Source organism: Kitasatospora sp. NPDC059648 (assembly GCF_042734825.1).
GTDB lineage: Bacteria > Actinomycetota > Actinomycetes > Streptomycetales > Streptomycetaceae > Kitasatospora.
Map to the genome: position 1 here is coordinate 1 of NZ_JBHWDU010000045.1, position 57,671 is coordinate 57,671.

Genomic DNA, 57,671 nt, shown 5'->3' on the forward strand with positions numbered 1-57,671 from the left:
CAGCGCTCGGCAGATCCGCTTGACGCCGAAGGCGCCGTGGTGGTCCTCAACGAAACAGAAGCGGATCACCGATTCGTCTCGGCCGCGAAATAGGCAGCCGCCTTGCGCAGGATCTCGATCGTCTTCTGCTGCTCGAGGTTCTGCCGACGAAGTCGGGCGAGTTCCTCGCGCTCGGGGCTGGTCAGGTCACCGGGCCGGCCCTCCCCCCGATCGGTGCGGTCCTGCTTGACCCAGCCCCGCAGCCCCTCCGGGCGACCCCCAGCTCCCGGGCGATCTCGGTGACGTTCCGGTGCGGAGAAGACCGGACGAGCGCGACCGCGTCCCTCTTGAACTCTGCCGTGTACCGCTTACTCAGGTTGCCGTTGCTTCCCACCTGAAACTGCTTCCTCTGGGCTCACATGTCCCAGTCTCCAGGTGTCCAGCCCCAGGGTGGAACTTCCCCCGGACGGGGAAACCTCCAGCACCCGGCACAGCCGCTTCACCCCGAAGGCGTCTCGATGGTCCTCAACGAACTGGAAGCGACTCATCACCAGTTCGTCTCTCCGGCGAAATACTTCGCCGCCCGGCGCAGGATGTCCCGCTCCAGCTCAAGCTCCCGTATCCGGGCTCTGAGCTGCTTGTTCTCTTGCTCCAACACGGTGCCGGAGCCTATCTTGGCGCCCGAACCGGCAGCCGGAACGCTCTCGGCGCCCTCCCGCTGCCGGGCCCGGTGGGCGCTGATCCAGTTCCTCAGGGTCTCGTGGTTGACCCCGAGATCATCGGCCACCGAACGAATCGTGCGTCCCGGCTCCGACAGGTACAGCGTCACGGCGTCCGCCTTGAACTCCGGCGAGTACACCTTCATCACCACGGGGGACTCCTCTTCCTCTGGATCTGCGCGATCCAGTGTCCGGGGTGTCCACACTTCAGGGGGAAGGCCCCTCCTCGGCGACGTCACCCTCGTCACCACCTACCGGCAGCTCACCCGCTGGGCTGAGAAAGGGCTGATCAAGAAGGTCCGCAGGGGCCGCTACACGGCAGCCGCCACACCAGCGGCCCCCACCTTGCACCCCGGCCGAAATCCTTAACTACCCGGCCTTGGTGGAACTTCAACTTGCACGTCCCCCGCAGCGGTGACATCGGATCCCCGCTCTCATCCGGCTCCACCAGCGCCAGCAGAGCATCCCGCAGCCCGGGATCCAGGTCGACGACCCGCTTGCGGCCGCCGCCCGGCCGCCGCACCCGACCCAACGACGGTTCCCCAGAGTCGAGTTCGTCCACACCGGCCGACACCGTCGCCTCGCGCACACCGGCGGCCCGTGCGACCAGCCGGATCCCGCCGTGACCGATCGACCTCGCTTCCGCCCCAAGCAGCAGACGCCGCTGCCGCTCATCCAGATGCGGCCAGATCGACTCGAACTTCGCTGCCAGCACAACGTGTTGCTCTGGTGAGCTGCCCATACCACGCCAACGAGCCGAAAAAAGCGGAAGCTACGGGTTGTTGCTCTGCAAGTCCTAACTGAACGGCGTTGGTACTAGGACGGCCGGGGCCATGGCGCGAACCAGCTCGAAGGTCCGGATCCGGAGGTCGAAGTCGGGGCAGAGGGTGGTAATCGCGAGTTCGTCCGGGGCGTAGGCGGCGGTCAGGGCGACGAGCTGCTCGGCCACCTCGGCGGGGACTCCGGCGAGCAGGGACATGTCGCCCGGAGCTGGGTCCGGCAGGGGGGCGGCGGGCGCCAGGGCGTGGAGCTCGTCCCAGGAAGGGAGGGTCCGGCGGTTCGCCGAGGTGGCACCCAAGGCGAAGCCTGCACGCAGGAGCCGGACGTCCCCCGGGTCATCCGCGCAGGCGACCCGGACCGCGATGCTGACGCGTGGGATCGCCCCGAACGGGCCCGGACGGAAGTTCTCCCGGTACAGCTCGACGATCTCCGGCCGCAGGACCCCGTGGGCGAACTGCGCAAGGCAGAACGGCAGTCCGTGACGGGCGGCAAGGTGCGCCCCGCCCGCGCCGGCGCCGGTCAGCCACAGCTGCGGCGGGGTGGAGTCGGGCAGCAGGTCCGTCCCCGCGGTGAGATGGGCCAGCAGCTGTTCGATCTTCTCGTGGTACGGCGCCTCGCCCTCCCGCGCGAGCAGCCGGGTGACCGTCTCGGCCGCGCCGGGGCCGCGGCCGATGCCGAGGTCGATCCGCCCGGGGTGGAGCCGTTCCAGCAGGTTGAAGGTGGTCGCCACCTTCAACGGCGCGTAGTGGGGCAGCAGCACCGAGGCGGTGCCTACCCGGATGGTGCTGGTCGCCGCCGCGGCGGCGGTGACCAGTATCTCGGGCGAGCCGCAGCCGCTGGTCGCGCCGTGGTGCTCGGCGACCCAGAACCGGTGGTAGCCCAGGCGTTCGGCTGCCCCGGCGAGTCGGACCGACTCCCGGGCGGCGCCGGCCGGGCCGGTGTCACCGTAGACCAGCACCTGGTCGAATGCGGTGAGTTCCATCATCGGGCTCCCATCCCGGCTCGTACTGCGGGTTCGTAGCCGGCCGTCTGCGCTTCGTACATCTGCGCGTAGAGACCGCCAAGGTTCATCAGCTCCTGGTGGTCGCCGTCCTCGACGAGCCGGCCGCGGTCGAAGACCAGCACCCGGTCCGCGCGCAGCACGGAGGAGAAGCGGTGGGCGATCAACAGCGATATCCGGCCGGCCGAGGCGGCGGTCAGGGTGTCGAGCAGTTCGGCCTCGGTGATGGTGTCGAGTGCGGCGGTCGGCTCGTCCATGACCCGTACGCTGGCCGAGCGCACCGTGCTCCGGGCGATGGCCAGTCGCTGCCATTGGCCTCCGGAGAACTCCACGCCCCCGGTGAACAGCTTCCCGGCCTGGGTCCGGTAGCCCTGCGGGAGGGAGGTGATGTGTTCGTGCATCGCCACCTCGCGGGCCGCGGCCTCGACCCGTTCGACTCTCTGGTCGGCCTCGTGCACGATACCGAACGAGATGTTCTCGCCCACCGAGAGCTGGTACTCGACGTAGTTCTGGAAGACGTAGGAGACCCGGTCGCGCAGGCTGTCCAGCCGGAAGTCGGTGAGGGGGACGCCGTCGACGAGGATCGAGCCCTCGGTCGGCTCGTAGAGGCGGCCGAGGAGTTTGCCGAGGGTGGATTTCCCCGCGCCGTTGAGGCCGACGATCGCCGTGACCTGGCCCGGTTTCAGCGTGAACGAGACGTTGTCCAGAGCGCGCCGCCCGCTGCCAGGGTAGCTGAACGAGACCTCGCGGAACTCGATACCACCACCAATGTCCTGAGGGAACGTCAGCTCTCCCTGCGCCACCGGCGCCTGCTCGATCGCGAGGAACTCGTTCACGTTGCGCAGGTAGAGCTGGTTGACGTACATCCCGGACACAGCGCCGAAGAGCTGCTGCATGCTGCTCTGCAGCATGCCGATCGCCTGGATCACCGCGAGCAGAGCCGCCACGTGGTGGGTGTCGCTGCCGATCAGGATCGCCGTGGCCTGCGCGGAGATCGTCAGCACTGCGGTCAGGATCACCATCGGGACGGCGAGGCCGAAGTTCCGGTTCGCCAGCCGCAGGTCCGCGCCGACGATCTTGGCCATCAGCCGCTGGTGGTTGGCGAGGACCACCGGGGCGAGCCGGAAGGCCAGCACCTCCTTCATCGAGTTCGGCTGCGAGGCCAGGTGCTGCCAGTAGTTGAGCCGGCGCCGTTCCTCGGAGCGGCCGTGCTCCAACGCGTGGCCGCGGCGGCCCTGCAGGATCTGCGCGACCACTGTGGGGAACGGGGCGACCATGGCCAGCAGTGCGACCCGGAAGTCCAGGGTCCACAGGATCGCGCCGACCGAGCCGAAGGTGACCACCGGGGTGACCGCCTGCACCAGCTGGGCGAACATCATCCCCGGCCGGAACGCCACCTCCCGGACGGCTCGTTGCAGCGAGTCCTGCACGGTCGGGTCCTCCACCTGAGGGAGTGTAAAGAGACTCGCACGGCTGATGATCTCACCGGACAGGTGGGCCGAGAGGCGGCTCTGGCAGCGCTGCATGGCCCGGCTCTGCAGCAGCGTCAGCAGCTGCGAACCGAGAGTCAACATGGCCAGCACGACCAGGTAGAACAGGATGCTGCGGACCTGCGCGTGCGAGCCGTCAGCCGCACTCAGCAGAGCCGTCGCGAAGGCCGCCGTGATCTTGACCTGCCCGGCCGGCAGGATGCCGACGACCAGCGCGATCAGGACCACCTGCGCGGTCCCCGAGCGGTCGCAGCGCCAGGACTGGCCCAGCACGGCCAGGCCTGGTCGCGGCGCGGCCGCCAGCCGCCGGAGCCGAGAGCGCCAGCTCACCGGGACCTCCCCGCCGATGCGCCCTCGGCTGCGGCGACCCGGTCGAGCAGCCGTCGCCACATGCCGTAGGCGGCCTTCTCCTGCTCGCGCCGCAGGCCCATCCGGTTGCAGTGCATGTGGAACAGGCTGCGCAGGATGGACGCCCGGTCCGACCAGAGTTCGCCGGTCTCGGCGAACTCGGCGACCCGGGTGGCGTACCCGGCTCCCTCCAGGCGCCAGGCGGCGCTCACCTGCTCGAGTACCGCTGCCTCACTGCCGGGCGCGGTGTGACCCTGCCAGAGCCGCCGCACGCTGGCCCGGTACTCCGCGCCGCCGGTCTGCGAATCGGCCATCGACCGTACCAGAGCGTGCCGTTCGGCGAAGTCGGAGACCAGTACCCGGCCGATGGCTTCGAGGCTGAGTACGGTGAGGGCGTTCCGCTCCAGCGGGACCTCTCCCGCCGGCGACGGCGCGGCGAGGTGCCGCAGCAGAGCCATGGTCGCGGCGCTGTCCCGGCAGAACAGTTCCTCGGCCATGTCGATCAGGTCAGGTCCGCCGTAACGCTCGACCTCGCGGCGGTACGTCGCGAACTCGATGTCTGTGATCCGGCCCTCAAGGGTCAGGCCGTGGGCCCACTGTGCGACCTCGCCCAGCAGTTCGGCGGCCCTGGCCGGATCCGCAGCCCGGAAGCGCAACCGCAGATGCGGGGCGGGGTCGGCGTACCGGAGGTAGAACATGTGCCGCGTCAACCCGCGCTCGGCCAGCGAGCGCATCAGCGCCGTCACCTCCTCGACCAGGAGGGCGTCGTGCGCGTCGTTCTCCACGTACAGCTTGGCGTAGACCCACGGTCCGCCGACCGGCCGCAGCCGCTCGGCCTCGGTGATCCGCCGGCGCGCGGCGGCCGCCGCCCGGGGCGTCGGCGCCTGCCGCCCGCACACCACGGGGACCACGACCTCCGCGACGAAGGGGGCACCGTCCGTGTCCCGTAGGAAGCCTTCCTCGGGGCCCGGCAGCGCCTCCTCGATCCGCAGCACGAAGGATGCCGCGTCCCGGGCGGCGGCCAGCCGCAGTTCCTCCAGCGAGGGGGCGCTCTCCAGGTCGAGCAGGATCGTGTTGTCGCCGTGCGTGAGGTAGGCGAGGCGCGGCACGTTCCGCTGCTCCCGCCAAGCGGCGACAGCCGCGGTGAAGGACGCCAACGAGCCGGTGCAGCCGGCCGGCAACTCGGCGGCGCGAAGCAGCCAGCGCGCACGCTTCAGCACCAGGTCGCGCCGGACGACCCGGGGCAGGAACGGCAGGCTGCTGTCCAAGGCGCCCCAGTCGAACGACGAGATACCGTGGAAGGCCGCCGCGGAGACGTCCAGCAGGAAGCGGACGACGTTCGGTGCCATCAGCGGGTTGAGCATGGTGTGCTGGGTGACGTGCAGGTCGCACCCGAGGATGGGGCTGTGCAGGTACAGCCGGCCCTCGCGCACGCCGACGACCACGTTCTCGAGTGCGATGACTTCGTGCGCGGGCCGTCCCGGTGCCACGTTGACCGGCAGCTCCAGCGCCCGTACCGCTGGACGGACCGAGACGTTCGCGGCGCGGGCCTTCTCCGGCAGGTAGGTCAGTTCCACCATTGCTACGCCGGGCAGCAGCGCCGCCTCCGCCTCGGCCAGCTCCCGCAGGCCCCGGCGCCCCTCAGCACCCAGCAGGTCGTGGAACCGGGCGAAGGTACGCCCGCCGGCCGCCACTGTGGTGACCACCCCGCGCCAGCCGGATCCCAGTGCCGTCGGTGGCACCACCTGCAGGTGTACGTCGACCGCGGGCCTCAGCGGCCGGTCGTCGTCGTCCTGCTTCAGCTCGGCGATCCACCGCTCGTCGAGGACCACCTCCAGACTGCGGCGGCCCAGAGCGTCGGCGGCGAGCCGTTGCAGGACCGTCTCCCGGTCCTCCTTGCGCCGATCGAATCCGGTCATCGGCTGCAACTCGAACGAACGCGGCGGATTCCCGTAACTGTTCGGTGCGCCCAGCCCGGTCTCCTCGGAGAGCACCTCCAGGACCGGGACCTCGGCATGCGCACCGTAGCGCTCGGTGAACGCTATCGCGTAGTCGCGCAGTACCGACGGGTACTGGTAACTGTGGCCCACGGTGGCCAGGATCTCGGCGGCATCCTCCGCCAGCGTTTGGACATCGGCCGGCAGGACGGGCGGGGCGGAGACGTTCAGCCGGGCGTCGATCCGCAGCAGAGGTCCGCCGTGGTCCCCGCTCACCCGCCGCGCCAGCGGGGCGATCCGCTCCTGGAGCGTCTGCAGGGCGGCCACGTCGCCGACCGAGTTGAACTCGGCCACCTCAGCCTCGACGGCCGTCAGCGCGGCGGTCGCGTCGCTGTCGTAGCCGGTCGCCAACTGGACTGACAGGGGCGGCTGTGCCGAGCTCTCCAGCAGGGCCGGCCGGTGCGAGGTGATCAGGAATGCCAACTCGACCAATTGGTCGAGAAGCGCGGCGACCTTCTCCACCGGGACCGCCGGATACTGCTGCACCAGCTTCTCCCGCAGCTCACCGTAGGTCTGCGGAGTGCGGGCCGACTCCAGGACGAGCTGGACGGCCGGGGACCAGCGGACGGAGGCCGAACGTCGCGATCCCTCCCCGTAGGCGTCGGCCGTGGACAGCCAGGCCCTACCCCGACCGCGGTGGATCAGGTCGTTGGCGCGCAGCTCCAGCTCGGGCCGGATCCGCGGCGAGTCGGTGACCGCCTTGAACAGCTGCAGCACCCAGCCCATGTCCGGCCTGGCCATGGCAGTGTTGATCGCGGGAACGCCGAGCCGGGCGGGCGCAGCGGCGAAGTCCGGTCCGCAGAACGTGCCCACCGCGACGCCTGCCACCGTGCCCAGCGGGGTCGCCCGCATGCTCATCCGGTTCAGGTACCGGCCCAGGCTCATCATCGCCCGCCGCCGGTCCCTGGCCGAGAGCGTGTCCATCCCCGCCACCGCCCGGGCCAGGTCCGGCGCCGCCAGCGAGATCGCCGTGCGGACCTCGGCCCTCGCCCACAGGTCCAGCAATCCCTTCAGAAAGTGCTCCTCCCACCCCTCGGGGTTCGTGCCCGCCGATCCCGCCCCGGCGGCCAGCAGGTCCGTCAGCCCCCGGGTCGGCAGGCCCGGTGCGCGGAGCAGGAAGAAGTCCTGTGCGACGTAGGTGCGGCTTCTCCCGGACTTCCGGTCAGTGATCTCGGCGTTCCGACGGGTCACGCTTATTCCTTAGCTGTGCATGGTCAACACTGTTGCGAGGTAACGCAGTTCGGCAGACGTGTCCGCGCCGTAACGGATCTCGGGCCCGGTCAGGCCGGGGTGAGGAAGAAGATCTCGTCCCACCCCGCCGCCTGCGGTGCGAGCGCCCCGCAGAGCGCGAGCAGTACGCCGGCCGCACCGTTGAGGAATCCCGGGTCGTCGACCAGCTCGCCCGGGCTGGTCTCGTCCGCCACCACGTACGGGCGGGCCTCGTCCGCCATCGACAGCACGGCCTGGAGCGAGTCCTCGGCCATCGCCCGGAAGGAGGCCGAACCCGTGACGGCATAGGCCCGCTGATAGCTCGCGAGCAGTCCGGAATGACCATGGCAGAGATTGGGTGAGAAGATGTTCCGCTCGGCCGGCGCCCAGTCCACGACCCGCTGCAGGGCCCCGACCGCAGTCGCTTCAAGGGCGGTGTCGCCGAGCACCTTGGCCGCGTTCAACAAGGCGATGCCGATACCCGGAGCGCCATAGCACCAGGCGGCGCGCGCGGACCACTGGCCGAGCGGGGCGACGGGCAGCCCGGTCCCCTCCTCGGCTCGGAGGTGGCTCGGCCAGGCGGCGCCCGACACCTCGTCCGTGAGCCGGTTCTCGACCAGCCAGGCCGTGATCCGCTCGAGCTGCTCGGCCGGGCCGGAGCCGCCGATCCCGCCTACGGCCGCGACGCACAATGCCGCGACTATGCCCGGCAGGCCATGTGCGAAGCCCAGGTTGTACATCCCGTGCGGAGCCTGCTCCCCATAGCCCGAATTGGCGTAGTAGTAGTCCGGCGGGGTGAGCCACCCGAACCGCTGCCGGCTGTCCGGTTCGGTCACCCGCAGGAGGTACTCCGTCAGCTGCTCAGCCGCGATACGGATCGGGTCGCTGGGCGAGGACTCCAGGACCGAACAGAGCCGGACGGCCACGGCCAGCTGTCCGGCCGCGCCCGAGACGACGTCGAAGGCGGCGACCGGCATGCCCTCCCCGGGCTCCGGACGCGGCCCGGCCACGATCTGCTCGCCGAGCCGGTCGGCGAGCCCGCGCAGGGATGGCAGGTAGCGGCGGTCGTACGCCGAGAAGTCGATCAGGACACTGGCGAAACCTGCGGTGCCGGTGTAAAGGCCGGCCCCAGGCAGTGGCGTCTCGACAGTGGCCTGCGCAGCACGGCGGAGCAGGGCCTGCGCCGCATCGATCAATCCGGGCTCGTCCAGTGCCTCTCCGGCATGCAGCAACGACAGTGCGATCCCCGAGAAGCCCCCGGCCAGGCTCGACCCGTCCGGCACCGACTCGCGCCCCGTCGACTTCTGCGACAGCCCTGCCGCACCGGCGAACATCGCCAGCCGATCAGCCACGACCCGGGCCACCTCGGCGGTCCTCACATCGAATTCCAGCGCCGCCATTGCAGATTTCCCCCAGATTCACATCGGTGCCCGACAGCATTTCCGATCGGTGTGCCCGGCTGCCAGCATCTCCCCGAAAAATCTCTCGGATTCCCTGAAAGCTTCCGAATTCCCCGAAAGCTCCCGGCGCAGGACAGCGCCGGGAGCTTCCTGCCTCAGGACGAGAGCCCGCAGGCGATCAGCTCCCGCACGGAGTACTCACGCAGGTGGCCGTCAAGCAGTTGCAGGTGTCCTGGCAGGACCAGCAAGTGGTACCGACACTCCAGAAGTCCGGCGTGGTCGCCTGCGGGGCGACAGCCACGCGGACATCGAGATCGAAATCTTTCTCCATTTTTACCTCCACTATGGTTTTGATACCCAGCCCCCGGTCGGGCCAGTAAATTCCGTACACGGGAGCAACTGGGAGAATTTCTAGCACACCCCTCGAACGCAGAAGTCGGTTTCGGTGATCGATTCCAGCCAAGATCAATGCGACTTGGGCCGCACCCCCGCAAACAGTGCTGGTCAACTCGCCATTGTACGGGACAACCCAAGCTGCCGATATGGCCGATTTCAGCATCACCCAGACTCGAACAGGCACTACGAGATGTCCATCTTCGACATGTTCGAGATATCTTGAATATTTTGACCTCATTTCGATGAACATTCGCAAGTGGGCGGAATTGATCAGAATTCCGCAGCGCCCTTGCCGATAACCTCATCCGCCCCGGCCTCGTTGTTTGACCGTGACTGCCGGTTGATCTTGTGCCCGTGATGTCGCGTTGTTCCCTGTCCATGGGCGCTGTCGGTCAGGGGCGAGCGTCGCCTGTCGTGCCGGGTAACGCCGGGTTCCACGGGCCCGGGGACTGCGGGTTCCTCCTCTCGTGCTCGGCGGGATCAGGCAGGCTGGTCAGGTAAGGCGCGGCAGGGCGACGATGCGGGTGAAGGCCCGCGTGATCGCTGCTGCCCATCGCCAGGTGGCGGGGAGCTTGAGGCGTCGTCTGCGCTGGCCGCGCACGAGGCGGGCTGGGGCGTGGAGGACGCGGTAGAGCAGCGTTTTGGGGGTGGCTGTGGCGTTCTCGCCGTCCAGGGCGAGTAGCTGGAACCAGGTGCGCAGGTCGGAAGCGATGGCGGTGGCGGTCAGCCAGGCGGTGTTCACGATCAGTTCCCGGGAGGGCAACAGGCCCATGCCGGACGCCTTCTGGTCGCGGATCTTGGGTTCGACGCGGGCGTGCTTGCGGTGCCGGGCGTGCAGATGGGCGATCCGCACTCTGGGCTCCCAGGAGGACTTCAACGAGGCACACGCCCAGACCGTCGCCGAACGACACCCCGACCCCCGCTTCGTCCAGCGCTGCCGCACGGCCGGGTGCCACGAGATCTCATGGCACCCGGACATCACGACTGGCCACGACCTCCAGAACTTATCCGGCGGCGGCTCGATGTGTTCCGAGAGAAGTTCGGGCGTGAACCTGGCCCCGACGATCCGCTGTTCTTCGGCCCCGACGCGGACGAGCCTCGCCCGATGCCCGAAGAGCGCATCACCACGATGCTCGACGAAGTGGCGGACATCGCCGAGCAAGCCGGAATTGATCCGGCCTTCATCCATGCCTGGCGCGACCTCGGGTACGTGGTCACCGAGGACACGCGGCACTTGTTCAGCGCCGCCGAAGTCCAAGCGTTCTCGGACACCGTCAAGTCGCACCAGAACGATCTCGGCTCCCAGTAGAAGGAGTCTCAGCCCGACTCCCCGCTGGAGAGCTTGCGGAACGTCATCGACGCCATCATCACCCGGCGTGATCTCCGGATCGTGATGCGCGTCGTGCTCGGCATCGACCGGGCGACGGGAACCGCAGGCGAGGAGGCCGCCGGCCTCATGGCCTCTCTCCTCTTCGGCGCCCTGGCGGGCTGGCTCTCCGGCGCCCGTGAAGCCGGACTCAGCGCCGACGAGGCCACTACAGCCGAGCTGGGTCCGCGAATCACTCGGCACGGCCCACGGCCGCAAGGTCATGCACATCGCCCGCATCATCGGCCACCCTGACGCGTCCGGCGCCCGTCAACGAGGCCGCCGGCCAGCTCGGCAACGACTTCCTCCCCACGTTCATCTGGCTCACCGCAGGCGTTGTCGCCACCGCAGGCAAGGGCAACGCCCACTGGCTCAATCAGTTCGACATCTCACTCGGGGGCTGACTCTTCATGCTGGCGGGAATGTCCTCAAAGACTCCCGCCAGCGCTCGGGGACGCCGTCCTCCACACCGCCCTCCGAGCCGCACAGAGGATCGGTGAGGTCGTGGCACCTACCGTCGGTCGCCGACCTCTGAGCGGACGAAGCCGACAACATCGTTGAAGGCGCCTGCCTGGTGGGCAGCCGCATACGTCCGGCAGGCCACACTCACCACCGCAGGCTCGTCCATCATGAGACGAGCTGCCACGGTCCTGGCGTAGTCGTGGTGGTCGGAGACGCCAGCAAGGACCTCATCAAGATCGATCTCGAACGGCGCTGCGCCAAAGTAGCCCTTGACCGCAGGATGGGCGAACACCTCCTTCTCCGGCGGCTCCGTCCCAGGCAGGGTGCGCACTCCTCCGGCACCGTTGTGGGGCATGTCTCCGTCGCTCAGTCCAACAGCTCGCACCTTCGCGCCGCGCAGCAACTTCACCGCGTCAGGGATCTCCTGGCCGCCTCCGATCGTGAGGAACGAGCAGCCCGAGAGGAGATCAGGGTCCGCCATCCGGAAGATCTCGCTGGCGAGACAGCGTGCGAACTCGCCCTCGACACATACCGTGATGCCGTCAGGCGTCCGTCCCTCCCTCTGGAGGTGCGAGTCAATCTGATAAGTACTCAGTCCGTGGGTAGCGACCACGTCGCCCACTGGTGTGCGCCGCAGGTAAACGACCGAGTCACGGCCGAGCTGCCCAAGGATCGCGGAGCTGTGCGTGGTGATGATGATCTGGTGCCCTCGTCGAAGAGCGACTTCGACGAAGTACTTGGCGAGACGGACCTGAGCATCACCGTGCAGCGAGGTCTCGGGCTCCTCGAAGATCACGAGGCTCTTGGGTGGGGCCGTCTCCAGCGTGTTCACCATGTACAGGACCCGGCCTTCCCCCGTCCCCATGTGGTTCTCGGAGTAACGCCGGCCTCCACGGCCCGCCATGGCGAGCGTTGCAGCCTTAAAGATCGTTTCAGAATGACTTTCGAAGGCGCCGGAGGCAGATGATGCTGCAGGCGAGGTCGAGTAGTCCCTGGTGGAAGTCGGCGCGTCGCTCGTAGCGGGTGCGGAGGCGCTTGAACTGGTGGAGCCAGGCGAAGGCGCGCTCTACGACCCAGCGCACCTTGCCGAGTCCGGAACCGTGGGCGACGCCGCGTCGGGCGATCATCGGCTTGATGCCGCGCTTCCACAGCAGGCGGCGGTATTTGTCGAAGTCGTAGCCCCGGTCGGCGAACAGCCGCCGGGGCCTGCGCCGCGGGCGTCCTCGTAGTCCTCGAATCGGCGGTATCGCGTCCAGCAGGGGCAGCAGCTGGGTGACGTCGTGGCGATTGCCTCCGGTGAGCGTCACGGCGAGCGGGGTGCCGTAGCGGTCAACGATCACATGGTGTTTGGAGCCGGGGCGGGCGCGGTCGACGGGCGAGGGGCCGACATGATCCCCCCTTTGAGGGCCCGGATGTGCGAGCCGTCCACGGCGCAGTCGTCCAGGTCCAGCAGGTCCGCGCGGCGCAGTTCGGTCAGCAGTGCGGTGTGCAGGCGGGGCCAGACGCCGGCCTCGGTCCAGTCCCGCAGTCGACGCCAGGCCGTGACTCCGGAGCAGCCCACGGTCTGCGCGGGGACATCGCGCCATGCGACACCGGTCCGCAGCACATAGATGATGCCGGCCAGGGCCGCCCGGTCGGGGACGCGCAGCCGCCCGGGATGGCGATGGCGTCGTTCGGGAGCGGGCGGCAGCAGCGGAGCCACCCGCTCCCACAGGTCATCCGGCACAAGATCAACACTCACCCGGACACCCTGCCAACCAAGATCGTTGAGCACAAGAGCGCAGCTCAACTCATTTTGAAACGATCAGTTATTGGTGGTCAGAACCTCAGTGAAGCCCAGGTGGTCATACGGGACTGCCAGGATCTGCCCGACGTGCTGCGCCGCGGTCGGGTCGAGTGGATTCGCCTCTCCCAACTCCAGGTTGGCGGCGCCGTAGATGGACAAGTCCCGCCGCTCCACCTTCGGGATGAACTGAGCGAATCCTCTGTAGTAGGTGGCGCGTTCGGGCTGCCGATGCTGCCCTGACCACGACTTCGCCGACCGACTTACCGTGACCGTCTGCAGGTCCGCGGCATAGAGGTACTGGACCTGTGCGCCAGGGGTGAACGGCTCTGGGTCGGCGACCGAGACCGGGAAAAGTGCTTTACGTAATAGCGATACCAGTCGTGATCGGGAGGCTGACGGAAGCCCGCTGCGGCCAGCTGCGCAACCGTGCTCTTCCCGGTTCCGTTGAGGCCCGAGATCGCTGTGACAGGCGACTTGAACTGTAGGCTCAGGTCCGACACACCCCGAAAGCCCTGGCCGCGTATCCCCATCAACATGGGTCCGAACGTCGGATAGCACGCGTTCGCGAACTTCTTGCCCAGGCGCCGGACCCTGTCATCGTGACTCATCTGCACATCATCCCAGTGCCCGGCGGGCTGCCATACGGCGAATACCGGTGTCCGGTGATCTAAAGCCCACGAGGCCACGGCTGCCTGCGACCGCAGCGTCCCCAAATGCCGCTTCGCCACAGCCAGTTTCGGTTCCGCCCCGTAGGCGAGCCAGGCGAACATCGTTGCTATGGCCCGGCTCACCGGAGTAGACCTCGGTCGTGTCAGCCGACGGGGCGGATTCAGACGTCTCGACAGATCAAACCGGCGCTCTGAAGCAGGCAGGGGTGTCGCTCCCCCGACACGATCGCCATTGATGCGCTGGACACCGCCCTGTGCTTCGCGCGCCGCCCCCTTCTCCTCATGAGCCGGTGAATGGTGGGCACTTGTCTCACCAGGATCACCTGACGCAGGGAGAACTCGATGAGCACCTGTCCCACCCGTGGCCGTGTCTACCGCCGCTGTGGCTGCCGCGACGAGAGCCGACGGCAGTTGGGAGCCGCATGTCCGGCGCTGCAAACCGAAGCGACGCACGGGAGTTGGGCGTACGCGGTGGACCTGCCGTCTCCGGAGGTGGGACGAAAGACCCGCCGCCGCAGCGGCTACCGCTCGGAGAACGACGCGCGGCACGCGCTGGAGCTCGTGCTGGCCACCGAACGGATCGGGGTCTTCGAGGACCCGAAGATCACCGTGGGCGGCTACCTGCTCGAGTGGCTCGCGTTGAAGGAGAAGACCCTCAAAGCGTCCACGTACGTGAACTACCACGCATACGTCCACAAGGACCTGTTGCCCGCGTTCGGGCGGATCCGGCTGATCGACCTTAAAGCCCGGCACATCGAGAAGTGGAGCACCGACCAGCGCGCCGCCGGGCGCGGGCCGGTCGCCGTCTACCGGGCCGGCGCCGTCCTGCGCAGCGCGCTCGGCCAGGCCGTGCGCGGCAAGCGCCTGACCTACAATCCGGCCCGGCGGGCGATCACGGCGCGGCCGGCCTCGCCGGAGCGATTGTGCTGGACCCCGCTGCAGGCCGCTGCGTTCCTTCGCCACAATGCCCGGCATTACGCGGACCAGCTGGGGGACCTGTTCGAGGTGATCCTGGGAACGGGTCTGCGGCGCGGTGAGGCACTGGGTCTGCACTGGACGGACGTGCACTTCATGGAGCGCAAGGTGTACGTCCGCTGGACCCTGTCCGCGGTCAACAACAACGAGCTGCACCTGGGGCCGCCGAAGACCAAGGCGAGCCTGAACTGGGTCAGCCTCAATGCGCGGGCCATGGACGCGCTGCGGCGACAGGCCGACCACCAGCAGTCGTTGCTGCCGCCGGGCGCGCCGCTGGAGGGACTGGTCTTCGCCGGGGTGGACGGCGCGCCGCTGCGGCCCCAGCACGTCCTTAACGAGCTGCGGCGCCGCTCGGCCGAGGTCGAGCTGCCGCGGATCGGGGTGCACGACTTGCGGCACACTGCGGCGACCATCATGATCACCTCCGGTGTGCCCATGGCGGTGGTCTCCAAGACCCTGCGGCACTCCACCCTGGCCACGACCATCAACATCTACGGGCACCTGCTCAAGCACGCCGCGGACGAAGCGGTCCACGCCCTGGCCGACGCCCTCGCACACGCCGAGGCAGACCTCGAATCGGGCCGCCCCGACCGCTTCGGACGCGCCGCCTAACCACGGAGGTCCCGGCTTTCGGGCGCCACCGCTTCTCTCATACCGGGCTTGGAGCCGGACCGGACACAGCCGGCTCCAAGCCCGGCGCGTTGTGCCGCTCGCGGATTCGCGATGCGGTGATCACGGGCCCGGATGTTCGTGGTCCTCCGCCACTGCGGCAAGCGAACTGTTGCGAAGGAGTTGATCGGCGACGGGCCCGGGCACCAGCAGGTCGATGCTCCCGGCCGACCAGTGCACGGCCACCTGATACACGGCGAGGACACCGGCCTCCCATCTGGTGAGCTGGTCCTCCTCCTCTTCGTTGTGGGTGCGGACGAGTGGGGGGAATTCGACCGTGAGCGAGCGACGGGGAACCGCCGCGTGCTGGGCGGCCAGAGCGCGCGCCCGGCCGTTCCATTCGTCGACGAGGAGATCCAGCGCGTCGAGGGCCTCCGTGCGACCTCGCCGGCGGGACCCGAACGCCTCATAGACCACCGCCGAGGCCGCGCTCCTGCCCGCCTCCAGGCCGCCCCAGTCCGTGGCGCACTCCTGCTGCCAGCACGCCCACGCCTCCTGAACCAGCCACGAACCACTGGGGCCCGGACCGACGAGAGCCGACCCACCCTCGCCGAGCGCTGGAGCCGGCAGGGCTGCGGCACAGGCCGTATCAAGCAGAACAGCCTCGTCCAGCAGCAAGGCCATGTCCCGACGTGCGCGGTCGACGGCCCCGGCGAGAGAGACCTGCATCGGCTCGACCCACAACGCAAGCCACGGGTACGCCGCCGCGACCGTGTGGCTCTCCAGCAACTGCGCCTGCAGTCGCCGCCACCTTCGGCGCCGTCCCTCACGCGCATCACGCGAGTCCGCCCGTCCCGCCCCCTCCGCAACCGGGCCCGCCTGGAACTCCGCCCCCGTCCTCAACGGCGTCAGAGATGACACCGCCTCAGCGAAGGCGACGAGCGGATGCCCTGCCGGAACCGGCCACGCGCAATGCGTGCACAACTCCCCGACCGCAAAAGTCAGCGGCACTTCCGAACGGTGGACCGCCGGCGCGGATCGCAGCTGCGCGCAATCCGCTTCACCATGAAGCCTTCCCAGACCGGACGACGACCGGAAACACGACAGCGGCAGTTCCTGGAACAACCCCAACGGAACATCAGCCGCGAAGATCTGACCCAACCGAAGCCGGTGCATTTCCTGGCTCAGCATCGCGACCCCAACCCGACAACACAAAGACGCAGAGCGAGTTGCTCGGCGACTGTGACCCGAGCGCTTGGCAACGCTTTCCGGCGCACGGACGGACGAAGAGCTTTCCTTGTCGCACTTTCAAGGGGTGGCAGCAGCTCAGCGAGCACGTCCAGGTTCTGGTGATCGCGTGGTGGTCGCATCGGAACGATCACTCGGTCGAACCGCGAGCGAGCATCCAGGCGCAGAAATCCGGACAAATCTGCACGGATCAGTCGCCGACGGGGAAGATCACGCATGGCACCCGTCAACTCGACAGTGGCGGATCACCCATTCGGGAGGGCCGAACTCCTCCGACCGCGAGGCACCACGCTTGACCATTCGGCCCCAACTCCAGCCTAGCTAAGGCGAGTTGGTTAGCGCCGCCTCACATCAGGCAGCATTCCCGGGCCGGTCAGGGTGCGACCACCATGCGACCACCACCCTGCGACACGCACAAAGAGGCGCTCCCATCATTCCGATGGAAGCGCCCTCCGACCTGCGAAAACTCGCGGTCGGGACGACAGGATTTGAACCTGCGACCCCTTGACCCCCAGTCAAGTGCGCTACCAAGCTGCGCCACGTCCCGTGGTCTCGGTGCCGTGCGGCGGGGCCTGGGGGGCTCTGCCGGTTGGCTTCTCGACCTTGTCTCCGGTTGTCCCGGCGACGTGGAAAACAATACAGCACGTCGGGGGGTGCTCGCTGCCAGGTATCGGGGTGGGGTTGGTCAGGGGGTGGGGTGGCGGGCGTCGTAGGTGAGGAAGGCGGGGCGGCGGGCGGCGAGGAGGAGGACGCAGGCGACGCAGGCGAGGCCGCCGGTGATGACGGAGGTGGCGGGGTTGCTGAGGGCGGCGACGGCGCCGGACTCGAAGTCGCCGAGGCGGGGGCCGCCGGCCACGACGACGATGAAGATGCCCTGGAGGCGGCCGCGCATCTCGTCGGGGGCCGCGACCTGCATCATCGTGTTGCGGAAGATCATGCTGACGGTGTCGGCGCAGCCGGCCACCGCGAGCAGGAGGAGGCCGAGCCAGAGGTTGTGGAGCGCGCCGAAGGCGGCGATGGCGAGGCCCCAGGCGGAGACGGCGGCGAGGATCGCGACGCCCTGGCGGTGGACCCGGCCGACCCAGCCGGAGAAGAGCGCGCCGATCAGGGCGCCGACGGCCGGGGCGGAGACGAGCAGGCCGACGGTGCGGGCGTCTCCGGCGTAGAAGGTGACGGCGATGGCAGGGAAGAGGGCTCGCGGCATGCCGAAGATCATCGCGGCCAGGTCGGCGAGGAAGCTGGTGCGCAGGTTGGGCTGCTCGCGGAGGAAGCGCAGGCCGTCGAGGACGGAGGCGCGGCCCTTGCGTTCGCCCTGCGGCCGCATGGCGGGCAGGCGCCACATGGCGTAGAGGGTGCCGGCGAAGGCGGCGGTGTCGACGAGGTAGGCGGCCTGGGCGCCGAAGGCGCCGATCAGGACGCCGCCGAGCATCGGGCCGACGGTCAGGCCGAGGTTCATGCTGACGGTGTTCAGAGCGTTGGCCGCCGGGAGCTGGTGGGCGGGGACCAGCCGCGGGATCATCGCCGAGCGGGCGGGCGAGCTGAGTGCGAAGAACCCGGCCTGGAGGGCGACCGCCGTGTAGAGGACGGCCACCAGGCCGAGCCCGGCGAGGGCCTGGGCGGCGAGCAGGGCGGAGACGGCGGCCAGGCCGGCCGAGCCGATCAGGCCGAGCTTGCGGCGGTCGACGGTGTCGGCGATGGCGCCGCCGTACAGGCCGAAGGCGACCAGCGGAACGAGGGAGAACAAGCCCACCAGGCCGGTCGCGAAGGCGGAGCCGGTCTGGTCGTAGACCTGGACGGAGACGGCCACGGCGGTCATCTGCTGGCCTATGGAGGACACCGCCTGGCCGGACCAGACCCGGCGGTAGTCGGGGTTCTCCCGCAGCGGGCTCAGATCGGCGAAGGCCCGCCGGTACCAGGGAACACCCGGCGAAGCAGCGGGAGCGGACGGAGCCGGGGGAGCGGACGGAGCGAGCGGAGCGGCGGCCGGGGCGTCAGGGGGTTGGTTGGTCGTCACAACGGTCCATAGTTGCTCCGGCCTCCGCCGAACCCAAAACCGGGTCCGCTTCCCCCGTCCGCCCGCCGCGCCGACCGGGCCCGCTCCCGGTCGGCCGACCACATGGACGACTCAGATGACACAGACGACGCGGACGGCGCGGACGACGCGGACGACGCCGCTCCCGCGCCGCGCCCTACCTGCTCAGCACCTGCTTCTCCCCCGCCTCCACCGCGAAGTCCAGCCGGTTGCCCGGCGGTGGGAACGGGCAGATGAAGTGGTCCGCGAAGGCGCAGGGCGGCAGGTACGCCCGGTTGAAGTCGAGGACGGTCCGGCCGTCCCCGTCCGGCGCCGGCAAGGTGATGAAGCGGAAGCGGTAGGTGTCGATCCCGCTGGTGGCGTCCGCGATGACGCCGGTGAGGCGCTGCCCGGCGCGGCTGACGGTCAGCGTGCGGTGCTCCCCGGCCACGGTGAACTCGATCGTTCCGGTGACCGCCAGCGGGCGGTCCTTGCCGTCCGCGTTCGCGACCAGCACCGACCGCTCCTCCTCCTCGAAGGGGGTGTAGACGGCGGGTACGGCCCATTCGGGGGCGTACGGGTAGGCGGCGATGCCCGCGAAACCCGTCCGGCCGGGTGAGGACGGGTCGAAGACCCGGAGGGCGAGCTCGCCCTCCCGCTCGATCGGAACGAGCAGCAGCTCGCCCAGGGTGGCGGTGTCGGCGGCCGGGTCGGTGTCGGGGCGCAGCAGCACCTCGCCGTCGACCGGACCGTCGGCGCCGTCGACGGTGATACCGTCGGCCGCCACGGCCCGTACCCGGACGCCCTCGGCGTCGGCCCGCCAGCGCCCGGGCAGACCAGGGACCTCGACCGGTTCGAGCCCCAGCCAGTGCGTGCCGGTGAGTGCGAGCTGGCCGTGCGGCGCGCTCACCGACGCCGCCCGCCCGTCACACCAGTGCTTCCAGTCCTCCGCGGCCGTCGCCGTCATCGGTCAACCCTCCCGGTCCGCGGACGGCCCGCCGTTCGAGCCGTCCGTCTCGGTCATCCTGCACAACGCCGGGCGCCGGTACGGATCATTCCCCGGTCTCGGCAAGCCGCCGACCTCGCAAGGAGACTGCAAGGAGCCCGTAGGACACCGCAAGACACGGCAAGGAGCCGCAAGCGGACCGCAACACGGCGGCAGTGCGGCGGCAGCACGACGGTCGGGACACCGGCCCTCAGCCCCTCGGCCCCTCACCCTCAGCCCCTCGGCCCTTCAGGGGTCGGAACAGGCCCTCCTGCACCACCGACACCACCAGCTGCCCGTTCCGGTCGAAGATCTGCCCGCGCGCGAGGCCGCGAGCGCCGTGGGCGATCGGGGACTCCTGCTGGTAGAGCAGCCAGTCGTCGGTCCGGAACGGCCGGTGGAACCACATCGCGTGGTCCAACGAGGCCATGTCGAAGTGCCGGGTGCCCCACAACGGCTCGACGGGGGCGCGGACGGCGTCCAGCAGCGTCATGTCGCTGGCGTACGTCAGGGCGCAGACGTGGATCAGCGGATCGTCCGGCAGCGGGCCGTTGGTGCGCAGCCAGACACCGCTGCGCGCCTCGACGTCCACCAGCTCCTCCTTGCTCCAGCGCAACCGCTCGACGTAGCGGATGTCGAAGGGCTGGCGGCGGCTGATGAACGGGGGCAGCTCGCCGAGCCGGGAGCCGACCTCGTCCAGCGCGCTGGGCAGGTCCTCGGGCGCCGGGACCGACGGCATCGGGTACTGGTGCTCGATGCTGCCCTCCTCCGGTCTGTGGAAGTCGGCGGTCAGCGAGAAGATCGACCGGCCGCCCTGGATGGCGAGCACCCGGCGGGTGGTGAAGGTGCGGCCGTCGCGGATCCGGTCTACCTGGTAGACGATCGGCACGCCGGGCACCCCCGGGCGCAGGAAGTACGCGTGCAGCGAGTGGACGGGGCGCTCGCCCTCGACCGTGCGCCCCGCCGCGACCAGCGCCTGCCCGGCGACCTGCCCGCCGAAGGTGCGCTGCAGCGCCTCCTCGGGACTGCGCCCCCGGAAGATGTTCAGTTCGATCTGCTCCAGGTCCAGCAGATCGACGAGGTCGTCGACGGGGGTACCCATGCGCGCGCTCCCATTCGTGATTCCGATCGAGTTCTCCAGCTCACTCGAATTCTCCGGCGGCCCGGGTCATTCCCGCTCACCGGTCCCGAACGACCGATTCACTCGAACGTGTAAACGAGTGGACAGGCCGACGAACGGCCGAGCACCCTCGAAATGCCCAGCGCCCCAGGACGGGGCGAAACAGGAGGCAGGGGGCACGAGGGCAGAGGCAGGAGACAGGAGGGCAGAGGCAGGAGGCAGGAGGATGGTGGGGTGATCCAGGGTGACTTGTTCGACGACCAACCCGACGACCAACCCGACGACCGGTCCGGCAACTCCCCGGGCGCGGGTGGACCGGCCGCGCGGGTACGGTCCGAGCCCGCCCCCGGAGCCGTCCTGCTCCGCGGCTGGCTGGACCCCGCCGCGCAGCTCCGGCTGGTCGCCGCCTGTCGGGAGTGGGCCCGGCCGCCCGCCGGCCTGCACAGCGTGCGGATGCCCACCGGCGGGGTCATGTCGGTGCGGATGGTCAGCCTCGGCTGGCACTGGTACCCGTACGGCTACGCCCGCGTCGCCGAGGACGGCGCCCCCGTCAAGCCGTTCCCGGCGCTGCTCGGCGAGCTGGCCCGACGGGCGGTGGCGGAGGCGTACGGGGACCGTGTCGGAGAGATCGCGGGCGCGGCGGCGTACGAGCCGGACACCGCGATCGTCAACCACTACCCGCACGGCGCGAAGATGGGCCTGCACCAGGACCGCGACGAGCGCGCGGACGCCCCGGTGGTCTCGCTCTCGCTGGGCGACGACTGCGTCTTCCGGCTCGGGAACACCGAGACCAGGACCAGGCCGTGGACCGACCTGGAGCTGCGCAGCGGCGACCTCCTGGTCTTCGGCGGGCCGGCCCGGTTCGCGTACCACGGGGTGGTCCGAACGCTGCCGGGGACGGCGGACCCGGCGCTCGGGCTGGTGGGGCGGCTCAACGTCACGGTCCGGCAGTCCGGCCTGAACGCATAGGGGCCGAGGGCAGGGGTGTCGGGCCATGCCCCAGCAACCCCAGCTCCCGCGCACAGGACGGCCAGGCCTCCCACCCCTGCCGCCGCACGATCTCCTCCCCGACCATGGTCTGCTCCCGCCGGTTCGCGTGGTCGGGACGGTCGGCGAAGTGCAGGCCGCCGGACTCCACCCAGGTGGGCGGCCCGATCTGCAGGCCGCCGTAGTACCCGTTGCCGGTGTCCGCCCGCCAGTCGCCGCCGCTCTCGCAGTCGGCGAGCTCGTCCCAGACCAGGTCCGCGACCCGCGGCGCCGCGCCCGCCCGGACGCCGCCCGAGACCACGACCGCCGCCACCACCACGGCCATCACCACTACAGCGGCCATCGCCACCGCCACCGCGGCACCCACCCGGGCCTCGGCCCGGAACGCCCGTTCGTCACTCGCATACGGCACGGCAGCCGACCCTAGGCAGCTCGGCCCCGAGCGGGCCGCCACCCGCCCCGACACGCCGGGAACGCCGACAGCCGCTCCCCCGCGTGGCGGAAGAGCGGCCGTGGCACGACCCGAGCCGACCGACGGTCAGCTCATCGGGTCTCAGATGCTCAGCGTCTGACCCGGGAAGATCAGGTCGGGGTTGCCACCGATGACCTTGACGTTGTTCTTGTACAGGTCGTGCCAGTCCAGGCCCTGCGCGGCAGCGATGGAGCTCAGGGTGTCACCGGACTTGACGGTGTAGTTGCCCTTGGCGGGCTTGGCGCCGTCGGAGCCCTTCCAGGACTTGGCGGCGTCGGCCTTCGGCGCAGCGGCCTTCGGGGCGTCAGCCTTCGGCGCGGCAGCGGCCTTCGGGGCGGCCGCGGCCTTCGGGGCGGCAGCCTTCGGCGCGGGGGTCTGCGCCGGCTTGGCGGCGGAGGAGCCGGCCGTGGTGTCGACGGCGGCCGGGGCGCCACCCTTGGTCAGGCCCGCCTTGACGGAGCAGACCGGCCAGGCACCGGGGCCCTGCGAGGCGAGGACCTTCTCGGCAACGGCGATCTGCTGCGCCTTGGTGGCGAGGTTGGCCTGCGCGGCGTAGGCGGTGCCACCGTACGCGGCCCACGTGCTGGAGGTGAACTGCAGACCGCCGTAGAAACCGTTGCCGGTGTTGATGGCCCAGTTGCCGCTGCTCTCGCACTGGGCGACGGCGTCCCAGGTGGAGACGGGCGCGGCAGAGGCCGAGGTGGCCGTGACGAGGCCGGCCACCGGCAGGGCCGCGACAGCGGCACCCGCCACGACGGCCATCCGAACGCGGTTGCGCTTGGTGGCAGCGGTGGTGGCAGCGGCGTTCTCGTTACGGAAGGTCATGGGGTTCCTCTCGACAGCCCCGGGCGGGCATGCGGAACCAGACCCTGGAGAGGGCCGCGTTTCGCTTGCCGCGTCCGTCGGACGGCCGTGCACGTGTCGGACGTGCCGCTGCCGCCCCGGCCACCCAGCCGCTCGCCGGCGACCTGTTCGAGCGATCGCGTCGGTGGGCACCTGCCGCGCCCGGCGGGACCGGGGGGCGGTGCGTCGGGGGTGAGCCCGGGTGGCGCTCGTTGCGCCGCCAAAGAAGCTACGAGCCGGTCACCACGGAAACCAAAACTCCACCGGTCTGCCCAGCTCAGCAGCGGGTTACCGGCGGTAACGACCATCGATTCATGACCTAAATGTCCGATTTGGCCGTCATTTCCTAGATCAAACATCGAGGATCCGTGACTCACCTCACTGCTTCATTCCGGCAGTCCTGTCCCCGACATCGACACATTGCGACCACGGGAACACGTCCGGCGATCGGATCCGGGGCAATTCCCGTCAGCCTCGACGGGCACCCGTGACGCCTGACACAGGGGCCCGTTGGGCATGGCGACCTCCCCGAGTCCGCCCCCGTGACCCCAACCGCACCCATCCGAGGAGACCCTGTGCCGCGCATGCTCGACGTCAGCGACGAGGTCCGGTCCGAGATCGGCGACGACGAGGCCGACCGCCTGCTCGGCGGCGACCGCGCCCCCGACAGCTACGAATGCACCTCCTGCCGCACGCCCGGCGACACCCACGCGGAGCCCACCAGCACCGTGCTGTTCGTCGGTGACGAGACCGCCGTCCTGGCGTTCGCCCACGCCCGATGCATCCCGTCCCAGGTCGTGCCGGTCGCCGAGGAGCAACTGGCCGGCGCCGTCCGCAGCATCAGCCAGTCCCACACCGCCGGGCCGGACCTGACGGCCCCTGCCCCGGACTTCGCCGTCCCCGCACCGGACTTCGCGGTCCCCGCACCGGACTTCACGATCCCCACCCCGGACTTCGCCGTCCCGGCGCAGGGCGCCGCCGGGGCCCCGCCCCAGCCGGCCGCCCCCGGCCAGGCCGCCATCCTCGGCATCACCTGTGGGCTCGTCCTGCACGGCAAGGTCGGTCACGCCTCGCTGGTGGTCGAACCCACCGGCCCGGTCGGCCGCCCCGGCAGCACCTCCGGCGAGGACGAGTTCCTCGACCTGCTCCAGGACGCGGGCTTCCAGCGGGTCGGCGACCTCGACGTGACCCCGGAGCAGCTGCCCGGCTGGTCCGTCCTGGTCGCCATGGGCAAGCTGCACGCGATCCTCCAGCCCGCCGCGGCGGGCGGCAGCACCGGCTGGTGGCAGGCGCACCAGCCGCTCCAGGTCACCGACGCCTGGCGGATGGCCGCAAGCCAGCTCTCCGAGGTGACCATGTACGCCGTCCCGGCCGGCATGGTCGGCCGCCAGCCCCGCGAGGACCTGCTGCGCCAGGCGCTGGAGCGGGCGGTGGCGCTGGGTCAGGTGGTCGCCGCCTCCCTCCCGCTGGCCGGCACCTGATCCACTCCGGTGCTTCGGACGGTGGCCGCGAACCGACCCGGGTCAGCGGCCACCGTCCGGAGCATCCGGCGCACGCCCGCCGTCCGGTCCCCAGGCCCGCTCACCGGACGCCCACGCCGCTCTGCCCGCCCCGCCCCACGCGGCGCCGCCGACAGCCTCCCCGGCCCCGCGGCTGCCCCACGCGGCCCCGCCGTCCGCCGAACGCCCCGCATCCCCCGCCGCCTCTCACTCGTTGGCTCCTACGTGTACAGCTACGACGTCTCCGTGGCCGCCGGACGGTCCACCACCTCAGCCCGCTCGATCCCGGGCATGCGCCCGTCGTACGACGCGGAGCACCCGCACTCGACGACCCCGATCTACGACGAGCTGTACTCCGAGTACCGCCGACTCTTCCGCGCCCTGCCCGGCGACCGCTCGGGCGAGGAGGACCTGAGGTTCACGGGCTTCGCGATCCGAGACGGTCACCCGTTGCTCGGCGAACAGCGCTCGTACCCGCACCCGCCCCAGCAGCAGAGCTTCCACACCTACGCGGGCCAGTCGTCCGGCCTCCCCCAGTTCATGCCGGCACAGTCACAGCACACCCCCACCCCCAGCCCCGACCCCACCACGACCACGACCACGACCACGACCACGACCACGACCACCGACGCCGCCGTCCCCTCCACCCGCACCGGTGACGGCCACGGCCAGAGCCACGGCCACGCCCCGCCCTCCTCCCCCCAGTTCACCAACGGCCAGGGCTGGGTCGCCGCCGGCTACCTCGATCCGCTCCCGCCCGCGACCCCCGCCCCGCCCCCGGCGCCCTCCCCGGTGCTCGGCACGGTCACCGACCTCGCCGCCGCCCAGTCCACCGGCGGCCGCCACCGCCAGATGCTCTCGCTCCCCCCGGGCCGCGTCGGCGGCGACCACCACTGACCCGGCCGTTCGGCGAAGCCCGGAAACGGCCGAGGGCCCCGCCACCACCGGTGACAGAGCCCTCGGCCGTACTGCCGACTACCGCTACTACTGCTACTTCTTCTTGCGCTTCTCCCGAACCCGCACCGAGATCGAGATCGGCGTCCCCACGAACCCGAACTCCTCGCGCAGCCGGCGCTCGATGAAGCGCCGGTAGCCCGCCTCCAGGAAGCCCGAGGCGAACAGCACGAAGCGCGGCGGCCGGATGCCCGCCTGGGTGCCGAACAGGATGCGCGGCTGCTTGCCGCCCCGGATCGGGTGCGGGTGGGCGGCCACCAGCTCGCCGAGGAAGGCGTTCAGGCGCGCGGTCGGGATGCGGGTCTCCCAGCCCTCCAGCGCGGTCTCGATCGCCGGGACGAGCTTCTCCATGTGCCGGCCGGTCTTGGCCGAGACGTTGACGCGCGGGGCCCACTGCACCTGGACGAGGTCGCGCTCGATCTCGCGCTCCAGGTAGTAGCGGCGCTCCTCGTCGAGCTGGTCCCACTTGTTGTAGGCGACGACGACGGCGCGCCCGGCCTCGACGGCCATCGAGATGATCCGGGTGTCCTGCTCGGCGAGGGTCTCACTGGCGTCGATCAGGACGACCGCGACCTCGGCCTTCTCCAGCGCGGCGGAGGTGCGCAGCGAGGCGTAGAAGTCGGCGCCGGCGGTCAGGTGGACCCGACGGCGGATACCGGCGGTGTCCACGAACTTCCAGGTCTTGCCGCCGAGTTCGATCATCTCGTCGACCGGGTCACGGGTGGTGCCGGCCAGCTCGTTGACGACCACCCGCTCCTCGCCGGCGACCTTGTTCAGCAGGCTGGACTTGCCGACGTTGGGCCGGCCGATCAGCGCGATCCGGCGCGGGCCGCCGGGGGCGGCGTCGCCGAAGGTCTGCGGCGGGGCCTCGGGCAGCGCGGCCATGACGGCGTCCAGCAGGTCGCCGGAGCCACGGCCGTGCAGCGCGGAGACGGGGTACGGCTCGCCCAGGCCGAGCGACCACAGGTAGGCGGCCTCGGCCTCGGTGGACGGGCCGTCGACCTTGTTGGCGCACAGGACGGTCGGCTTGCCCGCCCGGCGGATGATCTTGATCAGGGCCTCGTCGGTGTCGGTGGCGCCGACGGTGGCGTCCACGACGAACAGCACCGCGTCGGCCTGCTCGATGCCCAGCTCGGCCTGGGCCGCGACCATGGCGTCGATGCCGAGGACGTCGATCTCCCAGCCGCCGGTGTCGACCACCTTGAAGCGCCGGCCGTTCCAGCTGGCCTCGTAGGTGACCCGGTCGCGGGTGACGCCCGGCTTGTCCTCGACGACGGCCTCGCGGCGGCCGATGATGCGGTTCACCAGCGTCGACTTGCCGACGTTCGGGCGGCCGACGACGGCCAGCACCGGCAGCCGGACGTGCTCGGCGCCGTCCACGCCGTCGAAGCCGTCGAGGTCGAAGCCCTCCTCGGCGGCGAGGGCCATGAACTCGGCGTAGTCGGCGGCGTCCAGCTCACCGGGGCCAGTGGCGGAGTGCTCTGCGGTCATGTTCGTCTGTTCCGTTTCCCGGCCCGGCCCTTCCCAGGGGCGCGCCGTGCGTACCTGCCCCGAGGGGGCAGCGCGATGGTTTCCGCCGCGGCGCCTCGCCGGCCCGCGGTTCGTTCAATGGTCGCCTGACCAGCCGAGTCATCCAACCAGCTGTTCAGACCGACGACAGTCCCGCCCGCTCCTCCACCAGCGCGGCGATCCGGTCGATCACCTGCTCCAGGGTGAGCTCGCTGGTGTCCACCAGCACGGCGTCCGCGGCCTGGGCCAGCGGAGCCGTCTCGCGCGAGGAGTCGGCGGCGTCGCGGCGGGCGAGGTCGGCGGCCATCGCGGTGATGGTCGCCTCGTCCACTCCCTTGGCGCGCAGCTCGGCCGCCCGGCGCTCGGCCCGGGCCGCCTCGGAGGCGGTCAGGAACACCTTGACGGTGGCCTGCGGGAACACCACGGTCCCCATGTCCCGGCCCTCGGCGACGATGCCGCGCTCGGCGATCTCGGCGCAGCCGCGCTGCAGCTCGACCAGCCGGGCCCGCACCGCCGGCACCGCGGCCACGGCGCTGACCTGCGAGGTCACCTCGGGACCCCGGATCGGGCCGGAGACGTCCCGGCCGTCCACGGTGATGGTCGGACCGTCGGCGTCCGTACCGGACACGATCACGGGCTTGCCGCATGCGACGGCCACCGCCTCCGCGTCGGTCACGTCGACGTCGTTGGCCAGCATCCACCAGGTCATCGCCCGGTACATGGCGCCGGTGTCCAGGAAGCTCAGGCCCAGCCGGGCGGCGACCGCCCGCGAGACGGTCGACTTGCCGGAGCCGGAGGGTCCGTCGATGGCGACGACGACCGGGGCGTACGCTCGGTCGGCAGTGTCCACGGGGCGAACCTCTCTCTGAGCATGGAAGCCGGCGCCTGCGCGGGCGGACGGCCGGGGATTGTCTCCCTCAAGGTTAATGGACCGCCGCCCGACCCCGTCCCGCCCCCGTCCCGCCCCTGTCCCGCCCCCCTTCCGGCCCGGTCAGCGCAGGGACATCGCCGCAGGGACATCGGCGCAGGACCGTCACCGCAGGGCCGCCACCGCAGGGCCGTCACCGCACCTCACCACTGCGACGTCCGCGCCAACGCGCTCGCCAGATCGGGCCCGAGCGAGAGCTCCCGCTGCGCGAGGCCGTCGGGAAACAGCATCCCCGCGTACCAGTCGTCGTCGTCCGCACACCGGAGGAGGTAGAAGACCGAGAAGCGGACGACGGCCACCGCCCTGCCCAGCGGCTCACCGCCCCCGTCCACGACGCGAACGCCGTCCGTGCTCACCGGCCTGGCCCACTCCGACCCGCTGACCTCCCGCACCCGCTCGATCGTCCACCCCTCCGGCAACTGCGCCGCCGCCAGCTCCGCCTGCTCGGCCGCCGGGTCCAGGGCTTCCCGCACGACCTCCAGCACCGCGTTCCCCAGCCGGGGCCGCACGTACTCGCCGTCCCGCTCGATCCCGAGCACCCCGCCCACGAAGGCCGTCCGACTGGTCCCGGCCGGCGTCCGCCACTCGAAGGGCACCTTCGAGACGTGCGACGGGAAGGCGTTCTCCTCGAACCGCACCCGCCCGTCCCGCCAGCGGAAGTCCGTGCGCGGCTCCGGCCCCGAGAGCGTCTGGGTGTGGGCGAAGAAGGCGGTGATCCACCCGGAGACGAAGTCCCCGCCGGACTCCGAGTCCCACTTGTACAGCGAGCGCCAGAACTCCTCGTCCACCGGTCCGCCCGCCGCCGTCGCCGCGATCTCCGCCAGCACCCGGTGCAACTCGGCGAACCACGGCCCGAGCGGCTCGAACCAGCCCGCGAGCTCCCCGACCCGCGCCTCCAGCAGCGCCCAGTCCTCGGCCGTGCCCTCCAGCCGGACCTTCGGGATGCCGCAGCGGGTCTCCCAGCGGAAGTCGTAGTACGGGCTGACCACGTCCATCAGCGCCACCAGCGCCGAGGCCTCGTCGTCCGGCGTCGTGGTGGAGAAGCCCGGCCGGAACAGCTCCACCAGCTCGGCGCCCAGCGCCGCCGTCAGCGGCTCCCGGACCAGCCGCAGCGACCGCCCCCAGTCGGCGTCCGCGTCGACTCCGCCCGCCGCTCCGGCCGGTGTGTCGTCCCGCACGGTGAGCACCCGTTCCCGGCCCGCCGCGGCGAACAGCGCCCGGTAGCGCGGCGGGTACATCCGTACGTGCACCGTGACCTCGTGCACCACGCGTACCAGAGCACGTCCGGCGACAGGCTCAGCGGCAGGTGATCCGCGAAGGCCGCGTGGCCCGCAGCAGCAGACTGCAGGTCGGCTCCGGCTCGACGCGCTCCCAATCGTCGGGCTGCGGATCGTCGAGCTGCGGGCGGACCGGCCGGGGCGGCTCGACCATCGCCGTCACAGTGCGGTGGCGGATCAGGAACTCCCCGCCCGCCACCGCCCGCAGGAACCGCTCGTTCCCGAGGTCCACCGGCTCACCGGCCGAACCCCGCCGGGTCTCCCCCAGCGGCAGTTCGACGATCACTCCCGCTCCCCCTCCCCACCCGCCCCCGGCGGCTACGAATGCGCCTTCCCCCGCCGGCCGTCAGTCCCGAACGCTCCAGCCGCCCGCGCGCAGCGCCGCCGTCAGCCGCTTGACCGACATCGGCGCGACCGACAGCTGGACGAAGCCGACCTGCTGCCCGTCCGAGTGCTCGATGAGGACGTCCTCGATGTTGACCCCGGCCTCGCCGACCTCCCCGAACAGCCGGCCCAGCTCGCCCGGCTGGTCCCCGAGCACCACCGCGACGGTCTCGTACCGGGTGGGCGGGGCGCCGTGCTTGCCGGGGATGCGGGCCTGGCCGGTGTTGCCGCGCCGCATGACCGCCTCGATGCCCTCGGCACCGGCCCGGCGCTCGCCCTCCTCCTCGGCCGCCAGGGCACGCAGCGCGATGACGGTCTCACCGAGGTCGCCGGCGACCTCCTCCAGCACGTCCGCGACCGCGCCCGCGTTGGCGGACAGGATGTCGACCCACATCGCCGGGTTGGAGGCGGCGATCCGGGTCACGTCGCGCACGCCCTGGCCGGAGAGCCTTATGGCCGTCTCGTCCGCGTTCTCCAGCCGGGCCGCGACCAATGAGGAGACCAGCTGCGGGGCGTGCGAGACCAGGGCCACGGCCCGGTCGTGCGCGTCCGCGTCCATCACGATCGGCACCGCTCCGCACAGCGCGACGAGCTCCAGCGCGGCGTTGAGCGTGTCGGTGTCGGTGTCGGCGGTCGGGGTGAGCACCCAGGGACGGCCCTCGAACAGGTCGGCGCGGGCGGCCAGCGGCCCGGAGCGCTCGCGGCCGGCCATCGGGTGACTACCGATGTAGTGGACGGTGTCCAGGCCGAGGGCGGCGATCTCACTTCGTGGGCCGGACTTCACGCTGGCCACGTCGGTGTACCAGTGCGCCAGGTTGCGGCGCTGGCAGTCCGCGAGCACCTTGCCGACCAGGGCCGGCGGGACGGCGATGATCGCCAGGTCGACCGGCCCCTCGGCCGGTTCGGTGATGCCTGCGCCGAGCGACTCGGCGGTGCGGGCGGCGTCCGGGTCGGCGTCCTCCAGATGGACGGTCAGCCCGCGTGCGGCCAGGGCCAGGGCTGCGGAGGTGCCGATCAGTCCGGTGCCGACGACGACGGCAGTGCGCATGGCGGGTGGCTCTCCTCGATCACGGTTCTCGACTGGACGGTTCTCGCTGGCGGTGCTCAACAGGTGCCACGGTCCCAACGGGTGCCGCACCGCCAGAACCGGCCGGGAGCACCCGCGCCCCATCCTCCCATCCGACGGCCCGCGAAAACCCCTGACCCCGCCAACCCCACCAACCCCGGGCCCCACCAGCCGATCGCGCCCGGGCCCCGGCACCCCCGGCGCCCCCCGGCAACCATCACGCCCCCGCCCTCGTCCCCTACGGTGCACACGCCGCGCCCCGGGAAATCCGGCGACGCCCGGCCCCGAGCGGGGCACACTGGCCGCCGGGGGGCGGCGGGGCGAGCCGCGGCACACCGGACGCGAACGAAGGGGTTGCGCATGGACGATCAGCACAGCAGTCACACCGGGCCGACCGAACCGCCGACCGTACCGGCCCACCCGTCGGTCCTGGACTCCGTCGTGGTGTACGCCGAGGGCGCGGTGTGCCGCCGCCGGGCCACCGTCCCGGTCCCTCCCGGCGGACGGCTGCGGCTGACCGGCCTGCCCGGCTCGCTGGACGCCGACTCGCTGCGCGCCCGAGTGCTCGCCGGCCCGGTCGGCACGGCGGTCGTCGAGGCCCGTCTGGAGACCGTCGCCGAGCTCCACGATTCCGACGAACTACCGCGGATGCGCCGTGAGTTGGACGAGGCCATGGAGCGCCAGGGCGCACTGAACGAGCGCCACCGGGTGGTCCGGACCGCGATCGCCGAGACCGCCGCGCTGCGCGCCGTCCCGCCCCAGCGCCGCCGCGACGAACCGCTGCGCCGCACCCCCGCCGACGCCTGGCTGGAACTCGCCGACTTCGTCGACGAGCGGCTGGCCCGCCTCCAGGAGCGCGCCGAGCAGCTCACCCGGGAAATCGAACTCGCGGAACACGAACGCCAGTTGGCCGCCGACCGACTGGAGCGCGCGTCCACCGCCGGGCGGACGGAGCCGGTCCAGGCCACCGACACCGTGGTGCTCACCCTGGCCACCGGAACCCGAGCCGACCCCGAGGGCACCGAACAGCCCGGACCGGCCACGCAGGTGGAACTGGAGCTGGAGTACGGCGTCCCCGCCGCCCGCTGGGTGCCCGCCTACCGCCTCAGCCACCGCACCGGCGCCGACACCGCCCACCTGGTCCTGCGCGCCGCCGTCGCCCAGCACACCGGCGAGGACTGGACCGGCGTACGGCTCGCCCTGTCCACCGCCGACCTGGAGCGCCGCACCGACCTGCCCCGGCTGTCCTCGCTGCGGATCGGCCGCAGCCAGCCGGCCCCGCCGCCCTCCGGCTGGCGCGAGCCCCCGGCCGGCCTGTCCGACCTCTTCACCGGCTACGACGCGGCCGCCGCCGACCGACCCGTCACCCCCCGCCCCGGCACCCCGATCCCGGTCGCCGCCTTCGGTCCCGAGCCCGCCGTGTTCGCCGGGCCCGCCGAGCCCGCCGAGCGCCGCCGCAGGCCCCAGGCCGGAGGCGCCCGGCCCGCCGCCAGCGCCGACCTCGGCCCGGACGAGGCGGCACCGGCCGGCCCGCCCGTCGGCGGATCGCTCGGCGTCCGGGAGCCGGTCCCCATGCCCCCACCGCCAGGCTTCGCCGGCTACGGCGCCCCACCCGCCGCGAGCGCCCCCGCACCCGCACCGACCGCAACCACACCGACCGCCCCCGCACCCCAGGCCCCCGGCAGCGCCCCCGTGCCCCAGTCCTTCGGCGGCGCCCCGCCGCAGAAGGCCCTCCGCCGCGCCGCCATCCCGCCCGCGGCCACCGGCCTCGCCCCCGACGCCGTCCTGCTCGACTACCCCGGCCTCCGGCTGGCCGGCCCCGACGACCCCACCGACCGCCGCGGCACCCTGCGCCCCGACCCGGCCCGGGTCGAGCGCGCCGAGCTGGAACGCTTCCTCCCCGGCGGCCCCGGCGGCGCCCGGCTGCGCGACCTCCCGCTCCCCCGCCACGCCGTCCCACCCCGCCGGTCGGCCGGCTCCTTCGACCACCGTTTCGACGCCGCCGCCCCCGCCGACATCCCCTCCGACGGCACCTGGCACTCCGTCACGGTCGACGAGATCCCGCTCTCCGTCAGCCCCGAGTACGTCACCGTCCCCGCCGTCGAGCAGAAGGTGTACGCGACCCTGGTGCTCGCCAACCGCACCGACCGCGCCGTGCTGGCGGGCCCGGTCGAGGTCACCGTGGACGACGAGTTCCTGCTCACCGCCGCCCTGCCCACCCTCGCCCCCGGCGAGACCCGACACCTGGGCATCGGCGTGACCGAGAGCATCGAGGTGGCGCGCCGCACCGAGCTGCACGAGTCCGCCACGGGCATGCTGAAGGGCAACAGCACGGTGCTCGACCACCGGGTGCACGTCCAGCTCGCCAACCGGCTCGGCCGCGCCGTCACGGTCGAGGTCCGCGAACGCGTGCCGCTCGCCTCCGACGCCGAGATCCGGATCGAGGAGCGCGCCGACTGGCACGCGCCGGCCGTCCCCAGCCCGGAGTGCCCGCCCGGCACCCGGCTCTGGCGGATCGAACTGCCGCCGGGCGGCCGCACCGAGCTGGACGGCGGTTACCAGATCAAGATCCCGGCCGGAAAGGCCATCGTCGGCGGAAACCGGAGGAACTGACAACAGATGACCGAAGAGACCGTCCCTCTCCCCGTCACCGCCGTCACCTGCCTGGAGGACCGCGCCCAGGTCGAACGCGCGGTGACCGTCGAGCTCGCCGGGGGCGTCCAGCGACTGCGGCTGGGCCCGCTCACCGCCCTCGCCGTCGACCGCACCCTGCGGGCCGAGTCCGCCGCCCCCGGCACCCGGGTGCTGGAGGCCCGGCTGGTGCGCACCTGGACCCCGCGCGCCCCGCTGCCGCCCGGCCCGGAGGACTCCGCGCTGCGCCACCGGCTGCACGAACTGGAGGCCGAGTCCCGGCTGGCGGAGCAGACCCGGGCCCGACTGGAGGCCCGCCTCGCCCTGCTCGCCCAGCTGAGCACCGACCTGCTGCGCGAGGTCGGCGAGGGCGCCGGCGTCGGCGAGATCGAGCGCACCCGCTGGGCCCGCGAGCTGGACCGGGTGGACGCCGAGCGCGAGCGCTACGGCGAGGAGCTGCGCGCCATCCACTCCCGGCTGCGCCGGCTGGACCAGGAACGCTCGCAGGCCCTGCTGGCCCTGGACCGGGCCGAGGAGGAGCCCGCCGAACTGCTCGCCCACCTGGAGCTGACCGTCGAGGCCGAGCGGCCCGGCCCGACCGGGCTGACCGTCCACCACCTGGTGCCCTGCGCCCTGTGGCGCCCGTCCTACCGCGCCACCCTGGACGGCGGCGACCTGCGCCTGGAGTCGGAGGCGGTGGTCTGGCAGCGCACCGGCGAGGACTGGACCGGCGCCCGGCTGACCTTCTCCACCGCCCGGTCCGCCCTGGCCACCGATCCGCCCGCGCTCACCGAGGACCGGCTGACCCTGCGCGAGCGCACCGACGAGGAGCGCCGCACGGTCGAGGTCGAGCTGCGCGAGGAGGAGGTCGGCACCCTCGGCCCGGGCGCCGCCGTCCCCGGTCTGGACGACGGCGGCGAGGTGCGGGTGCTGCCCGCCCCCGCCCCGGCCACCGTCCCCTCCGACGGCCGGGCGCACCGGGTCCCGCTGGGCGCCTTCACCGGCCCGGCGAAGACCGAGTACGCCTGCGCCCCCGAGCTGTCCCCGCTGGTCACCCAGGTGGTCCGGTTCCGCAACGCGGCCGGGCACCCGCTGCTGGCCGGCCCGGTCGAGCTGGTGCGCGGCAGCGGCTTCACCGGGCGCGGAGAGCTGCGCTTCACCGCCGCCGGCGCCGAGGCCGAGCTGTCCTTCGGCGGCACGGACGGCTACCGGGTGGTCCGGGAGACCGACGAGCGCCAGGCCACCGCCGCCCTGAGCGGCCGCCAGACCACCAAGCGCACCGTCCAGGTGCACCTGTCCCGCTTCTCCGGCCCGGAGGAGCGCGACGAGCAGCTGGTCACGGTGCGCGAACGGGTCCCGGTCTCCGAGGTGGCCGCGGTGGAGGTGCGGCTGCGCAAGGAGGAGTGCTCCCCGGCTCCGGACTCCTTCGACGCCGAGGGCATCGTCCGCTGGGACGTCCCGCTCGGTCCGGGCGCCCGACGCAGCCTCACCCTGGTGTACGAGATCTCCGCCTCGGCCAAGGTGGCCGGACTGTGAGGCCCGGCCCCGAGGCCCGGCCCCGCGACCCGGCCGTGAGGCCCGGCTCCCAGTGACGACCGCTCAGGACCGGAATCGGAACCCGAAAGCGGGTACAAAAGGAACATGATCCTCCACCTCGCACCCCTGGACGACTGGCTGTCCGACCCCGGCCGCCCGTACGCCACCGCGTCCCTGCTCACCGACGGGTTCATCCACTGCTCGGCGGACGAGCAGACGGCGCTCGCGGTGGCCAACGCCTTCTTCGCCGACACCCCGGACCCGCTGATGGTGTTGCTGATCGATGAGGCACTGGTGGAGCCGATGGTCAAGTGGGAGGCGCCGCACGGCGCCCCGCCGCCCGGCGCCACCCCCGGGGTCCTGTTCCCGCACATCTACGGCCGGCTGAACCGCACCGCCGTGGTCGGCTTGGAGAAGGTCGAGCGCGGCCCGGACGGCCGCTGGTCCTCCCTCAGCCCCTGGAGCTGAGGAACCACGAGCTGACGAACCCCCGGCCGCTCACAGCCACCCCCGCTCCCGGGCCGCCATCCCGGCCTGGAAGCGGGTGGTGGCGCCCAGTGACCGCATCAGGGCCTGCAGCCGCCGCTGGGTGGTCCGGGCGCTCCAGCCCAGCGAGCGGGCGATCGACTCGTCGGTCAGCCCGGCGGCGAGCAGGCCGAGCAGCTTGCGGTGGTCGGCGTCCGGCTCCGCCGACGCCGCCTCTCCCGTGCCGATCGCGGCCTGCAGCTGTACGGCCCGTTCCCACTCCGCCTCGAACAGCGTGTCCAGCGCCTGGAGCAGCGCCGAGGGGTGGATCACGTAGGCCGCGTCCAGCACGCTGTCGCCGACGCTGATCGGGATGATCGCCATCCGGTCGTCCGAGATGATCATCTTCATCGGCAGCGTAGGCCGCACCCGCGCCTGCTCGCCGTCCGCGACGCCGACCATGATGTTCTTCTCCAGCCGGCCCGGCCAGGCCACCGCGTCCCGGTCGTAGATCGTCCGGAACCTCAGCCCCTCCCGCAGCCGCCGCCGCTGCAGCGGCATCGCCGCCACCGGGTCCTGGATGTACGGCGGGCGGTCGAAGCCGCGCACCTGGTACTGGCTGGTCCCGGTGATGTGCTCCAGCCGCTGGGCGATCGCCTCGCCACCGGTCAGCACCTCCACCGAGTGCGCCGGGTCGGTGTAGCGGGAGGCCTCCCGGAAGGCGTCCATCAGCCGGTGCATCTCGGCCCGGGCGTGCCGCAGTTCGGACTCCCGGTGGCCGATCAGGGTCCCTATCGCGACGTCCGGGGCGACCGGCAGGTAGCGCTCCCGGTCCACCGGCGCCCGGGTGGCCATCCCCTGCTGCGCCAGCCGGTCCAGCGCGCGCACGCACTGCTGGAACGTCAGGGCGCAGCTCTCGGCCAGCTCCTCCGCGGTGGACTGCGGATTGGCCACCAGCGCCGCGTACACCTGCCCGTCCGGCTCGGCCAGTCCCAACGGGCCGAGCGCGTGCCCGGCGGACCGCCCCAGTGCTGCATCGGACACGACGCCGTCTCCCCCTGTTCGCCCCGGAGCACCCCCTCCGACGCCGTGCTGGCGCAGTCCCGCCACTCGGCGGGCCGGTGCTCCGGTGGCCATCCTCGGCCACGGATCATGACGCTGACAAGGCCGTGACCAGCGGTTGCGTCCCGGCTCACAGCCAACGCCGGAGGGTCCCCCGCCACCACGGGCGGGGGACCCTCCGAAGAAGTCCGGGTGAACCGCCGGTTACAGACCGACCTCGCGCATCAGCTGGCCGACCTCCGGGTTGGTCAGCCGGCGCAGCCACCCCGACTTCTGGTCGCCGAGCGCGATCGGACCGAAGTGGGTGCGCACCAGCTTCTCGACCGGGAAGCCGACCTCGGACAGCATCCGGCGGACGATGTGCTTGCGGCCCTCGTGGAGGGTCACCTCGACCAGGTAGTTCTTGCCGACGTTGGAGACGACCTTGAAGCTGTCGGCGCGGGCGTAGCCGTCCTCCAGCTCCACGCCCTGGGCCAGCTGCTTGCCCAGATCGCGCGGGATCGGGCCCTGGATGGCGGCCAGGTAGGTCTTGGTCACGCCGTACTTGGGGTGGGTGAGGCGGTGGGCCAGCTCGCCGTGGTTGGTGAGCAGGATGATGCCCTCGGTCTCGGTGTCCAGCCGGCCGACGTGGAACAGCCGGGTCTCCCGGTTGGTCACGTAGTCGCCCAGGCACTGGCGCCCGTCCGGGTCCTCCATGGTGGAGACCACACCGGCCGGCTTGTTCAGCGCGAAGAACAGGTAGGACTGGGTGGCGACGGTCAGGCCGTCCACCTTGATCTCGTCCTTCTGCGGGTCGACCCGCTTGCCCTGCTCGGTGACCCGCTTGCCGTTGACCTCGACCCGGCCCTGCTCGATCAGCTCCTCGCAGGCGCGCCGGCTGCCGATGCCCGCCCGGGCCAGCACCTTCTGCAGGCGCTCGCCCTCGGGCTCGCCGAAGGTCTTGGGCAGCTTGACGGCCGGCTTGTCGTGCCGGGCGAGGACGGCGTCCTCGATCCTGGCCTGCAGCTCCCGCGAGCGCTGCGGCTGGCGGCGCGGGTCGCCCGGGGCGCCCTGGCCCTCCCGGCGCGGGCGCGGGGCCGGACCGGGGCGACGGCCGGCGAAGCCGCCGCGCGCCGGGGTGGCGTTGGGGCCGCCGCCGTACTCGGGGCGGTCGTACTTGCGCTCCTCGGGCCGCAGCGGGCGGTCCGGGTAGCGGCGGTCGTCGCGCCGGTCGTCCCGGCGGCCGCCGTCCCGCCCGTACGAGCCGCCGCGCGAACCCGAGCCCGAGCCCGAGCCGCCGCCGTACGAGCCGCCGCGACCGCTGCCGCCGCCGTACGAACCGCCGCGCGAGCCCGACCCCGAGCCGCCGCGACCGCTGCCGCTGCCGCCGCCGTAGGAGCCGCCCCGGCCCCCGCCCTGTCCGCCGCGACCGCTGCCGCCGCCGCTGCCGTTCCTGCCGTTGCCACTGCTACGCATCAAAGTGTCCGTACGTCGTTCCGTCTGGGATGTGCGGTCGTCTCGGCCGACCTCACCTCCCCCTACCGATCGTGCGTTGCCCGACCGGCCTCGCCACTGCCGTCCGCGGCCTGCACGGCAGCGGCGGCGACCGCCTCCGCGATCATCGTGCCCTCCAGGGACTCCGCTTCCACGTCGTCGACCTCGGGCAGGAAGGGAGCGAGCTCCGGCAGCTCGTCCAAGCCGCGGAGCCCCATCCGTTCCAGGAAGTAGTTCGTCGTCCGATACAGGATCGCACCTGTTTCAGGCTCGGATCCGGCCTCTTCCACCAGTCCTCGCTGTACCAGGGTACGCATCACGCCGTCACAGTTCACACCGCGGACGGCGGAAACCCGTGATCTGGACACCGGCTGCCGGTAGGCGACCACCGCCAGGGTCTCCAGCGCGGCCTGGGTCAGCCGGGCCTGCTGGCCGTCCAGCAGGAAGCGGTCGACGGCCGCGGCGCAGGTGTCCCGGCTGTAGAACCGCCAGCCGCCGGCCACCAGCCGCAGGTCGAACCCGCGTCCCTGGGCGGTGTACTCGGCGGCCAGCTCGCGCAGCGCCCGCGCCACCTCGGCCCGCGGCCGCTCCAGCGACCCGGCCAGCCGCTCCTCCCCGACCGGCTCGTCGACGACCATCAGGACGGCCTCCAGCTCGGCCCTCAGCCCCGGCCCGGCCGGCTCCTCCGCAGCACCGACGGGCTCCTCGGGAACACCTGCCGGCTCCTGCCCGGGAGCACCGGAAGTCGACGGAGCCGACTTCCGGTGCACCACCCGGGGCTCGCCCTCCCCCTGGCCCGGCGCCGCCGACCCGGCCGCCGGCTCCGGCAGCAGCGCGAAGGCCGGCTCCAGCCACTCCTCTGCCCGGGGCCGCCCCGGCAGCCCGAGCGGGCGCCGCACCGGCCGCCCGCCGTCGTTCCCGCCGCTCATCGCCGCCCGCCCTCCTCCTGGGACCGCTCCGGCTCACCCGCCGGCCGGTCGAACTCGTCGGTCACCTCGACCGCGCCCCGGCCCTCCTCGGCCACCCAGCGCACCCGTAGCTCGCCGAGCGCCTCCGGCTGCTCGAAGGCCAGCACCCGCTCCCGGTACAGCTCCAGCAGTGCCAGGAAGCGGGCGACCACCACCAGGGTGTCCGGCGCGTCCGCGACCAGCTGTTGGAAGGAGGCCTCGCCGAGGCCGGTGAGCAGGTCGACCACCAGGGAGGCCTGCTCGCGCACGCTGACCGGCGGGGTGTGGATGTGGTCCACGTACACCACCGGCTTCGGCTTGGGCTCCATGGCCTTGGCCGCGAGCCGGGCGAGCCGCTCCGGCCCGACGGTGATCACCACCTCGGGCAGCAGCTCCGCGTGCCGGGGCTCCAGTCCGACGGTCCGGGGCCGCCGCAGCAGCTCGGCCGCCCAGCGCTCGCCGAACAGCGCCGCCGCCCGCTTGTACGCCCGGTACTGCAGCAACCGCGCGAACAGCAGGTCACGCGCCTCCAGCAGGGCGAGGTCCGCCTCGTCCTCGACCTCGGCCACCGGCAGCAGCCGGGCGGCCTTGAGGTCGAGCAGTGTGGCGGCCACCACCAGGAACTCGGTCGCCGCGTCCAGGTCCCAGTCCGGGCCCATCGCCCGGATGTGCGCCAGGAACTCGTCCGTCACGGTGGCCAGCGCCACCTCGGTGACGTCCAGCTTGTGCTTGGCGATCAGGCCGAGCAGCAGGTCGAAGGGGCCCTCGAAGTTGTCCAGCCGTACCCGGAAGCCGCCCCGCGACTCCTCCTCGGTGGCGTCCACGGCGCTGGCGGCTGGTTCGACGGTGCTCGGCATGACGGTCCATCTTCGCCCGCCCGCACGGCCCGGCCCGCCCCGGGTCCCACCGACACGCCGACACGTCGACTCACCGACACGTCGACTCACCGACCCGGCCGCCGCCGTCGGCGCCCGGCGGGGGCGCCCTACCGGCCGCGCAGCCGCCGGACCAGGATCGAGGCCTCGCCGCGCTGCTCCAGGTCCGCCAGGACGACCGCGATGGCCTCCCGGACGATCCGCCCGCGGTCCACGGCCAGGCCGTGCTCGCCGCGCAGCACCAGCCGGGTGTGCTCCAGGTCCATGAGCTCCTCGGCGGACACGTACACGGTGATCTTCTCGTCGTGCCGCTCGCGCCCACTGGGCCGGCGCGGCGCACGGCCGCGCGGACGGGCGCGTCCGGCGGCGGCCTGCTCCTCGGCGGCACCCGCGTGGGCGCGGGGCGCCGGAGCGGCGGCGGGCCGGCCTCCGGTCACGGTCTTCGCGGCCTGGGCCTCGCCCGGCGCGGCGCCCTGGCCCCCGGCCGTGCGCTGGCCGGGCGGCGGCACCGCGGCGGCCGACTGCTGCTCCTGCGGCGCCCGCCGGTCGTCCTGGACGGCCTCGACCCCTTCGGTGCCGTCCGTGCCGTTGACGGTCCGCGCGGTCTCCGGTCTGGATGCCTCGGCGGCCGGACGCGGCGCGAGGGACGGCGACAGCGCCATCCCGCCGGTGGTCCGGAACAGCTCGTCGGCACCCGGGAGACTCACTCGGCGGGGCGGCACCGGTCGAGCACCTCCCTGGCGAGCTGGCGGTAGGCGGCGGCACCGACCGAGTTGGTCGCGTACGTCGTGATGGGCTCGCCGGCGACGGTGGTCTCCGGGAAGCGCACGGTGCGCCCGATGACGGTGTGGAAGACGTGCTCGCCGAACGCCTCGACGACCCGCGCCAGCACCTCACGGCTGTGCACGGTGCGCGAGTCGTACATGGTGGCGAGGATGCCGTCCAGGCGCAGCTCGGGGTTGAGCCGCTCGCACACCTTCTCGATGGTCTCGGTCAGCAGCGCGACACCGCGCAGCGCGAAGAACTCGCACTCCAGCGGAACGATCACGCTGTGAGCGGCCGTCAGCGCATTGACCGTCAGCAGGCCCAGCGAGGGCTGGCAGTCGATGATGACGTAGTCGTAGTCCGGCAGCAGCGGCTTCAGGGCGCGCGCCAGCGCGGACTCCCGGGCCACCTCGCTGACCAGCTGCACCTCGGCGGCGGAGAGGTCGATGTTGGAGGGCAGCAGGTCCATGCCGGGGACGGCGGTCTTGAGCAGCACCTCATCGGCCGTCAGGCCCCGCTCCATGAGCAGGTTGTAGACGGTGACGTCGAGCTCCATCGGATTGACGCCGAGGCCGACCGAGAGCGCGCCCTGCGGGTCGAAGTCGACGAGCAGCACCCGGCGGCCGTACTCGGCCAGCGCCGCGCCCAGGTTGATGGTCGACGTGGTCTTGCCGACGCCGCCCTTCTGGTTGCACATGGCGATGATCTGGGCGGGGCCGTGCTCGGCGACCGGCGCGGGGATCGGGAAGTACGGGAGCGGACGGCCGGTCGGGCCGACCCGCTCGCGGCGCTGCCGCGCGGCGTCGGGGGCCAGCGTGGCGGCGTACTCCGGGTCCGGCTCGTATTCGGCGTCCGGGTCGTCGTAGGCACCGTAGGCGAACTCGCCGTAGGCCAGGCCGTAGGCCGCCAAGTCGGCGTCGTGGTCGGTCACCGTGGTCACCTGCGCTGTGTTCTGGCGTGCTTCGAAGGTACGGAGTGCGACCGAGCCGACCTCGGCCGAGCCCACGGAGGGCTGCCGGGCCCCGGGCTCCTCACTCGGCTGGCCGGCGGTGAGCTCCGCCAGTCCTGGCTGACCACCCCCGGGAGCAATTGTCGACTCATTCACAAGTCGTCTTACCTCCTTGGGGATCCAGGACTCTATGTCGATTCGTCAGCGTGGCAGCATGCCGACGGTTTGCGACTCTAGGCCGTTCTAGGCGTTCGCAGCAACACAATCCACGGTAGTAGGCACGATGTGTCGACTATCGGGCGGGCTGCTGTCAAGGGATGAGCGGGCTTATGACCCTAACGTTTCTGCGGGCGGTGCGGGTCGGGTGACACGACCGCCTGAAATTGACGACAGAGCGACCCATCCGGTCCACCCGGCGTTCGCGGGCACGGCGAAGCCCCCGGCCCGAACGGATCGGGTCGGGGGCGAACGACCGCCGCGCGGTCAGGGAGTTCAGGCGAGCACGCTCTCCAGCGTGACCGACTCCAGGCCGAAGGCCTCGGCCACGGCCGGGAAGGTGATCTGGCCCTCGTGGACGTTCAGGCCCTTGGCGAGCGCCGGGTCGCGGCGCAGCGCGTCCTTCCAGCCACGGTTGGCCAGCTCCAGCACGTACGGCATGGTGGCGTTGGTCAGCGCGTAGGTGGAGGTGTTCGGGACGGCGCCCGGCATGTTGGCCACGCAGTAGAAGACCGAGTTGTGGACCTCGAAGGTCGGGTCGTCGTGCGTGGTCGGGTGCGAGTCCTCGAAGCAGCCGCCCTGGTCGATGGCGATGTCGACGAGCACGGAGCCCGGCTTCATGCGGGAGACCAGCTCGTTGGTGACCAGCTTCGGGGCCTTGGCGCCCGGGATCAGCACGGCGCCGATGACCAGGTCGGCGTCCAGGACGGCCTTCTCCAGCTCGAACGAGTTGGACATGATGGCCTTGATCTTGGTGCCGAAGATCCGGTCGGCCTCGCGCAGCTTGTTGATGTCGCGGTCCAGCAGGGTCACGTCGTAGCCCATGCCGATGGCGATGGTGGCCGCGTGCCAGCCGGAGACGCCACCGCCGATGACGACGGCCTTGGCCGGGTGGGTGCCGGGCACGCCACCGGGCAGCACGCCACGGCCGCCGGCCGGGCGCATCAGGTGGTACGAGCCGACCTGCGGGGCCAGGCGGCCCGCGACCTCGGACATCGGGGCGAGCAGCGGCAGCGCACCGTTGCCCAGCTGCACGGTCTCGTACGCGATCGCGGTGGTGCCCGAGGCGATCAGCGCGTCGGTACCGGCCCGGTCGGCCGCCAGGTGCAGGTACGTGAAGAGGGTCTGGCCCTTCCGCAGCCGGTGGTACTCGGAGGCGATGGGCTCCTTGACCTTCAGCAGCAGGTCGGCGGTGGCCCACACCTCGTCGGCGGTGGGGAGGATGGTGGCGCCGGCGGCCACGTACTCCTCGTTGGGGATCGAGGAGCCGAGACCGGCGTTGTCCTCGATGTAGACCTCGTGTCCGTTGCGGACCAGCTCATGCACGCCGGCGGGCGTGATGGCCACGCGGTACTCGTGGTTCTTGACCTCGCGGGGGATGCCGACCTTCACGGCTAAACACGTCCTCTTGCCATGGGGGTCCCGACCGGAGAAGACCGGTGGGCGACGCGCACGTGGGGAGCCTCCGGGCAGGCCGGGGCAGGGGGATCGCTGCGCGACGAGTTCGAGTGTAATGAAGCCCAGGCGGCGTGTCAGCCTTCCAAATCGAATAATTTCCCCGAACACATTGGCAGGTTCGTAGGCTTCCACTCGAACCTACCTGCCTAAAGCACTCCAACCGGGCACTTTCGACGATACCTCCGAAACCCCCCTCACCACCCGGCGTCGACCCGTTCCCGCAGGTCCGCGAGGGCGGCCCAGACGGCCTCCCGGCCCCGTTCGTCGCCGATCCGGCGCAGCACCGCCAGGGCTGCCCGGTACTCCCGGTCGGCCTCCTCGAAGCGGCGCTGGGCGGTGTGCGCCTCGGCCACCCGGGCCAGCAGCCGGGCCTCCGCCGCGTGGTCCCCCAGCGACTGCCGCAGTCCGAGCGCCCGCCCGTACCAGTCGGCGGCACGCACCGCGTCGCCGAGCGCCCGGTGACAGCCCGCCGCGCCCTCCAGAGCCCGGGCGCAGAGCGGTTCGTCCCCGACCGCACGGGCGTGTTCCAGGGCGGCCCGGTAGTGCCCGCCGGCCTGCTCCCAGCGGCCCGCCGCCGCCTGGAGGTCGCCCAGATTGAGCAGCGCGGCCGAGGCCCGGCGGGGGCGGCCCTTGCGCACGGCGACGGTGAGCACCAGCTCGTGCAGCCGGTACAGGTCGACGGGGGCGGCCGCACCGGTCAGCGGCAGCGCCCGCAGCAGCGCGGTGACCAGCCGGCCGGCCGAGCCGTCCAGGTCGCCCTGGCCGATCGCGTCGGCCACCGCGCCGAGCAGCAGCTCCCGTTCCCCGAGCAGCCAGTCCCGGGCGTGGTCGGCCGAGCCCAGCCTCAGCGCGGCCGACAGCGGGTCGGGGACCGGTCCGTCGCCCGGGTCGAGCAGGGCACGGGCCGAATCGGTGAGCCGGACCAGCCGCTCCAGCAGCCGGGCCCGGGCGAGTTCGGTCTCGGCGGGCCGGTCCTCCTGCTCCCGCAGCCGGACCAACCGCGGGTAGAGCCGCCCGGGCACCCGGTAGCGCCGGGTGCCGTCGACGGCCGGCGCCTCCTCACCGAGCAGTTCCCGCTCGGCGAGCGCGGCCAGCGTCGCCGCGGCCTCCGGCGCCGGGCAGCCGGCGAGGGCGGAGGCGGTGCGCAGGTCCGCGGTCTGCGCCGGGGCCAGGGTGAGGGTGCGCAGCATCCGCGCCTGGGCGGGCGACAGCCCCCGGTACAGCAGGGTGAAGGCGCCCAGCAGCGGGTCGTTGTCGGGGACGGGCACCGGCTCCGCGGGCTCCGGCCCGGGCTTCACCCAGCTCGCCGGGCTGCCGGCCGGCTCGGCGGCCGCCGGCTCGGGCCCGGCGGACCCGGCGGTGGAAGCGGGTCCGGCCGCCTTCCCTTCCCCCTTCTTCTCCTGCGGCTTGGGCCGCCCCGACCGATCGGCCGTCCCGGGCTCCCCGGCCTTCGCGGACTTGGCCGCCTCGTCCGGCTTCGCGGGCCCCGACTGCTCCCCCACCACCCGGTTGAGCTCGCGCGCCGCCTCGGTGACGGCGAGCTTGGGGTCGGCGCGCAGCCACCCCGCCATCAGCCGCAGCGTGGCGGGCCGGGCGGCGCAGGCCTCGGCGAGGTCGGCCGCGCCGACCGGGTCGCAGGAGATCCGGGTGCCGCCCACCAGGTCGGCCAGCAGTTCTGCGGAGGCCTGCCGGTCCAGGCCGCCGAGGATCACCGGGTCGATGTCCTCGATCCCGGTGAGCGGGCCGGCCGTGGTGGCGAGCACCAGGCAGCCGGGCTCGTCGGCGAGCAGCGGCCACACCTGCCCGGCGTCCCGCACGTCGTCCAGCACCAGCAGCACCTTGAGCCCGGCCAGCGCCTCCCGCAGTGCCACGCAGCCCGGCTCGTCCCGGCCGTCCTCGACGCCCCCGGGCAGCGGCACCGCGGCGCGGGGGTCGAGCTGCTCCAGCAACAGGCGGGCGGCCCGGCCCGGCGGCACCCGCCCGCCGTCGGGGGCGGAGAGCCGGGCGAACAGCACGCCGTCCGGGTAGTCGGCGGCGACGGTGCGGGCGAAGCGGGCGGCGAGCGCCGTGCGGCCCGAGCCGGGCCGCCCGGCCAGCACCAGGAGGGGGCAGCGGCCGCTCACCCGCCGGGTGGCACCCGCCCGCAGCGCGGCCAGCTCGGTGCGCCGCCCGGCGAACAGCGCGGGCCCGGCCGGCAGTCGGTCGAGGCCCGGGACGGCACTCGCGGGCACGTCCGGGCCGTGGTCCATCGTCGCCGTCTTCCTCGCCACCCGTGCCCACTCCCGACGTCATCCCGCGCTCAGCGCCCGGCGCGAAAAAGCGGGCGGCCCGGAACGGGTGCCCTGTCTGGGAAGCGTAGTTCGACCGTCCGGCTGATCCGAGGTGACATCCGGTCGTACGAACCGGCAAATCACCCCAAGGCATCAAGCCGGGTCGTTCGCCGACGTCCCGCGGAGCGCCCGCCCCTCGGAAGGAAGGGCCCGTCCCCCCCCGACGGGCGGACGGCTCCGGAGGCGCTCACGCCTCCGAGGCGCTCAGGCCTCCGAGGCGCTCAGGCCTCGAACGGCCGGGCCGGCCAGGGCGCGTCCGGGCGGCGCAGCCCGTCCAGGCCCTCCGGGGAGGTCAGGGCGGCGTGCAGGGCGAGGGTGCCGGTGATCAGGGTCGGGTTGTGCAGCTGCCCGGCGTGGATCAGCCGGATCAGTTCGGGTACCGGCACCCAGGCGACCTCGATCTCCTGCTCCTCCCCCTCGGCTGCGTAGCGCTCGCCCTCGGCGTCCGACAGGTCGGTCGCCAGGAACATCCGCAGCGCCTCGTCGGTGCCGCCCGGGGAGGTGTAGTAGTCGGCGAGGATCCGCCAGGTGTCGGCCTTGCAGTGGGCCTCCTCGTACAGCTCGCGCTGGGCGGCGTGCCACGGGTTCTCGCCCGGCACGTCGAGCAGGCCGGCCGGCAGCTCCCACAGCCGCTGGCGGACGGGGTGTCGGTACTGGCGCAGCACCAGCACCCGCTCCTTGTCGTCCAGGGCGAGCACGGAGACCGAGCCCGGGTGGGTCTGGTAGTCGCGCCGGGCCCAGCTGCCGTCGGGCATCCGGACCTCCTCGCTGCGCACGCCGGTGACCTTGCCCTGGAACGGCGTGGAGCTGCCCCGGACCTCCCACTCCTCGGCCTTGTCGGCGATCACCACGTCGCGCTGCTCGTCCATCGCTCTCCCCTTTTCGTCAGTACGACACAATCTAACGCCGGACGGCGGCCCCGCGGGAATAGCGGGGCCGCCGTCCGGTGAACGACCGAGGAGGAGACGACTACTCGGCGACCGCGGTCTTGATCTCGATGGCCGCCTTGACCAGACCCGCGAACAGCGGGTGCGGGCGGGTCGGGCGGGACTTCAGCTCCGGGTGGGCCTGGGTGGCCACCAGGTACGGGTGCACCTCGCGCGGGTACTCGACGTACTCGACCAGGTCGCCCTTGGGCGAGAGGCCGGAGAACTGCAGGCCGGTCTTCTCCAGGTCCGCGCGGTAGGCGTTGTTGACCTCGTAGCGGTGGCGGTGGCGCTCCTCGACGTACTGCTCGCCGCCGTAGACCTCACGGACGATCGAGCCCTCGGCAAGCTTGGCCGGGTACAGGCCCAGGCGCATGGTGCCGCCGAGGTCGCCCTTGCCGTCGACGATCGCCAGCTGCTCGGCCATCGTCGAGATCACCGGGTGCTTGGCGGCGGCGTCGAACTCGGTCGAGTTGGCCTCGGGCAGCCCGGCCAGGTTGCGGGCGGCCTCGATGACCACGCACTGCAGGCCCAGGCACAGGCCCAGCAGCGGGATCTTGTTCTCACGGGCATAGGTGATGGCGCCGACCTTGCCGTTGACGCCGCGGTCGCCGAACCCGCCGGGGATGCAGATCGCGTCGACGTCGCCGAGCTGCCCGCGGGCGCCCTCGGGGGTCTCGCAGTCGTCCGAGGTGACCCACTTGATCTCGACCCGGGCGTTGTTGGCGAAGCCGCCGGCGCGCAGCGCCTCGGTCACCGACAGGTAGGCGTCCGGCAGGTCGATGTACTTGCCGACCAGGGCGACCTTGACGATGTGCTGCGGCTCGTGGACGCGGCGCAGCAGGTCGTCCCAGGTGGTCCAGTCCACGTCACGGAACGGCAGGTCCAGGCGGCGCACCACGTAGGCGTCCAGACCCTCGCCGTGCAGCACCTTGGGGATGTCGTAGATCGACTTGGCGTCGATGGCCGCGACCACGGCCTCCTCGTCCACGTCGCACATCAGCGAGATCTTGCGCTTGATCGCCTGCGGGACCTCGCGGTCGGCGCGCAGCACGATCGCGTCGGGCTGGATGCCGATGTTGCGCAGCGCGGCGACGGAGTGCTGGGTGGGCTTGGTCTTGAGCTCGCCCGAGGGGCCGATGTACGGCAGCAGGGAGACGTGCACGAAGAACACGTTGTCCCGGCCGACCTCGTGGCGGACCTGCCGGACGGCCTCCAGGAACGGCAGCGACTCGATGTCGCCGACGGTGCCGCCGACCTCGGTGATCACCACGTCGACGTCCTCGGTCGCCATCCGGCGGATGCGGGACTTGATCTCGTTGGTGATGTGCGGGATGACCTGGACGGTGTCGCCCAGGTACTCGCCGCGGCGCTCCTTGGCGATGACCGTCGAGTACACCTGGCCGGTGGTGACGTTCGCGGAGCCGTGCAGGTTGGTGTCCAGGAAGCGCTCGTAGTGACCGATGTCGAGGTCGGTCTCGGCGCCGTCGTCGGTGACGAAGACCTCACCGTGCTGGAACGGGTTCATGGTGCCCGGGTCCACGTTGAGGTACGGGTCCAGCTTCTGCATCGTCACGCGCAGGCCGCGGGCCTTGAGGAGCGCGCCGAGGCTGGAGGCGGTCAGCCCCTTGCCGAGCGAAGAGGCGACACCCCCGGTGACGAAGAGGTGCTTGGTCGTCACGGCGCGGCCGTTCGCTGCCTTGCCGGAATGGGGCTGTGCCAAGAGGGGGCTCCCGTGGGTCGCGTGTCGAAGGTGACGTGGGCGGGAGGCTCGCGGCTCGCCGGGCGACGGGAGGCCGGCGAGTGCTCGGCGCTCGTAGGGTCGTCGGTTCGGCTGGTCCGGGGCGTTTGACCCCGCCGGTCCACGGGATACCAGGGTATCAGTGACCTGACCGGGACGCCCTTCGGCCCGCGCGCGGCACTCCGGGAGCGTACGCCGGGCGCACCACCGGCGCATCATGCGCCGCACGAGTCACACCGGTCGCACCACCCGCCGGACCGGGCCAGCCGGAGCGAGCCGTCCGGGCCACTCCGGCCCCTCCGTTACGGCCACCCGGAGCTGATCCTTCCGGGCCATCCTGGGCCGCGTCCCCGCGATGCACGGCATTTCCGCCGAATTGCGGCGCCACACGAGGCTGCGCCCGCGTGCTTCGCCCCTTTCGTCCGTCGTAAGCTGCACGGACGCATCGCGACAGCACGAGCACGCGGAGGGCGTGGGAGCGTCAGGACACTCCCGGTCCCCGATGCGCGACCGGACCTCCCCGTAATCCAGCTCCTCCCCATCCACCCTCAGGGGCTCGACCGAGCCCCGCGCGGACACTCCAGCAAGGCCCGCCACCACCCCGGCGGGCCGGACGTCCCGGGGTGAACCTCCGGCCCCGCAGACCGCTCGCTCCCCCGTTCGCCGATGCCCTGACCACATTGCGAACTGGAGATCCACGTGGCCGGCCGTATCGAGGACTACGCACTCATCGGGGACATGCAGACCGCTGCCCTGGTCAGCAGGGACGGGGCGGTGGACTGGCTGTGCCTCCCCCGCTTCGACTCGCCGGCCGTGTTCGCCGGCCTGCTCGGCACCGATGAACACGGCTTCTGGCGGATCGGCCCGGCCGAGGCCGTCGTGACCGAGCTCCCCGCCCCTGCCGCCACGGCCCTCACCACCGCCGGCCGGATCCGCATCGCCGCCCCCGGCGACCTGCGCGTGCCCCCGCCCACCGCCGCCGCCCCCGCCCTGCCCGCCGACCGGCGCCGCTACCGGGGCGACTCGCTGATCCTGGAGCAGGAGTGGGACGCCCAGGGCGGCACCGTCCGGGTGATCGACTTCATGCCGCCCCGCCCGCTGGCCGGCCGGGACTCCGTCCCCCAGGTGATCCGGATCGTCGAGGGCGTGGCCGGCGCCGTCCGGATGCGCTCGGCGCTGCGGATGCGCTTCTCGTACGGCCGGATCGTCCCCTGGGTGCACCGGGTGGAGCAGGCCGACGGCGGCCACCGCACCGTCGCCATGGCCGGCCCCGACTCGGTCTGGCTGGACGGCGAGGCCGAGACCTACGGCCGCGACCTCACCACGTACGCCGACTTCACCGTCCGGGCCGGCGAGCGGATCGCCTTCGCCCTCACCTGGCAGGCCTCCCACCTGGAGCCCCCGGCCGTCCCGGACGCCGAGGGGATGCTCGACGCCACCGCCGACTTCTGGCACGACTGGGCCGACCAGTGCACCTACCAGGGCCCCTACCGCGAGGCCGTGATCCGCTCGCTGATCACCCTCAAGGGCCTCACCTACGCCCCCACCGGCGGCATCGTCGCCGCCCCCACCACCTCCCTGCCGGAGGACATCGGCGGCGAGCGCAACTGGGACTACCGCTACACCTGGCTGCGCGACGCCGCGATCACCCTCTCCTCACTGCTGCGCACCGGCTACCGCGAGGAGGCCCGGGCCTGGCGCGAGTGGCTGCTGCGGGCCGTCGCCGGTGACCCGGAGAACCTGCAGATCATGTACGGCATCGCCGGCGAGCGCGAGCTCAACGAGACCTCGCTGGAGTGGCTGCCCGGCTACGAGGGCTCCCAGCCCGTCCGGGTCGGCAACGGCGCCGCCGGGCAGCTCCAACTCGACGTCTACGGCGAGGTGGTGGAGGCCCTGCACCTGGCCCACATGACCGGCCTGGTCCGCAACGACCACGCCCACCACCTCCAGCTGCGCCTGATCGAGTACCTGGAGGACCACTGGCAGAACCCGGACGAGGGCATCTGGGAGGTCCGCGGCCCGCGCCGGCACTTCGTCCACTCCAAGGTGATGGCCTGGGTCGCCGTCGACCGCACCATCAAGCTGCTGGAGCAGACCCCCGAGGACGCCCCCGCCGACGGCCACCTGGAGCGCTGGCGCCAACTGCGCGACACCATCCACCGGGACGTCTGCGAGAAGGGCTACGACCCGGAGCGCAACACCTTCACCCAGTACTACGGCGGCCATGAGCTGGACGCCTCGCTGCTGCTCATCCCCCAGGTCGGCTTCCTGCCGCCGGACGACAAGCGGGTGATCGGCACCATCGAGGCGATCCAGCGCGAACTGTCCACCGAGGACGGCTTCGTGCTGCGCTACCCGACCCACGACGAGTCGGGCAACAACGTGGACGGGCTGTCCGGCCACGAGGGCGCCTTCCTGGCCTGCTCGTTCTGGCTGGCCGACGACCTCGCCATGATCGGCCGGGTGCAGGAGGCCCGCGAGCTGTTCGACCGGCTGCTGTCACTGCGCAACGACCTCGGGCTGCTCGCCGAGGAGTGGGACCCGCGGCTCAAGCGCCAGGTCGGAAACTTCCCGCAGGCCTTCAGCCACGTCCCGCTGATCGACACCGCCCTGCGGCTGACCGCCTGCGGCGCCGCCTACCTGTCGGCCCAGCCCGACGGCCCGGCCGCCGACCGGATCGAGCAGGCCACCGTCTAGTCGGGGGCTGTCCGGCGGGTCCTGTCGGATCAGCGGCCGGACAGGCCCTGTTCGCGCTGCACCAGCTCGTCGTAGGTGCTGAGCACCTGGGCGACGGTGGCGGCCTCGTCCGGCCAGGTCTCGGCCTGCTGCCGGCCGGCGGCCACCAGCTGCTCGCGGCGGGCGGGGTCGGCCAGCAGCTCGCGCACCGCCCGGCCGAGCGCCGCCGGATCGCCCGCGGCCACCAGCACGGCGGCGTCGCCGACCAGTTCGGGGATGCCGCCCACGGCGGTGGCCACCACCGGCACACCGGCCCGCATCGCCTCCTGGACCACTAGCGACCGGGCCTCCCAGCGGCTGGAGAGCACCACCACGTCGGCGGCGGCCAACAGGTCGGGCACGTCGGTGCGGTAGCCGAGCAGCCGCACCGGCAGCTTCTCGGCGGCCACCCGCTCGCGCAGCGGGCCCGCCTCCGGGCCGTCCCCGGCGAGCAGCAGCAGCGGCTCCGGGTCCAGCGCGGACAGCTCGCCGGTGGCGTCCAGCAGCAGCCCGAAGGCCTTCTGCGGGACGAGCCGGCCGACCGCCAGCACCAGCGGGCGGTCCGGGCCGTCGCCGAGCAGCGCGGCCCGCGCCTCGGCCCGGCCGATCCGGCCCTCGGGCGTCGGCGGGGCGGCCACCGGGCCCAGCCGGGCGTCCGTGGCGCCCAGTTCGCGGGCCCGGGCGACCAGGTCGGAGGAGGCGCCGAGGACCAGGTCGGCGGCACGCGCCACCCGGCGCTCCATCAGCCGCTGCAGCCGCCGCTCCATGCCGGTGGCCAGCAGCGCGTGGTGGGAGGTGACCACCAGCGGGGTCTCCGGGCGCAGGCCCGGGAAGCGGCCGGCGGTGCGCAGCGCGAGGTCGGACAGCAGCCCGGCGCGCAGCCCGTGGGCGTGCACCACGTCGGCGCCGGTGAAGGCCCGGCGCAGCTCGCCGATCGCGGTGGCGTCGCTGCGGGCGCCCGCGGTGGGGGTGATGTCGACCTTGTGGAACCGCGCGCCCGTGCGGGAGAAACCGAACAGCGCGTCCGTACCGGCCGGTGCGCAGACCGTCACGATCACCCCGTGCGCGACCAGGCCCTGGGCCAGGGAGCGCACGTGCGCACCGATGCCGCCGGTGCTGGCGGCCAGGACGAGTACCACGTGCAGCTGCCCCGGTTCCGGGGCGGCCGCGGTGGCCCGGGCAGCGGAATGGTCCACGTCGTCTCGCATCCGACTCGATCAGGTTCGCGCGCCGCTTCGCGAGGGTTGCCCGCCGGGCGGCGCTCGGGACTGGAAAGCCAGTGTCCAGCCGCCACCATGCCAGGTCGGCGGCCCTCTTGGACAGTCGGCGCCACGGGGGGCGCGCCGTCGTCCTGCGGTGAGGGCCGCCGCCCCGGACTACCGGTGGCGGGGGGCCCGGGCGGCGGCCAGCAGCTCCTCGGCGTGGGCGCGGCCCAGCTCCGAGTCCTCCAGGCCGGCCAGCATCCGGGAGAGTTCGCGCACCCGCTCCTCGTCGTTCAACACCTTGACGCCGGAGCGGGTCACGGTGCCGTCGTTGGTCTTCTCCACCACCAGGTGCCGGTCCGCGAACGCGGCCACCTGCGGGAGGTGGGTGACCACCACGACCTGGGCGGTTTCGGCCAGTTTGGCCAGCCGGCGGCCGATCTCGACCGCGGCCTTGCCGCCGACGCCCGCGTCCACCTCGTCGAACAGGTAGGTGGGGACGGGGTCGGCGCCCGCGAAGACCACCTCGACGGCGAGCATCACCCGGGACAGCTCACCGCCCGAGGCACCCTTGGCGATCGGGCGCGGCTGGGCACCGGGGTGGGGAGCGAGCAGCACCTCGACCTCGTCCACGCCGTGCGGTCCGTACGCGACGCTGCGCCCGTCCACCTCGATCCCGGCCAGGTCGTCGAGCCGGGTGATCGAGAAGGTGACCCGGGCGTGCGGCATGGCCAGTTCGGCGAGTTCGGCGGAGACGGCCTCGGCGAAGCGCCCGGCGGCGGCCTGCCGGGCGGCCGACACCTCGGCCGCCAGCTCGGCCAACTCGGCCCGCAGCTCCGTCTCCTGGGCGCCGAGCTGGTCGATCCGCTCGTCGTCGCCGTCGAGTTCGGCGAGCCGGGCGGAACCGGCCTCGGCCCAGGCGATCACCTCGGCGAGGGTGTTCTCCTCGCCGCCGTACTTGCGCAGCAGCTGGGCCAGCACGGCGCGGCGGTCCTCGACCGCGGCCAGCCGCACCGGGTCGGCGTCCAGGTCGTCGGCGTAGCCGGCCAGGTCCCCGGCGACGTCGGCCAGCAGGTAGCCGACCTCGTTCAGCCGGTCGGCCAGGGCGGCGAGGCGCTCGTCGTGGTGGCGCACCGCTTCCAGGGCGCGCCGGGACTGGGCGAGCAGGGTGCCCGCGTCCAGCGCCTCCGGGTCGGCCGGGTCACCGGCCAGGGCGGCGTGGGCGAGGGTCGCCGCGGAGGACAGCGCGTCGGCGTGGCCGAGCCGCTCGGCCTCGGCGGCCAGCTCGACATCCTCGCCGGCCACCGGCTCGGCGGCGGCGATCTCGTCCAGGCCGAAGCGGAGCAGGTCGGCCTCCTGGGCGCGCTCGCGGGCCCGGGTGGTCAGCTCCTCCAGGGTGGCCGAGACCTCGCGCAGGGCGCGGTAGGTCTCCCGGTAGCGGGCCAGCGGCTCGGCCACCGACTCACCCGCGTAACGGTCCAGCGCGCCGCGCTGGCGGGCCGGGCGCAGCAGCCGCTGCTGGTCGGTCTGGCCGTGCACGGCGATCAGGTCCTCGCCGAGCTCGGTGAGCAGCCCGACCGGGACGGCCCGCCCGCCGACGTACGCCCGGGAGCGCCCCTCGGCGGAGACGGTGCGGCTGACCAGCAGGGCGCCGTCGTCCAGTTCGGCCCCGGCCTCGACGGCGCGCGCCGCCACCGCGGAGTCGGCGGGCAGTTCCAGCCGGCCCTCCACCACCGCGCGTCCGGCGCCGTGCCGTACCAGGCCGGGGTCGGCGCGTCCGCCCAGCAGCAGGCCGAGGCTGGTCACGACCATGGTCTTGCCGGCGCCGGTCTCACCGGTCACGGCGGTGAAGCCGGGGGCCAGCTCGACCACCGCGTCGTCGATGACCCCAAGATCCCGTATCCGCATCTCGTCCAACACGGAGACGACCTTACGAGGTTCCGCCCCCGGAGCGCGACGAGCGGCAACGGCGCGCGGCAACTCTATGCCCCCGAGTTCACCCCTTCCGGGAGGTTCCGGCGGCGGTGGGCACCGTGCACCACGGCAGGAAGAGCTGCACCAGCGGGCCGATCAGCAGCGCGTACAGGACCGTGCCGACCCCGGCGGTGCCGCCGAGCAGCAGTCCCGCGGCCAGTACGGTCAGCTCGATGCCGGTGCGGATCAGCCGCAGCGAACGCCCGGTGCGCCGGTGCAGGCCGGTCATCAGGCCGTCGCGCGGGCCGGGGCCCAGGCGCGCGCCGATGTAGAGGCCCGAGGCGACGCCGTTGAGCACCACCGCGGCAGCCATCAGCGCCACCCGGGCCGGCAGGCCGTGCGGGCCGCCGACCAGCCGCAGGGTGAGGTCCATCGCCGCGCCGATCATCAGCACGTTGGCGACGGTGCCCACCCCCGGGCGCTGGCGCAGCGGGATCCACAGCAGCAGGACGAGGGCGCCGCAGATCGTCACCCAGGCGCCCACGGTGAGCCCGAGCACCCGCTGCAGGCCCTGGTGGAAGACGTCCCAGGGGTCGAGGCCGAGGCCGGAGCGGAGCATCATCGCCATGCTCACCCCGTACAGGGTGAGGCCGACGGCCAGCTGCGGGAGGCGTCGGCCCAGTGCGTCGGTGTCGCCGAGGATCCGGACGGCGAGACCGGGTCGGGCGGCCGGTTCGGAGGCGGACGCGGACGTCGGGGCGGTCGTGGGCGTCGTCGGGGCGGACGCGGACGTCGGGGCGGTCGTGACGGCCAATGGTGCTCCTGCGAGTGGTGCCGCACCCCGGGGGACGGCCCCGGTGGTGGCGGCTCGACGGCCGCCCTGCCATGATGAACAGGCCAATACCGCCCTCGACAGGGCCAATCCTCAGCAAGTGGACTGATGCGCGATGGCCGACTGGCACACCACCGTCACCCCGCCCGCACTGGCGAGGCTGCTCGCCACCGCCCGGCTCCCCGAACCGGCCACCGCTCGCCGCCCCGCCTACCGCACCCTCGCCGGACAGATCCGGCTGCTGGTCAGCGAGGGCCGGCTGCCGGTCGGTGCCCGGCTGCCCGCCGAACGCGAACTCGCCTCCGCCCTGGACCTCAGCCGCACCACCGTCGCCACCGCCTACGAGACCCTGCGCGGCGACGGCTACCTGCACAGCCGCCGCGGCGCCGGCAGCTGGACCTCCCTGCCCGACGGCGCCCCGCCGCCCAGCGACGCCCTGCACCCCGTCCCGCCGGACGAGCAGGGCCGGATCCTGGACCTCGGCGTCGCCGCCCTGCCCGCCCCGCAGCCCTGGTTCGGCCGGGCCGCCGCCCGCGCCGTCGAACTGCTGCCGCACTACGCCTCCGGGCACGGCCACTACCCCACCGGCGTCCCGGTGCTGCGCGAGGCCGTCGCCCGCCGCTACACCGAGCGCGGACTGCCCACCACCCCCGACCAGATCCTGGTCACCACCGGCGCGATGGGCGGCCTGCACCTGGTCCAGCGGGTGCTGGTCGGCCGCGGCGACCGGGTCGCCGTCGAGGCCCCCAGCTACGCCCACACCCTCCAGGCCCTGCGCCTCACCGGGGCCCGCCTGGTGCCGGTCCCGTACGCCGCCCGAGCCCGGTGGGACCTGGAGGAGTGGCAGCGGGTGCTGCGCGGGGCCGCCCCCAAGGTCTCGTACGTCATCCCGGACTTCCACAACCCGACCGGCGCGCTGATCGACGAGGAGCAGCGCCGCCGGCTGCTGGCCGCCGCCCGGGCCGCCGGGAGCATCGTGCTGGTGGACGAGACCACCGCCGAACTCGGCTGGGGCGTCCCGGGCTCCACGCCGCTTCCGCGCCCGATGGCGGCGCTGGACCGCTCCGCCCAGGTGGTCACCGTCGGCTCGGCCGGCAAGCTGCTCTGGGGCGGCCTGCGGATCGGCTGGGTCCGGGCCGCGCCCGCACTCGTCCGGCGACTGGCCACCGAGCGGGTCTACAGCGACGTCGGCACCCCGGTGCTCGACCAGCTGATCGCCGCCGAACTGCTGGGTGAGCCGCTCCGGGACGTCCGCGCCCACCAGTTGGACCGGCTGCGCGCCACCGCCCACGCCTTCGCCGCCGCACTGTCCGAGCAGCTGCCGGACTGGGGCTTCCCGTTGCCGCCCGGCGGCCTCTCGCTCTGGGGCTCCACCGGCGGCCTGTCGGGCGCGGCGCTGGCCCGGGCCGGGGAGCCCGCCGGGGTCCGGATCGCGGCCGGCAACCGGTTCGGCTCGGACGGCGCCTTCGAGCACCACATCCGGCTCCCGCTCACTGTGCCCGCCGCGGCCGTTCCCGCCGCCGTCGAACGACTGGCCGCGGTGGCCGCCCGCGCGACGGCGGGCGGCCGGTTCGGCCCGGCCGACGAAGGCCAGGCACTCGCTGTCTGACGCTCCGTCAACCGGGCGCCGTCAGCAGGACTGGTCCGACCTCCCGCGCCAACCCGTCACCGGGAGCGCGAACTTGGCCACCAGCCGGTCGGTGAACGGCGCCCGGTGCAGCCGGGCCAGCCGCACCGGCGTCTGCCCCCGGCGCACCTCCACCCGTGCCCCGGCGGGCAGTTCGACCGAACGCCGCCCGTCGCACCAGAGCACCCCGTGCGGGGTCTTGGGCTGCACCTCGACGGCCAGCACCGAGTCCGGCGAGGTCACCAGCGGCCGGGCGAACAGCGCGTGCGCGGAGATCGGCACCATCAGCAGCGCCTCCACCTCCGGCCACACCACCGGCCCGCCGCCCGAGAACGCGTACGCGGTCGAGCCGGTCGGCGTCGCGCAGACCACCCCGTCGCAACCGAAGTTGGAGACCGGGCGGCCGTCCACCTCGGTCACCACTTCCAACATCCGTTCCCGGGACGCCTTCTCGATCGACGCCTCGTTCAACGCCCAGTCCTGGTGCACCACATCGCCGTTGGTCCGGACGATGACGTCGAGCGTCATCCGCTCCTCGACCTCGTATTCGGCGTCGACCACCCGCTCGACCACCACGGCCAGGTCGTCCCGCTCGGCCTCGGCCAGGAAGCCGACCCGGCCGAGGTTGATGCCCAGCATCGGCAGCCCGTGCGAGCGCGCCAACTCCGCGCCGCGCAGCAGCGTCCCGTCGCCCCCGGCGACCAGAATCAGCTCGCAGCCGTCCGCCGCACCCGGCCCCTCGGCGACCTTCTCGACCCCCTCCGGCAGGTCGAGGTCCACTGCCTCGGCCTCCAGCAGCCTGATCCGGAGCCCCGCCTTCAGCAGCCCGTGCACCAGGCCCTCGACGCTGCGCAGCGCCGCCTCCCGGCCGGTGTGCGCGATCAGGAAGACCGTACGTTCTTCATCGCTCATGCCGCTGCCCTCTCCCTACGCCTGCCGGGTCGACCTCGGCCCGGTGCGGCCGCGCCATACAGCATGACGGGCCGGACGCTCGCAGAGCACCCTACCGGGGCCCTTCCGCCACGGCCCGGTCCGCCTCCGCGGGGTCCAGCTGCGGGGCGTCCCGGCGCATCCAGAGGAAGTACTCGACGTTCCCCGACGGCCCCGGCAGGGGGCTGGCGGTGACCGCGCGCACGCCCAGCCCCAGCTCCCACGCCTGCCCGGCCACCTGGCGCACCATCTCCGCGCGCAGCTGCGGGCTGCGCACCACCCCGCCGCTGCCGAGCCGCTCCTTGCCGATCTCGAACTGCGGCTTGACCATCAGCACCAGGTCCGCGTCCTCGGCCGCGCAGCCGGCCAGCGCCGGCAGCACCAGCCCCAGCGAGATGAAGGACAGGTCGCCGACCACCAGGTCGACGGGGGTGCCGCCGATCATCTCCCGGGTCAGTTCGCGGACGTTGGTGCGGTCCATCACCGTCACCCGCTCGTCGCTCTGCAGCGACCAGGCGAGCTGCCCGTAGCCGACGTCCACCGCCAGCACGTGGGCGGCGCCGGCGCGCAGCAGCACGTCGGTGAACCCGCCGGTGGAGGCACCCGCGTC

General features: G+C 72.6%; 47 protein-coding genes, 1 tRNA gene and 3 pseudogenes (1 of these 51 running past the window's edge). 11 read left to right on the forward strand and 40 right to left on the reverse strand.

Features of this window, described 5'->3' with window-relative positions:
- Window positions 1-181 precede the first annotated feature (181 nt).
- The 9 genes and pseudogenes from ACFV1W_RS24285 to ACFV1W_RS24325 form a co-directional block, all read right to left on the reverse strand.
- Window positions 182-373, reverse strand: a complete 192-nt coding sequence (locus ACFV1W_RS24285) for a transposase (protein ID WP_380419331.1) — start codon at window positions 371-373, stop codon at window positions 182-184.
- Window positions 374-440: 67 nt separating this feature from the next.
- Window positions 441-646, reverse strand: a pseudogene (locus tag ACFV1W_RS24290) (IS3 family transposase); the annotation flags it as partial.
- A gap of 12 nt (window positions 647-658) precedes the next feature.
- Window positions 659-850 (reverse strand): annotated as a pseudogene (locus ACFV1W_RS24295) (transposase); the annotation flags it as partial.
- A gap of 242 nt (window positions 851-1,092) precedes the next feature.
- Window positions 1,093-1,440, reverse strand: a pseudogene (locus ACFV1W_RS24300) (ISAzo13 family transposase); the annotation flags it as partial.
- 54 nt (window positions 1,441-1,494) lie between these two features.
- On the reverse strand, window positions 1,495-2,460 hold the full coding sequence (locus ACFV1W_RS24305) for an MsnO8 family LLM class oxidoreductase (RefSeq protein ID WP_380419332.1): 966 nt from the start codon (window positions 2,458-2,460) through the stop codon (window positions 1,495-1,497).
- Entirely contained in the window at window positions 2,460-4,298 is a 1,839-nt protein-coding gene (locus ACFV1W_RS24310) for an ABC transporter ATP-binding protein (protein ID WP_380419333.1), read from the reverse strand. The genes ACFV1W_RS24305 and ACFV1W_RS24310 overlap by 1 nt, the downstream gene beginning before the upstream one ends.
- Window positions 4,295-7,504: a lantibiotic dehydratase gene (locus ACFV1W_RS24315; RefSeq protein ID WP_380419334.1), complete on the reverse strand. Its 3,210-nt coding sequence runs from the start codon at window positions 7,502-7,504 to the stop codon at window positions 4,295-4,297. The genes ACFV1W_RS24310 and ACFV1W_RS24315 overlap by 4 nt, the downstream gene beginning before the upstream one ends.
- 89 nt (window positions 7,505-7,593) lie before the next feature.
- Window positions 7,594-8,922: a lanthionine synthetase C family protein gene (locus ACFV1W_RS24320; protein WP_380419335.1), complete on the reverse strand. Its 1,329-nt coding sequence runs from the start codon at window positions 8,920-8,922 to the stop codon at window positions 7,594-7,596.
- 889 nt (window positions 8,923-9,811) lie between these two features.
- Entirely contained in the window at window positions 9,812-10,171 is a 360-nt protein-coding gene (locus tag ACFV1W_RS24325) for a transposase (protein ID WP_380419336.1), read from the reverse strand.
- 111 nt (window positions 10,172-10,282) lie between these two features.
- On the opposite strand from ACFV1W_RS24325, the gene ACFV1W_RS24330 reads away from it, so the two are divergent.
- Together ACFV1W_RS24330 and ACFV1W_RS24335 are read left to right on the forward strand one after the other, a co-directional pair.
- Window positions 10,283-10,627 (forward strand): hypothetical protein, encoded by a 345-nt coding sequence (locus ACFV1W_RS24330; protein ID WP_380419337.1) that lies wholly within the window; start codon window positions 10,283-10,285, stop codon window positions 10,625-10,627.
- A 33-nt stretch (window positions 10,628-10,660) separates the two neighbouring features.
- Complete coding sequence (locus ACFV1W_RS24335) at window positions 10,661-10,939, forward strand: hypothetical protein (protein ID WP_380419338.1); 279 nt, start codon at window positions 10,661-10,663, stop codon at window positions 10,937-10,939.
- Window positions 10,940-11,195: 256 nt separating this feature from the next.
- Here ACFV1W_RS24335 and ACFV1W_RS24340 read toward each other — a convergent pair whose 3' ends face one another.
- The 4 genes from ACFV1W_RS24340 to ACFV1W_RS24355 form a co-directional block, all read right to left on the reverse strand.
- Window positions 11,196-12,050: an AAA family ATPase gene (locus ACFV1W_RS24340; RefSeq protein ID WP_380419339.1), complete on the reverse strand. Its 855-nt coding sequence runs from the start codon at window positions 12,048-12,050 to the stop codon at window positions 11,196-11,198.
- Window positions 12,051-12,078: 28 nt separating this feature from the next.
- A protein-coding gene (locus ACFV1W_RS24345; RefSeq protein ID WP_380419340.1) for an IS5 family transposase occupies window positions 12,079-12,887 on the reverse strand; the annotation gives its coding sequence in 2 pieces (ribosomal slippage) (window positions 12,079-12,548 and window positions 12,548-12,887; 810 coding nt in all).
- A 63-nt stretch (window positions 12,888-12,950) separates the two neighbouring features.
- Window positions 12,951-13,091: a hypothetical protein gene (locus tag ACFV1W_RS24350; protein ID WP_380419341.1), complete on the reverse strand. Its 141-nt coding sequence runs from the start codon at window positions 13,089-13,091 to the stop codon at window positions 12,951-12,953.
- Window positions 13,092-13,192: 101 nt separating this feature from the next.
- The gene (locus tag ACFV1W_RS24355) at window positions 13,193-13,702 is read right to left on the reverse strand and encodes an ATP-binding protein (protein WP_380419342.1); all 510 of its coding nucleotides are present in this window, start codon (window positions 13,700-13,702) and stop codon (window positions 13,193-13,195) included.
- 390 nt (window positions 13,703-14,092) lie between these two features.
- On the opposite strand from ACFV1W_RS24355, the gene xerC reads away from it, so the two are divergent.
- Complete coding sequence (gene xerC / locus ACFV1W_RS24360) at window positions 14,093-15,187, forward strand: tyrosine recombinase XerC (RefSeq protein WP_380419343.1); 1,095 nt, start codon at window positions 14,093-14,095, stop codon at window positions 15,185-15,187.
- Between the two features lie 120 nt (window positions 15,188-15,307).
- Here xerC and ACFV1W_RS24365 read toward each other — a convergent pair whose 3' ends face one another.
- From ACFV1W_RS24365 to ACFV1W_RS24385, 5 genes are all read right to left on the reverse strand, one after another.
- Entirely contained in the window at window positions 15,308-16,375 is a 1,068-nt protein-coding gene (locus ACFV1W_RS24365) for a hypothetical protein (RefSeq protein WP_380419344.1), read from the reverse strand.
- Between the two features lie 530 nt (window positions 16,376-16,905).
- Window positions 16,906-16,979, reverse strand: a tRNA-Pro gene (locus ACFV1W_RS24370).
- 138 nt (window positions 16,980-17,117) lie between these two features.
- Complete coding sequence (locus ACFV1W_RS24375; RefSeq protein ID WP_380419345.1) at window positions 17,118-18,446, reverse strand: MFS transporter; 1,329 nt, start codon at window positions 18,444-18,446, stop codon at window positions 17,118-17,120.
- A gap of 175 nt (window positions 18,447-18,621) precedes the next feature.
- On the reverse strand, window positions 18,622-19,410 hold the full coding sequence (locus ACFV1W_RS24380) for a DUF1684 domain-containing protein (protein WP_380419346.1): 789 nt from the start codon (window positions 19,408-19,410) through the stop codon (window positions 18,622-18,624).
- 229 nt (window positions 19,411-19,639) lie between these two features.
- Complete coding sequence (locus tag ACFV1W_RS24385) at window positions 19,640-20,530, reverse strand: acyl-CoA thioesterase (RefSeq protein ID WP_380419347.1); 891 nt, start codon at window positions 20,528-20,530, stop codon at window positions 19,640-19,642.
- 375 nt (window positions 20,531-20,905) lie between these two features.
- Between ACFV1W_RS24385 and ACFV1W_RS24390 the strand changes: the two genes are divergently transcribed.
- On the forward strand, window positions 20,906-21,517 hold the full coding sequence (locus ACFV1W_RS24390; RefSeq protein ID WP_380419378.1) for an alpha-ketoglutarate-dependent dioxygenase AlkB family protein: 612 nt from the start codon (window positions 20,906-20,908) through the stop codon (window positions 21,515-21,517).
- On the opposite strand, the gene ACFV1W_RS24395 is transcribed toward ACFV1W_RS24390, so the two are convergent.
- Both ACFV1W_RS24395 and ACFV1W_RS24400 read right to left on the reverse strand, forming a co-directional pair.
- Entirely contained in the window at window positions 21,486-21,947 is a 462-nt protein-coding gene (locus tag ACFV1W_RS24395; RefSeq protein WP_380419348.1) for a transglycosylase family protein, read from the reverse strand. The genes ACFV1W_RS24390 and ACFV1W_RS24395 overlap by 32 nt on opposite strands.
- A gap of 141 nt (window positions 21,948-22,088) precedes the next feature.
- Window positions 22,089-22,832, reverse strand: coding sequence for a transglycosylase family protein (locus ACFV1W_RS24400; RefSeq protein ID WP_380419349.1), 744 nt, complete (start codon window positions 22,830-22,832; stop codon window positions 22,089-22,091).
- A gap of 593 nt (window positions 22,833-23,425) precedes the next feature.
- Here ACFV1W_RS24400 and ACFV1W_RS24405 point away from each other — a divergent pair.
- Window positions 23,426-24,331 carry a hypothetical protein gene (locus tag ACFV1W_RS24405; protein WP_380419350.1) on the forward strand — a complete coding sequence of 302 codons (906 nt, stop codon included), beginning with the start codon at window positions 23,426-23,428 and terminating at the stop codon, window positions 24,329-24,331.
- 264 nt (window positions 24,332-24,595) lie between these two features.
- Window positions 24,596-25,246: a hypothetical protein gene (locus ACFV1W_RS24410; RefSeq protein WP_380419351.1), complete on the forward strand. Its 651-nt coding sequence runs from the start codon at window positions 24,596-24,598 to the stop codon at window positions 25,244-25,246.
- Between the two features lie 93 nt (window positions 25,247-25,339).
- On the opposite strand, the gene der is transcribed toward ACFV1W_RS24410, so the two are convergent.
- From der to ACFV1W_RS24435, 5 genes are all read right to left on the reverse strand, one after another.
- Entirely contained in the window at window positions 25,340-26,794 is a 1,455-nt protein-coding gene (gene der / locus ACFV1W_RS24415) for a ribosome biogenesis GTPase Der (protein ID WP_380419352.1), read from the reverse strand.
- A gap of 154 nt (window positions 26,795-26,948) precedes the next feature.
- On the reverse strand, window positions 26,949-27,662 hold the full coding sequence (gene cmk, locus ACFV1W_RS24420) for a (d)CMP kinase (protein WP_380419353.1): 714 nt from the start codon (window positions 27,660-27,662) through the stop codon (window positions 26,949-26,951).
- Window positions 27,663-27,883: 221 nt separating this feature from the next.
- Window positions 27,884-29,005, reverse strand: coding sequence for a DUF4419 domain-containing protein (locus tag ACFV1W_RS24425; protein WP_380419354.1), 1,122 nt, complete (start codon window positions 29,003-29,005; stop codon window positions 27,884-27,886).
- A 31-nt stretch (window positions 29,006-29,036) separates the two neighbouring features.
- On the reverse strand, window positions 29,037-29,303 hold the full coding sequence (locus ACFV1W_RS24430; RefSeq protein ID WP_380419355.1) for a hypothetical protein: 267 nt from the start codon (window positions 29,301-29,303) through the stop codon (window positions 29,037-29,039).
- 60 nt (window positions 29,304-29,363) lie between these two features.
- Window positions 29,364-30,449 (reverse strand): prephenate dehydrogenase, encoded by a 1,086-nt coding sequence (locus tag ACFV1W_RS24435; protein WP_380419356.1) that lies wholly within the window; start codon window positions 30,447-30,449, stop codon window positions 29,364-29,366.
- Window positions 30,450-30,827: 378 nt separating this feature from the next.
- Between ACFV1W_RS24435 and ACFV1W_RS24440 the strand changes: the two genes are divergently transcribed.
- The 3 genes from ACFV1W_RS24440 to ACFV1W_RS24450 all read left to right on the forward strand — a co-directional run bounded on the left by ACFV1W_RS24440 (window position 30,828) and on the right by ACFV1W_RS24450 (window position 35,102).
- Window positions 30,828-33,080: a mucoidy inhibitor MuiA family protein gene (locus ACFV1W_RS24440; protein ID WP_380419357.1), complete on the forward strand. Its 2,253-nt coding sequence runs from the start codon at window positions 30,828-30,830 to the stop codon at window positions 33,078-33,080.
- Between the two features lie 6 nt (window positions 33,081-33,086).
- Window positions 33,087-34,634, forward strand: coding sequence for a mucoidy inhibitor MuiA family protein (locus ACFV1W_RS24445; protein WP_380419358.1), 1,548 nt, complete (start codon window positions 33,087-33,089; stop codon window positions 34,632-34,634).
- Window positions 34,635-34,739: 105 nt separating this feature from the next.
- Window positions 34,740-35,102: a DUF952 domain-containing protein gene (locus tag ACFV1W_RS24450; protein WP_380419359.1), complete on the forward strand. Its 363-nt coding sequence runs from the start codon at window positions 34,740-34,742 to the stop codon at window positions 35,100-35,102.
- Between the two features lie 30 nt (window positions 35,103-35,132).
- On the opposite strand, the gene ACFV1W_RS24455 is transcribed toward ACFV1W_RS24450, so the two are convergent.
- The 10 genes from ACFV1W_RS24455 to ACFV1W_RS24500 form a co-directional block, all read right to left on the reverse strand.
- Window positions 35,133-36,143, reverse strand: coding sequence for a helix-turn-helix domain-containing protein (locus ACFV1W_RS24455; protein WP_380419360.1), 1,011 nt, complete (start codon window positions 36,141-36,143; stop codon window positions 35,133-35,135).
- A gap of 222 nt (window positions 36,144-36,365) precedes the next feature.
- On the reverse strand, window positions 36,366-37,616 hold the full coding sequence (locus tag ACFV1W_RS24460; RefSeq protein WP_380419361.1) for a pseudouridine synthase: 1,251 nt from the start codon (window positions 37,614-37,616) through the stop codon (window positions 36,366-36,368).
- Window positions 37,617-37,678: 62 nt separating this feature from the next.
- Window positions 37,679-38,272 (reverse strand): SMC-Scp complex subunit ScpB, encoded by a 594-nt coding sequence (locus ACFV1W_RS24465; RefSeq protein ID WP_380419379.1) that lies wholly within the window; start codon window positions 38,270-38,272, stop codon window positions 37,679-37,681.
- A gap of 287 nt (window positions 38,273-38,559) precedes the next feature.
- Complete coding sequence (locus tag ACFV1W_RS24470; RefSeq protein WP_380419362.1) at window positions 38,560-39,438, reverse strand: segregation and condensation protein A; 879 nt, start codon at window positions 39,436-39,438, stop codon at window positions 38,560-38,562.
- 128 nt (window positions 39,439-39,566) lie between these two features.
- Complete coding sequence (locus ACFV1W_RS24475) at window positions 39,567-40,163, reverse strand: hypothetical protein (RefSeq protein WP_380419363.1); 597 nt, start codon at window positions 40,161-40,163, stop codon at window positions 39,567-39,569.
- A complete protein-coding gene (locus tag ACFV1W_RS24480) occupies window positions 40,160-41,227 on the reverse strand; it encodes a ParA family protein (RefSeq protein ID WP_030245868.1) in 1,068 nt (355 codons plus the stop codon). Before ACFV1W_RS24480 ends, ACFV1W_RS24475 begins: the two co-directional genes overlap by 4 nt.
- A 435-nt stretch (window positions 41,228-41,662) precedes the next feature.
- The gene (gene ald / locus ACFV1W_RS24485; RefSeq protein ID WP_380419364.1) at window positions 41,663-42,778 is read right to left on the reverse strand and encodes an alanine dehydrogenase; all 1,116 of its coding nucleotides are present in this window, start codon (window positions 42,776-42,778) and stop codon (window positions 41,663-41,665) included.
- A 260-nt stretch (window positions 42,779-43,038) separates the two neighbouring features.
- Complete coding sequence (locus ACFV1W_RS24490) at window positions 43,039-45,114, reverse strand: tetratricopeptide repeat protein (protein WP_380419365.1); 2,076 nt, start codon at window positions 45,112-45,114, stop codon at window positions 43,039-43,041.
- Between the two features lie 281 nt (window positions 45,115-45,395).
- Window positions 45,396-46,043, reverse strand: coding sequence for an NUDIX domain-containing protein (locus tag ACFV1W_RS24495; protein ID WP_380419366.1), 648 nt, complete (start codon window positions 46,041-46,043; stop codon window positions 45,396-45,398).
- A 100-nt stretch (window positions 46,044-46,143) separates the two neighbouring features.
- Window positions 46,144-47,823, reverse strand: coding sequence for a CTP synthase (locus ACFV1W_RS24500; protein ID WP_380419367.1), 1,680 nt, complete (start codon window positions 47,821-47,823; stop codon window positions 46,144-46,146).
- Between the two features lie 717 nt (window positions 47,824-48,540).
- Between ACFV1W_RS24500 and ACFV1W_RS24505 the strand changes: the two genes are divergently transcribed.
- Entirely contained in the window at window positions 48,541-50,538 is a 1,998-nt protein-coding gene (locus ACFV1W_RS24505; RefSeq protein ID WP_380419368.1) for a glycoside hydrolase family 15 protein, read from the forward strand.
- Between the two features lie 29 nt (window positions 50,539-50,567).
- On the opposite strand, the gene ACFV1W_RS24510 is transcribed toward ACFV1W_RS24505, so the two are convergent.
- From ACFV1W_RS24510 to ACFV1W_RS24520, 3 genes are all read right to left on the reverse strand, one after another.
- Window positions 50,568-51,752, reverse strand: coding sequence for a glycosyltransferase family 4 protein (locus tag ACFV1W_RS24510; protein WP_380419369.1), 1,185 nt, complete (start codon window positions 51,750-51,752; stop codon window positions 50,568-50,570).
- A gap of 180 nt (window positions 51,753-51,932) precedes the next feature.
- Window positions 51,933-53,666: a DNA repair protein RecN gene (gene recN, locus ACFV1W_RS24515; RefSeq protein WP_380419380.1), complete on the reverse strand. Its 1,734-nt coding sequence runs from the start codon at window positions 53,664-53,666 to the stop codon at window positions 51,933-51,935.
- 88 nt (window positions 53,667-53,754) lie between these two features.
- A complete protein-coding gene (locus ACFV1W_RS24520; protein WP_380419381.1) occupies window positions 53,755-54,375 on the reverse strand; it encodes a YitT family protein in 621 nt (206 codons plus the stop codon).
- Window positions 54,376-54,619: 244 nt separating this feature from the next.
- Between ACFV1W_RS24520 and ACFV1W_RS24525 the strand changes: the two genes are divergently transcribed.
- Window positions 54,620-56,113: a PLP-dependent aminotransferase family protein gene (locus tag ACFV1W_RS24525; RefSeq protein WP_380419370.1), complete on the forward strand. Its 1,494-nt coding sequence runs from the start codon at window positions 54,620-54,622 to the stop codon at window positions 56,111-56,113.
- Window positions 56,114-56,134: 21 nt separating this feature from the next.
- On the opposite strand, the gene ACFV1W_RS24530 is transcribed toward ACFV1W_RS24525, so the two are convergent.
- Window positions 56,135-57,043: an NAD kinase gene (locus tag ACFV1W_RS24530; RefSeq protein WP_380419371.1), complete on the reverse strand. Its 909-nt coding sequence runs from the start codon at window positions 57,041-57,043 to the stop codon at window positions 56,135-56,137.
- 91 nt (window positions 57,044-57,134) lie between these two features.
- Window positions 57,135-57,671, reverse strand: partial view of a TlyA family RNA methyltransferase gene (locus ACFV1W_RS24535; protein WP_380419382.1) — the 3' portion only. It continues 270 nt past the right edge of the window; the window shows 537 of its 807 coding nt (coding positions 271-807); its start codon lies off the right edge, out of view — the gene reads right to left on this strand; the stop codon is at window positions 57,135-57,137.

Bases quoted from the DNA above. Each gene is read 5' to 3' on its own strand.
- ACFV1W_RS24305 (WP_380419332.1), bottom strand. From the start codon at position 2,460: ATGGAACTCACCGCATTCGACCAGGTGCTGGTCTACGGTGACACCGGC.
- ACFV1W_RS24320 (WP_380419335.1), bottom strand. From the start codon at position 8,922: ATGGCGGCGCTGGAATTCGATGTGAGGACCGCCGAGGTGGCCCGGGTC.
- ACFV1W_RS24330 (WP_380419337.1), top strand. From the start codon at position 10,283: ATGGCACCCGGACATCACGACTGGCCACGACCTCCAGAACTTATCCGG.
- ACFV1W_RS24340 (WP_380419339.1), bottom strand. From the start codon at position 12,050: ATGGCGGGCCGTGGAGGCCGGCGTTACTCCGAGAACCACATGGGGACG.
- ACFV1W_RS24355 (WP_380419342.1), bottom strand. From the start codon at position 13,702: ATGTTCGCCTGGCTCGCCTACGGGGCGGAACCGAAACTGGCTGTGGCG.
- ACFV1W_RS24365 (WP_380419344.1), bottom strand. From the start codon at position 16,375: ATGCTGAGCCAGGAAATGCACCGGCTTCGGTTGGGTCAGATCTTCGCG.
- ACFV1W_RS24380 (WP_380419346.1), bottom strand. From the start codon at position 19,410: ATGACGGCGACGGCCGCGGAGGACTGGAAGCACTGGTGTGACGGGCGG.
- ACFV1W_RS24385 (WP_380419347.1), bottom strand. From the start codon at position 20,530: ATGGGTACCCCCGTCGACGACCTCGTCGATCTGCTGGACCTGGAGCAG.
- ACFV1W_RS24400 (WP_380419349.1), bottom strand. From the start codon at position 22,832: ATGACCTTCCGTAACGAGAACGCCGCTGCCACCACCGCTGCCACCAAG.
- der (WP_380419352.1), bottom strand. From the start codon at position 26,794: ATGACCGCAGAGCACTCCGCCACTGGCCCCGGTGAGCTGGACGCCGCC.
- ACFV1W_RS24435 (WP_380419356.1), bottom strand. From the start codon at position 30,449: ATGCGCACTGCCGTCGTCGTCGGCACCGGACTGATCGGCACCTCCGCA.
- ACFV1W_RS24440 (WP_380419357.1), top strand. From the start codon at position 30,828: ATGGACGATCAGCACAGCAGTCACACCGGGCCGACCGAACCGCCGACC.
- ACFV1W_RS24445 (WP_380419358.1), top strand. From the start codon at position 33,087: ATGACCGAAGAGACCGTCCCTCTCCCCGTCACCGCCGTCACCTGCCTG.
- ACFV1W_RS24450 (WP_380419359.1), top strand. From the start codon at position 34,740: ATGATCCTCCACCTCGCACCCCTGGACGACTGGCTGTCCGACCCCGGC.
- ACFV1W_RS24460 (WP_380419361.1), bottom strand. From the start codon at position 37,616: ATGCGTAGCAGTGGCAACGGCAGGAACGGCAGCGGCGGCGGCAGCGGT.
- ACFV1W_RS24465 (WP_380419379.1), bottom strand. From the start codon at position 38,272: ATGGTCGTCGACGAGCCGGTCGGGGAGGAGCGGCTGGCCGGGTCGCTG.
- ACFV1W_RS24470 (WP_380419362.1), bottom strand. From the start codon at position 39,438: ATGCCGAGCACCGTCGAACCAGCCGCCAGCGCCGTGGACGCCACCGAG.
- ACFV1W_RS24495 (WP_380419366.1), bottom strand. From the start codon at position 46,043: ATGGACGAGCAGCGCGACGTGGTGATCGCCGACAAGGCCGAGGAGTGG.
- recN (WP_380419380.1), bottom strand. From the start codon at position 53,666: ATGCGGATACGGGATCTTGGGGTCATCGACGACGCGGTGGTCGAGCTG.
- ACFV1W_RS24525 (WP_380419370.1), top strand. From the start codon at position 54,620: ATGGCCGACTGGCACACCACCGTCACCCCGCCCGCACTGGCGAGGCTG.
- ACFV1W_RS24530 (WP_380419371.1), bottom strand. From the start codon at position 57,043: ATGAGCGATGAAGAACGTACGGTCTTCCTGATCGCGCACACCGGCCGG.